The following is a 57,671-nucleotide window of genomic DNA, read 5'->3' as shown; positions in this document are numbered from 1 at the left end:
CTTGATGAGCGGTTTGACAACAAGCGAGGCGAAAGCGACGGGCGCGACCAGCCAGCCGGATACGCTGGCGGCAAAGCCGAACGCGACTTGAAACAATAGCGGCAGCAAAAAGGGGATGGAACTGATGCCGAGCCGGCTGAACAGATTGCCTGTCAGACCCAGCCGGAAGGTGCGGACTTGGAACAAATCCGCCGCATAAATCGGGTTGGTGGCGGTTTTCATGTGGCGGTAGTAGAGCAGGGCAAATGCTGTGCCGCCGAGTGCGAGTAAGAGCGAAAACCAAACTGCGCCAGAGTGGGACACCATTTCCACCGCCAACATCAAGAGACACGCCGCCGAAGCGAAAGTCAGGTAGCCACTCAAGTCCAGAACCGTATTTTCGCCTTTGACATCGGGCATAATCCGCCAGCCCAGCAAAACGCCGAGCAGCCCTATGGGCAGGTTCATCAGGAAAATCCAATGCCAAGATGCGTATTCGACCAAATAGCCGCCGACCAAAGGGCCGAATATCGGGCCGATCAGCGCGGGCATCACGGCATAGTTGATGGCGTTGAGCAGTTGAGATTTGTCGTACACGCGCAAAATCGTCAGGCGCGGTACGGGTACCAACATCGACCCGCCTATGCCCTGAATCACCCGTGCCATCACCAGCATGGGCAGATTGGCTGCCGCCGCACACAATGCCGATCCGAGCATAAAAATGCCGATTGAACCGAAAAATACGTTTTTAGTGCCGAACCTGTCCACCAAATAGCCGCTTAAAGGGATCAGTAGAGCAACGGTCAGCGTATAGGAAATCGCCGCCAGCTGCATATTGAGCGGCGATACTTTGAAATCTTTGGCGATTTCAGGTAGGGCGGTGTTCAGAATCGTCGCGTCCAGCATTTGCATGAAAATCGCAATCGCCAACAGCAGGGGCAGCCATCGGGACGGGCGGACGGGCGGCGTTTCCGAAACGTTTGATTCGGTTTTGTTCATAGGGATGAATTGTAACTGATTTGGCAGGAGGTCGTCTGAAAGGCGGCTTGCTCTTTCAGGCTTTGGGATGAGAACCGGATGGCTGCTGGATAAATGGATTTTTTAGAGATTTGTTGACTTGAAGATGAAGAAACGAGCGGGTTGCGCCTATGGGGAAAGGCGGTGGGCAGGTTGTGTGTGGAACATTTATTTTGTCGAAAAGGTCGTCTGAAAACGGGCAATACCGGTTTTCAGACGACCTTTGCGTTTTTAAGCTGCTTAAATCATCAGGCGATTTCGAGCCACATCACTTGGTAGGGACGCAGCACCAAATCCTGATTCAATGCCACGGTTTCGCCGCTGATGAGGTCTTTGGCGCGGGCGGGCATGGCTTGCAGGGTGTGCGCGCTGATGGTTTGCGGGTGTTCGCTGAAGTTGCCGAACGCCAACAGCGCGTTGTTGCGGATGTAGCCGATGATGTGTTTGTTGTTGGTGTTGAAGGTAACCAGACGGCCGCCGTTCAAGCGCGGGTTGTTTTGGCGGATGTCTATCATGTGGCGCAGGCCTTGATAGATTTGTCCTGCCGCGGTTGACGGGTCGTGGCGCTGTTCGTACAACTCGGCGTTGTAACGCGGACGGTGCGCCCAGCGGCTGTCATCGCTCTTGTTGCGGTCGTTCGACCAGTCGTCGTCGTTGAGCGTGCCGACTTCGTCGCCGAGATAAATCAGGGGTAGGCCGCCGGTGCTCAGGGCGATGCTGTACAAGAGTTTGATGCGGTCAACGGCGTGTGGGTCGTGTTGCGCCAAACCTGCCAAGGCGGCGGCAGTACCGCTGACGCGGCAGTCGCCGGTGTTGGGGTTGTATTGGAAGGGGACGCCGCGCGCGAAGCTGCCGTCGAAATGGTTGACGAAGAAGCGGTTGAGGAATTGGCGGTGGTCGTAGCCGTGGATGCCGAATTGTGATGCGTCTTCGTCGGCAAACGTCCAGCCGATGTCGTCATGGCTGCGGACGTAGTTGACCCATGCGGTATGGTCGGGCAGGTTGTGGCGGTAGGAGAGGGCTTGGTGGAGCAGGTTGACTTCGCGGGTGGCGAGGGTGTTCCACAACAATGCCATTTGCAGCGGGTTGTAGCCGATTTGGCATTCGTCTTGTCCGATGTATTGGACGACTTGGTCGGGGTGGACGATGGCTTCGGATTTGAAGAACACGGCAGGTGCGGCGATGCGCATGACGGCGTTAAACGCGCGGATTAAGGCGTGGGCTTGTGGCAGGTTTTCGCAATCCGTACCCATTTGTTTCCAAATAAAGGCGACGGCGTCCATACGCAGGATGTCGACGCCCAGATTGGCGAGGAACATCATTTCGCCTGCCATGGCACGGAATACCCATGGATTGCTGTAATTCAAATCCCATTGGAAGGAGTTGAACGTCGTCCATACCCAGCGTCCGTCTTCTAATTGGGAGAAGCCGCCCGGATGCTGGTCGGGAAAGATTTCGCGCAGGGTGCGGTCGTATTGGTCGGGCATCCAGCGGTCGGGGAAGATATAGTAGAAATTGTCGAAAAGCGGATCGCCGGCGGCGCAGCGTTTCGCCCATTCGTGTTCGTTGGACGTGTGGTTGAAGATGAAATCGACGACGGCGGAAATGCCCGCTTCGTGCAGCGCGGCAATGACATCGCGCAAATCGTCTATCGTACCCAAAGCTGGATTGACGTCGCGGTAACTGCTGACCGCATAGCCGCCGTCGCTCTTGCCTTCAGGGCATTTAAACAGGGGCATCATGTGCAGATAGGTCAGCCCCAGTTCTTGAAAATAAGGGATTTTGGCTTTCAAGCCTTTCAAATCGCCCGCGAACAAATCGACATAACACACGCCGCCGACCTGTTTATTGGACAAAATCCAATCGGGGTCATTCTCACGCGCGGCATCGATGGCTTTCAGAGACTTGTCGCGTTGGGAATAGCTTTGCCATGCTTGGGCAATCAGTTGTTCCAGCATGGGCAGGACGGCTTCGTTGTCGTTGTAAACGTTGTCCAGCTCGTGCATCAGCTTGGGAAAATGCTCGTTCAAACGCCGGTCAAACTGTTTCCAGTCTTCGGAAGCTTCGACGGTCGCACGCTGTTTGGGGCTATATTCTGCCAAGGCGCGCTCTTTGAGATGATGCAGGGTCAAATCGACCTGTTGGGTCTGGGTCAACATGATGTTTACTCCGAGTTGAGGTTGGATTTGTTTGGAAGCCTGATTCCTGCTGCCTGCGCCGCTGAAACGCATGCAGGCTTAAGGCAAAATCGAGAAGTCCATCATACTGTAAGAAGCTGTTTGTGCATAGTAGCCTGAAATGGTTGGGAAAATAGGCTTTTAATCGGGTTGGGGTCGTCTGAAAACGGTATGGATTTTTTTATATGGGTTGGCGTGGGTTTGAATGCTTGGTATTTAATGTTAATTGGGTGGTTATTTTTTAGATAAATGGCTCTATTTTTTATGTTCTGAACAATAATTTGCTGATGTGTCGGCTGTGTATTTATCCAATAGGCAATATTTGGGTATTGGATGAGGAGGTGAACACATTTATTTTCTTGGATAAAGGACAACGGGCGTTTTTTGAAGAAGATAATTTTGTTTGATGGAAGTCAAAGGTCGTTGATGGGGAAGTTTGGGCGTATTGGCTTGGAAGAATAGGGTGTTGCCATGACTGAGTTTAAAGAGCGTAAACATCGAAATATAGTGGATTAACTTTAAACCAGTACGGCGTTGCCTCGCCTTAGCTCAAAGAGAACGATTCTCTAAGGTGCTGAAGCACCAAGTGAATCGGTTCCGTACTATCTGTACTGTCTGCGGCTTCGTCGCCTTGTCCTGATTTAAATTTAATCCACTATAAAAGGTCGTCTGAAAACCTGCAATATCGGTTTTCAGACGACCTTTTGAGCTTTAAAGCGTTAACCGTTTACAGCGGCCATTTCAGCGCGGGATTGCTTTCGATGACGGCTTTGAACTGGTTTTGAATCCGCTCGATGGCTTCGTCGGAATCTGCCTCGAAGCGCAACACCAAAATCGGCGTGGTATTGGAGGCGCGCATCAGACCGAAGCCGTCGGGGAATTCCACGCGCAGGCCGTCGATGGTGATGATTTCGGTCGCGCCTTCGAATTTGGCTTTGGCGGCGAGTTCGTCGATAACCTGATGGCCGTTGCTGCCTTCGGGCAGGTCGATGTTGAGTTCGGGCGTGGAAATGCTTTGCGGTAGGCTGTTCAACACTTCGGACGGATTGTCGAAGGCAGACAGGATTTCCAAGAGGCGTGCGCCGGCGTACATGCCGTCGTCGAAGCCGAACCAGCGTTCTTTGAAGAAGATGTGTCCGCTCATTTCGCCGGCAACCAGCGCGCCGGTTTTTTTCATGGTGGACTTGATGAAGCTGTGGCCGGTTTTCTCCATGACGGCTTCGCCGCCGTGTTCTTTAATCCACGGTGCGAGCAGGCGGGTGGATTTGACGTCGAAGATGACTTTCGCGCCGGGGTTGCGGCTCAAAACGTCTTGGGCGAACAGCATGAGCTGGCGGTCGGGATAAATAATGTTACCGTCTTTGGTGACGACGCCCAAGCGGTCGGCATCGCCGTCAAAAGCCAAGCCGATTTCGGCGTCGCTGTTTTTCAGTGCGGCAATCAAATCTTGCAGGTTTTTCGGTTTGGAAGGGTCGGGATGGTGGTTGGGGAAATTGCCGTCCACTTCGCAGAAAAGTTCGGTCACTTCGTTGCCCAAACCTTTGTAGAGCTTGCCTGCGAATGCGCCGCCTACGCCGTTGCCCGCGTCGATGGCGATTTTCATGGGGCGTTTGAGTTTGACGTGGCCGACGATGTGGTTGTGGTATTCGCCGGAGATGTCTTTTTCGGTTACGCTGCCTTTTTTATCGGAAGCGGTCAGTTTGTCGGCTTCGATCAGGGCAAGCAGTTCTTGGATGGCTTCGCCTGCGAGGGTATCGCCGCCGAGCATCATTTTGAAGCCGTTGTAATCGGGCGGATTGTGGCTGCCGGTAATCATCACGCCGCTGCCGCCGCATTCGTTGATGGCGGCGAAATACAGCATGGGGGTGGCGACCATGCCGACATTGAGGACGTCGATGCCGCTGTCGGTAAAGCCGCGCTGGATGTGTTCCATCAGTTCGGGACCGCTCAAGCGTCCGTCGCGTCCGAGTGCGATGCGGGTAATGCCTTGTTCGGAGGCTCGGGTGGCGATGGCTTTGCCGATGAGGTAGGCGGCTTCGTTGGTCAGGGTTTTGCCGACAATGCCTCGGATGTCGTAGGCTTTGAAGATGTCGCGGGCAATGTTTGCCATGATGGTTTCCTTTGTGATTGTGAATGGAAAACGGGCTTATTCTAACATAGGCAAAGGTCGTCTGAAGGCTTTCAGACGACCTTTGGGGGTTATATCAAATAACCATTCACTGCGGTTTCAATCAATTGCCGAAAGTGTTGCATTGATTGATGTCGCCGCTGTCCAAACCGCGTTTGAGCCATGCCATGCGCTGTTCGGACGAGCCGTGTGTAAAGCTGTCGGGAACGACGTAGCCCTGCCCGTCTTTCTGCAGGCGGTCGTCGCCGACGGATTCGGCAGCCAGCATGGCTTTGGGGATGTCTTCGGGTTTGAAGATATTATTGTTGACGGCGTAATGCCCCCAAATGCCCGCGTAGCAGTCCGCCTGCAATTCGAGTTTGACGGAAAGGGCATTGGCTTCTTTTTTGCCGACCTGCTGCTGCATTCTGTGGACTTTGGGCAGGATACCGAGCAGGTTTTGGACGTGGTGTCCGACTTCGTGTGCGATGACGTAGGCAAACGCGGCATCGCTGGCAGAGTTGAGTTTGGTCTGCATATCCCTATAAAAGTCTAAGTCGAGATAGACTTTTTGGTCGCCCGGGCAGTAAAACGGCCCCATTGCCGATTGACCCATGCCGCAGGCGGTGGATGTGCCGCCGTTGTATAACACCAGCGTGGTCGGGGTGTAGGTCCGTCCGATTTGTTTGAAATAGCTGCCCCAAGCTTTTTCAGTGTCGGCGAGGACGACGCGGGCAAGTTCGTTCAGCTCGGCTTCTTCTTGAGGCTTGAGCTGGGAGGTTTGGGTTGAACCCGTACCCATGGAAGGCGTGCCAACCAAGCCGCTCAAATCGACGCCGTAATAAGCGCCGATCAAAACGACGATGATGCCGAGGATGCCGGGCGTTCTACCGCCGCCGCCTCCACCGCTGCTGCCGCGTCGGTCTTCTACGTTTTGACTCTGTTCGCGTCCTTTCCAATCCATCTTGTGTGTTCCTTGTTGTGAAGTGATATGGGGCGGATTATACCGTGAAGGGGCGGAGTGATGCCTGCCTATATGAGAAAAGGTCGTCTGAAAACACCAAACGGAGTTTTCAGACGACCTTTGTGCAGATAAACCGTTGGGTATTTCAACCAACGACGAGGACAGTCAGGCTTTGTGCCTGATTTCCCAACACTGATGGATTTTCTTGTTGCGGAAATCGTCGGGAACGGATTGTTTGGAAATGTCTTTGACGGCGTATTGTTCCGATACCGAATCGTCCAAGACGAAGCTGCGCAAGTTGTTGGAGAAGTACAAAAGACCGTCTGAAGCGAGCAGGTTCATCGCGCCGTCAATCAACTTTTTGTGGTCGCGCTGGATGTCGAGGATGTCGAGCATCTTTTTGCTGTTGGAGAAGCTAGGCGGATCCATGACGATGAGGTCGAACTGTTTGCCTTCGGCGGCGGCGTTTTGCAGGTATTGGAACACGTCGGCGCGGACGATTTTGTGTTGTTCGGGGCTGATGCCGTTGAGTTCGAAATTGCGTTTCGCCCAATCGAGATAAGTGTTGGACAAATCGACGGTTTCGCTGGATGCCGCGCCGCCGGTGGCGGCATAGACGGTGAAGCTGCCGGTGTAGGAAAACAGGTTGAGGAAGCGTTTGCCCGCTGCGGTTTCGCCGACTTTTTTGCGCGTGTTGCGGTGGTCGAGGAAGAGGCCGGTGTCGAGGTATTTGTCGAGGTTGACCCAAAATTTGCGGCCGTTTTCGGTGATGACGAAATCGTCGCCGGTTTTGCCGGTTTTCTCGTATTGCTGCAAGCCTTTTTGGCGTTCGCGGCGTTTGAGGTGGATTTGTTCGGGCGCAAAACCGGTAACGAAGGCGACGGCTTCCAATACTTCGGCAAGCCACGCTTCGTATTCTTCGGGCTGCATCAGCCAGCCGGTATCGTATTCCTGAAGGTGGATTTGGTCGCCGTAAACATCGACGGCGAAGGGGAATTGGGGGATGTCGCGGTCGTAAATGCGCCAGGCTTCGATGCCGTTGCGTTTCGCCCATTTCATGAGGTGTTTGATGTTTTTGCCCATGCGGTTGGCAAAGGGTGTGATGTCGGTCATGGTTTCAGACGGCCTGAATGAGGATTGGGAAGGGTTTGAATTTTAACGCACTTGATGCCTTTTTGCTTGACCGTTATCCATAAAATCGATATTATCCGCCGTTCGCCTTTTTATACGAAGCCATCGTCTTCCAACCTAAACCGCCGTTTCGGGCGCGTTTCTTTTATTGCTTGCTTATTTGCCAAGCCTTTCTGTGCAGGTTGTCGTCGATGTTAACCACAAGCAAGATGCTTGCGACAACCCTGTAACTTCACATTTCCCGTATCGTTACTTTCCTTTGCTTCAGGTCGTCTGAAAACCGTTCAGACGTGCGCGTTGTTGTCTTTTTAGGATAGCCATGTCTATTAAATTTGCCGATTTGAACCTTGATAAAAACATTTTGTCTGCCGTGCGCAGCGAGGGTTACGAAAGCCCGACGCCGATTCAGGCGCAAGCCATTCCGTTTGCTTTGGAAGGCCGCGACATCATGGCTTCGGCACAAACCGGCTCCGGCAAAACCGCCGCCTTCCTGCTGCCGACGTTGCAGCGGCTGACCAAACGCAGCGAAAAACCGGGCAAAGGCCCGCGCGCGTTGGTGTTGACGCCGACCCGCGAATTGGCGGCGCAAGTTGAGAAAAACGCGCTGGCGTATGCTAAAAATATGCGCTGGTTCCGCACCGTCAGCATCGTCGGCGGCGCATCTTTCGGCTACCAAACCCGCGCCCTGAGCAAACCGGTTGACCTGATTGTCGCCACGCCGGGTCGTCTGATGGACTTGATGCAAAGCGGCAAAGTCGACTTCGCCCGCTTGGAAGTGCTGATTTTGGACGAAGCTGACCGTATGCTGGACATGGGCTTTATCGACGACATCGAAACCATCGTCGAAGCTACCCCGACCGACCGTCAGACTTTATTGTTCTCCGCCACTTGGGACGGCGCGGTCGGTAAGCTGGCGCGCAAACTGACGAAAAACCCTGAAATCATCGAAGTCGAGCGCGTGGACGACCAGGGTAAAATCGAAGAGCAGCTGCTGTACTGCGACGATATGCGCCACAAAAACCGCCTGCTCGACTACATCCTGCGCGACGCCAATATCGACCAATGCGTGATTTTCACGTCCACCAAAGCCATGACCGAGGTCATCGCCGACGATTTGTACGAAAAAGGTTTCGCCGCCAACTGCCTGCACGGCGACATGCCGCAGGGCTGGCGCAACCGCACGCTGATGGATTTGCGCAAAGGCCGCTGCAAAATTTTGGTTGCCACCGACGTTGCCGCACGCGGTATCGACGTGCCGACCATTACCCACGTCATCAACTACGACCTGCCGAAACAGGCGGAAGACTACGTTCACCGCATCGGCCGTACCGGACGGGCAGGGCGCACGGGTATTGCGATTACCTTCGCCGAAGTGAACGAATACGTCAAAGTGCACAAAATCGAAAAATATATCGACCGTAAGCTGACCGAAGTGACCGTCGAAGGCATGGAACCGACCCGCAAGCGCAAATCCGCAGGCGGCAAGCCGAAAGGCAAAGGCGGCTGGGGCGATAGAAAATCCGGCGGCTGGCGCGGCGATAAGAAACCGGGTAAAGAAGGCTTCGGCGGCAAATCGCGCGGCGAAGGTTTCAAAAAAGAAGGATTTAAGAAAGGCGGCGAAGGCTTCAAAGGCAAACGTAAAGCCAACGATTCTTTCGGCTCGAAACCAAGCCGTCCAGCGAAAAGAGGCTGATGCTAAAGTCAAATCAATAGCGGATATAGTGGATTAAATTTAAATCAGGACAAGGCGAGGCAATGCCGTACTGGTTTAAAATTAATCCACTATATGAAGAAACCTTGATACCGCGTTGCCTAACAAAAAGGTCGTCTGAAAATTGATTTCAGACGACCTTTTATTTTAAACGTTCAACTTAAGCAGCAAAGCGTTTGGCGACTTCGTCCCAGTTGACGATTTCCCAGAAACCTTTCAGGTAGTTGGGACGGCTGTTGCGGTAGTCGATGTAGTAGGCGTGTTCCCATACGTCGCAGGTCAGCAGCGGAGTGTTTTCAGTGGTCAGCGGAGTTGCCGCGTTGGAAGTGGAAACCAAATCCAATTCGCCGGCAGGGGTTTTCACCAGCCATGCCCAACCGGAACCGAAAGTGCCTGCCGCGCAAGCGGAGAATGCTTCTTGGAATTTTTCGAAGCTGCCCCATTTGGCGTCGATGGCGGCGGCCAGTTCGCCGGAAGGTTTGCCTTGACCTTTAGGCGTGAAACCCAGCCAGTAGAAGGTGTGGTTCCAAGTTTGGGCTGCGTTGTTGAACACGCCGCCTGAAGATTTTTTCACAATCTCTTCCAAAGGCAGGTTTTCAAATTCGGTACCTTTGATTTGATTGTTCAGATTGGTGATGTAGGTTTGATGGTGTTTGCCGTAGTGGAACTCCAAAGTCTCTTTGCTCAGATGTGGGGACAATGCGTCCAGTTCATAAGGCAGTTGTGGCAGCTTATGTTCCATTTTAGTGCTCCTAAATTATTTATATATGATTGTATTTTGGTAGTGTTCGTCGGATGGTGCGGGTGTTCGCCCGCATCAGGCAACGGCTGCCATTTTACCTGCTTTAGATTAAAGAAACTAGGGCAGGCCGATATTTCGATCCTGTTGCAGTTTGAGAAAAATTGAGGGAAATCGGGTGTCGATACAGATATTTATCATGAATGAAGCAATGATTTCAGACGACCTTTTGCTATAATCCGTCCGTTTCCCCATGCTCCTTTTGATATGAACACCCCAAAAGCCTTTGCCATCCTCGGCCCGACTGCCGGCGGGAAAACCGCCCTTGCCTTGAAAATCGCCGAAGCCCTGCCGGTCGAAATCATCAGCCTCGATTCCGCGCTGGTGTACCGTGATATGGATATCGGCACGGCAAAGCCGACGGCTGCCGAGCTTGAAGCCGTGCCGCACCACCTTATCGACATCATCCCGCCGACGGAGTCTTACAGCGCGGCGGAGTTTGTCGGCGACTGCGTGCGGCTGGCGGAGGAAATCCGCGCGCGCGGCAGGCTGCCTTTGATTGTCGGCGGCACGATGATGTATTTCCACGCGCTGACCGAAGGCTTGAACGACCTGCCCGAAGCCGATGTCGCTGTGCGCGCCCGGTTGCAGGAAGAAAAACAACAATACGGCTTGGCGCATCTGTATCAAAGCCTGCAGACCATAGACCCTGAAACCGCAGGTCGTCTGAAACCGAACGACAGCCAACGTATCGAACGCGCTTTGGAAGTGTACCGCCTGACCGGCAAGCCCTTAAGCGCGCATTTTGCCGAAAAAGCCGACTACACCCCGCCGCTCGACCTCTGCACCACCGCCCTGATTCCCGAAAACCGCGCCTTGCTGCACGAAAACATCGCCCGCCGTTTCACGCAAATGCTGGAACAAGGCTTCATCGACGAAATGCGCGCCCTGCGCCAAAAATATCCCGAGCTGACCGCCGATATGCCCGCCATGCGCTGCGTCGGCTACCGACAGGCATGGGATTACCTCGAAGGCTTGACCGATTACGACACCTTTGTCGAAAAAGGCATCGCCGCCACCCGCCAGCTTGCCAAACGCCAACTCACTTGGCTGCGCAAAATCCCATTGGCGCACAGCATCGACCCCTACACCGACGGCAACCACGTTCAGACGACCTTGGCACTCGTCCGCCGCCATTTCCAAATCTAAAACGCCATGCCGACCCTGTTGACCACGCCGCCCGTCGCCCCGCAAACCTTAGCCGCCCTGCAAGCCCTCGGCATCCGCAGCGTAGAGGAGCTGCACGACACCGGTTCCGTCCAAGCCTTCCTACTGCTCAAAGCCGCCGGACTGACCGTCACCCGCAGCACGCTTTGGCAACTCGAAGCCCTGCTGCTCGGTATCAAACCTCAAGACCTACCGCAAACGCAGAAAACCGCTTTGGAACAAGCCCTTAAAAACCATCCGCCCGTCGCCGTTTTCCCCACATCGTCTGAAATGGAAACCTTCATGCGCGCCGCCTTAGTGCAGGCAGAACAATCCGCCCGCATCGGCGAAATCCCCGTCGGCGCGGTCATCGTCTCCAACAACCAAATCATCGCCGCCGCCCACAACACCTGCGTCAGCGACCACGACATCAGCCGCCACGCCGAAATCCGCGCCCTTGCCGCCGCAGGTGCCGCCCTTCAGAACTACCGCCTCGACGGCTGCGACCTCTACATCACGCTCGAACCCTGCGCCATGTGCGCCTCCGCCATCATCCAAGCCCGCGTCCGCCGCGTCATCTACGGCGCGGCAGAACCCAAAACCGGCGCCGCGGGCAGCGTTGTCAATCTGTTTGCCAACCCGCTGCTGAACAAGCACACGGCAATCAAAGGCGGCATCTTGGAAGACGAATGCAAAGCCGTTTTACAGGCATTTTTTCAGACGAGGCGCAAACAGTATTAAGCGCAAAAAAGGTCGTCTGAAAGCTTAAATCCAAGATTTCAGACGACCTTTTGAGAGATTGCGCACTTTGTTTCATCCCGTTTTTCAGCAATTCTGATAAATATCCGGCGCGCCGTATTAAAATACGGTTTTCAGACGACCCCATCCATAAGGAACCCGCCATGCACACCGAAACCGTTTTAACCGTATTAAAAAACCTGCAAAACCAAATCTGCGCTGCACTTGAGCAAGAAGACGGCGGGGCGGTGTTTGCGCGTGAAGAATGGACGGGCAAATTGGGCGTGGGCGAAACCCGCGTCTTGAAAAACGGCGCGGTATTCGAGCAGGCGGGCGTGAATTTTTCGCATGTGAAGGACAGTAAAATGCCCGCTTCGGCGACGGCGCACCGTCCTGAACTGGCGGGCGCAGCGTTTGAGGCAATGGGTGTGTCGCTGGTGATTCATCCGAAAAATCCGTATGTACCGACCAGCCATGCGAACGTGCGCTTTTTTATCGCGTATCCGGAAGGCGGCGAGCCTGTGTGGTGGTTCGGCGGCGGCTTTGATTTGACGCCGTTTTATCTGTTTGAAGAAGATATTTTGCATTGGCACACGGTGGCGCGGGACGTGTGCGCGCCGTTTGGGGAAGCGGTTTATCCCGAGTTCAAAAAATGGTGCGACGAGTATTTTTACCTGAAACACCGCGGCGAAACGCGCGGCGTGGGCGGTTTGTTTTTCGACGATTTGAACCGCTGGGATTTCGACACCTGCCTGAAGTTCATCAAGGCGGTCGGCGAAGGCTACATCGAAGCGTATCTGCCGATTGTGGCGAAACGCAAAAACACGCCGTACGGCGAACGCGAACGTGATTTTCAGCTTTACCGGCGCGGTCGTTATGTGGAATTTAATTTGGTTTGGGACAGGGGCACGCTATTCGGCCTGCAAAGCGGCGGGCGCACGGAAAGCATTTTGATGTCCATGCCGCCTTTGGTGCGTTTCGAGTATCAATACGCGCCGGAAGAAGGTTCGCCCGAAGCGCGGCTGAACGAGTTTCTCACCGCCCGCGACTGGCTCTCGGAGATGAAATAATGGCGGATAAACGCAAGCCCGACGCCCATCCTTCGGACAAATTCATCCTTGCCATGATTGTCATGGCGGTGTTCCTGGTGATCATCATCGGCGGCGGATTTATCGCCGTAGAGTATTTCAAGGCGCATCCTGAAGTGTTTGAATTGAAGCCGCCTGCGAAATAGTTTAGGAAGAAAGACAAAAGGTCGTCTGAAAACTTTTCAGACGACCTTTTTCAGCTTTAAAACCCCCTTGTTTACAAAACAGCCAAAGCCGCGTCGTAATCAGGCTCGTTGGCAATTTCGGCAACCAGTTCGCTGTGCAGGACTTTGTTGTTTTCGTCCAAAACCACAACGGCACGCGCAGTCAGTCCGCGCAACGGGCTGTCGGTCAGGGCGACGCCGTAATCGGCGGCAAAGCTGCTGCGGAACGTAGACAGGTTCACAACATTGTCCAAACCTTCCGCGCCGCAGAAACGCGCTTGGGCAAACGGCAGGTCGGCTGAAATGCACAGCACAACCGCGTTGTCCAAAGAAGACGCGCGTTGGTTAAACGTACGCACGGATTGGGCGCACACGCCGGTGTCGACGCTTGGGAAAATGTTCAATACTTTGCGTTTGCCCGCAAAATCCGCCAAAGTTTTGTCGGACAGGTCGGCAGCGGTCAGGCTGAATGCAGGCGCGGTTTGACCGACGGCAGGCAGGTCGCCGGAAGTGTGGACAGGGTTGTCGTGGAAGGTAATTTGAGCCATAAGGGTTTCCTTTTTGGGGTTGACGGAAAATAAATAGAGCGAAATGAATCGGTTATCGGTATCGGGCGAGAGCTTACAGATTGCGCACAGCAAAATGGGCCAACGCCGCGACAGCCGACAGTATAGCCGAAACCACTGTCTATTGGATTTTATAGTGGATTAACTTTAAACCAGTACGGCGTTGTCTCGCCTTGTCCTGATTTAAATTTAATCCACTATAATGAAACGCGTGATCTCCGTTTCAGCACGAGAAACCTGCCTGTGGATACAGCCTATTTTGTTTCGGCGCAGAGGCTCAATCAATGCTACCGAATTTGCCGCTTTTGAAATCGCTGATGGCTTGGCGGATTTCTTCGGTAGTATTCATCACAAACGGACCATAGCCGACGACGGGTTCGTCAATCGGGACGCCGGAGAGCAAAAGGATTTTGACTTCTTCGCTGTCGGCTTCTATGTGTACGTTGCCGCCGCTTTTCTCAAAGCCGACCAGTTGTCCAGCGCCTGCCTGCTCTTTGCCGTTTAGGGTAACGTTGCCCCGCAGGACGACCATGGACAGGTTGTGGGCTTCGGGTATTTCCAATACGGCTTTTTTACCGGCATTCAAAACGATGTCCCAGACGTTCATTTCGGTGAAGGTGTCGGCTGCGCCTTTTACGCCTTTGTATTCTCCGGCAATCAGCCGCAGGCGGCCTGCTTCGTCAGGGAGCTCAACCACGGGGATACCGGCTTTGGCGAGATGCTGATAGCGCGGCGGCGTGTTTTTGTCTTTGGCGGGCAGGTTGACCCAAAGTTGGACCATTTCAAACAGTCCGCCTTTTTTGCTGAAGTTTTCGGAGTGGAATTCTTCATGGATGATGCCCGAGCCTGCGGTCATCCATTGCACGTCGCCTTCGTAAATGATGCCGCCTCCGCCGCTGGAGTCGCGGTGTGCCACTTCGCCGTGGTAGGCGATGGTAACGGTTTCAAAGCCTTTGTGCGGGTGTTGGCCGACACCGCGCGGGCTGCGGGCTTCGTTGGGGGAGAATTCATAGGGTGCGGCGTAGTCGAGCATCAGGAAAGGGTTGGTGCCGCGGTCTTCCCCCATGTGGGAGAACAAGGGTTGGACGAGGAAGCCGTCGCCGACCCAGTGTTGGCTGTTTGCACGGTAGATTTGTTTGACGTTGCGCATGGTGAGGTTCCTTCTTGTGGGGTCGTCTGAAACCTTTTCAGACGACCTTTGTGTAATGAAATTAATAATGTTGTGGTTGCCATACTTTGTTGCATGTATTATATGGGGTACAAACTTATTAACAAGTACGCACAATTTTTATACTGTCATTCGGAGGTCAATAATGGCGGAAACAGAACCGACACACGGCGCCTGCTGTCCGGTCGTTAATACTTTGGATATTATCGGCGGCAAGTGGAAGGTGTTGATTTTATATTATTTACACGGGGAAACCCGACGATTCAACGAATTGCAGCGTCTGCTGGCAGGCGTTACCCAGCGGATGTTGACGTTGCAGCTGCGCGAGTTGGAGCACGACGGCATTGTCCATCGCGAAGTGTATCCGCAGGTGCCGCCGAAGGTGGAGTATTCGCTGACCGCGTTCGGACGGACATTGATGCCCGTCATCGAGGCGATGCACCGCTGGGGCGAGCAATATGCCGCAGAATGCGTGAAACACAGAAAACAGCCGCAGGAGTAAGCCGTTTCAGACGACCTCTTGGTCAGGCCTTTAAAATGAAAAGTGATGCGGGCATATATTCGCAACGGGCTTTGCTTTATAATGATGACAGTCAAACATAACGACATAAGCATTTGGAATCAATAATGAAAAAAATTGTAACGGCACTTATCGCCACCATTTTGTCAGCAGGCGCAAATGCAGCGGATACTTATGGTTATCTCGCCATGTGGCAGAACCCGCAAGACAGCAATGATGCGCTGCTGATTAAAACGACTAAAGAAAATATGTCGCAAATCGAGGCAAATGCGGAATTGGAAGCGTTTTGCCGCGGGCAGGACACGCTTTCCGGCGTGCAAAACGGTGAGGCGACAGGCTGTAAATCCGTTGTTCCGCTTCATAACACCTGCATCGCCGTCGCATACCCGAAATCGGAAGGCAGGCTGACGACAAACAATGCGGTTGTGATTACTTCGCCGCGCTTTAAGAGCGTGCATCAGGTTGCGCTGAATCAGTGCATCAAGAAATACGGCTCGCAAGGTCAATGCGGCTTGGAAACGGTGTACTGTACTTCAAGCGCTTATTACGGCGGTACGGTCAAAACGTTGTTGAACCGCTTGAAATCGCAATAAACGGTGTAAAAAGGTCGTCTGAAAACCACATAACGGCTTTCAGACGACCTTTCAATTCATCTTCTATGTATAGTGGATTAACTTTAAATCAGGACAAGGCGAGGTAACACGCCGTACTGGTTTAAAGTTAATCCACTATAAAACGGCAAGGAAAAATCTGATGATTGATTATATAAAAATGTATGAAAGCATGAGCGCTTCTCATGAAAACAAAAGTCTGCGCTTTCCGCTTTATTTCAATTTCAAACTTTTATCCATTGCCAATGATTTTTTTGTCAAAGACGAAGCGGGGAACGAAATCGCTTATACGCGGCAGAAAATGTTTAAACTCAAAGAGTGGATTAATGTTTTCCCTAACCGCAATCAGGATGCGCCCGTATTCACCATTCATTCGGAACAGATTATTGATTTTGGTGCGACCTATATCATCCAAGATGCTTCAGGTAAGGTTTTGGGGAAAGTGGTGCATGATGGCGTCGGGTCGCTTTGGCGCACCAGCTATCAGGTAACGGATGCGGAAGATCGGCTGCTTTTCCATATCCGTGAAAAAAATCCTTGGGTGGCAGTATTGGACAAAATGGCAGGGCAGATTCCTTATCTGGGTTCGCTGACGGGTCTTTTTTCAACCCGACTTATTTGATTACCCGACCTGACGGGACTTTGGTGTACCGTTTGAAGAAATTGAGGGCGTTATGGGAAGGGAAATTCAGCCTGCACAAAGAAGCCCAAGCGAGTTTGAACGACGATATCTTGATATTGAATTCGGTGATGTTGTTTTTGTTGATGGAAAGAAATAAAGGATAAAGCCAAATGGTATTCAGGCAGGCTTGCGGATGAAATGTCGGGTATTTGATTTTGAGGACAGGGCTGCTCAAGGTTTATCGCATCCATTCACATTCAAACATTTTCATTTCTAGGACGCGCTGATAAAATAGCTCGTCTGAAAAGTATAGAAGAATCAAAATAATGAGTATTGCCAATAATAAAAAAGCCTTTCACGACTTCTTTATCGAAGATCAGCTCGAAGCCGGCCTGGTATTGGAAGGTTGGGAAGTCAAAGCCATCCGCGCCGGGCGGGTGCAGCTGAAAGAAAGCTATATCTACTGGAAAAAAGACGCTTTTTATCTGGTCGGCTGCCATATTACCGCGCTGCCGACTGCCTCGACGCATGTCAAACCCGACCCCGTCCGTCCGCGCAAGCTTTTGCTCAAGCAATCCGAAATCAACAAGCTCATCGGTAAAACCGAGCGTGCGGGTTACACCATCGTCCCGTTGAACCTGCACTTCACACGCGGCAAAATCAAAATGGAAATCGGTTTGGCGAAGGGTAAAAAACAACACGACAAACGCCAAAGCCTGAAAGAAGCCGACTGGAAACGCGAAAAACAACGTTTGATGAAAAATGTGCGCTGAGACTGATAGCAGCATGAATGGAACGCTGGGCGCCGATGCTGCCGCAAACTTGTGCCCGCCGTTTACACATCAAACCCTATGTTTGCAAAAACATACCCAAGATTGCTTTCTTCAGGCTTTTCAGACGACCCCTGCGACCCAATAATCAGGGTCGTCTGAAATTTTACGGAGTAACGCCATGTCCCGCTCTTCGCTTTTCCTGCCGCTGTTTTTGATTATCTTCGGTGCTGTTTGGTTTTTGAAAACGACGGACATCCTGCCCGCAACTTCGACCATTGTGTCCGCCGGTATGGTGCTGGCGGGGATTGCGGTTTTGGTGATGGACGGTGTCAACAAGCAGTCTATCGTTTCCGGCCCGCTGCTGGTGTATATCGGCGCGGCGGTATATCTGCACAATCAATACTGGCTCGGATATTCGCCGCTGGTTGCTTTGGGAATGATGGTACTGGGCTGCCTGCTGCTGCTTTCGCGCAGCGATATGGTGCCTTATAAGCAGCATAAACAGCAGGATAACTAAGCCCCCTCCCTGCAAAGGTCGTCTGAAAATGGTATAATCCGCCGTTTTCAGACGACCTGTTTTGTTATCGGAATCCCGTTTTGAGACAGTCAGACCGTTCCCTATCACTCTGCAAAGTTCCCGCCATGACCCAAGACAAAATCCTCATCCTCGACTTCGGTTCGCAAGTTACCCAGCTTATCGCCCGCCGCGTGCGCGAAGCCCATGTCTACTGCGAGCTGCATTCCTTCGACATGCCTTTGGACGAAATCAAGGCCTTCAATCCGAAAGGCATCATCCTTTCCGGCGGCCCTAATTCCGTTTACGAATCTGACTATCAAGCCGATACCGGCATCTTCGATTTGGGCATTCCGGTTTTGGGCATCTGCTACGGAATGCAGTTTATGGCGCACCACTTGGGCGGCGAAGTTCAGCCCGGCAACCAGCGCGAATTCGGTTACGCGCAAGTCAAAACCATAGACAGCGAACTGACCCGCGATATTTACGACGACGCGCCGAATACGCTGGACGTATGGATGAGCCACGGCGATAAAGTATCCAAACTGCCCAACGGCTTTGCCGTCATCGGCGATACCCCGTCATGCCCGATTGCCATGATGGAAAACGTTGAAAAACAATTCTATGGCATCCAATTCCACCCGGAAGTTACCCACACCAAACAAGGTCGCGCCCTGTTGAACCGCTTTGTCTTGGACATCTGCGGTGCGCAACCCAGCTGGACGATGCCGAACTACATCGAAGAAGCCGTTGCCAAAATCCGCGAACAGGTCGGCAGCGACGAAGTGATTTTGGGTCTGTCGGGCGGCGTGGACAGCTCCGTAGCCGCCGCGCTGATTCACCGCGCCATCGGCGACCAACTGACTTGCGTATTCGTCGACCACGGCCTCTTGCGCCTGAACGAAGGCAAAATGGTGATGGATATGTTCGCCCGCAACTTAGGTGTGAAAGTGATTCACGTCGATGCCGAAGAGCAATTCATGGCGAAACTCGCCGGCGTTACCGATCCCGAGAAAAAACGCAAAATCATTGGCGCGGAATTTATCGAAGTATTTGATGCTGAAGAGAAAAAGCTTACCAACGCCAAATGGCTGGCGCAAGGTACGATTTACCCTGACGTAATCGAATCTGCAGGTGCAAAAACCAAAAAAGCCCACGCCATTAAATCGCACCACAACGTCGGCGGACTGCCTGAAAACATGAAGCTCAAGCTGCTTGAGCCGTTGCGCGACTTGTTCAAAGACGAAGTGCGCGAACTGGGCGTCGCTTTAGGCTTACCGCGTGAAATGGTGTACCGCCATCCGTTCCCCGGTCCCGGTTTGGGCGTGCGCATCTTGGGCGAAGTGAAAAAAGAATACGCCGACTTGCTGCGTCAAGCGGACGATATTTTCATCCAAGAATTGCGAAACACTACCGACGAAAACGGCACATCTTGGTACGACCTGACCAGCCAAGCCTTCGCCGTGTTCCTGCCCGTAAAATCCGTCGGCGTAATGGGCGACGGACGCACTTATGATTACGTCGTCGCGCTGCGCGCAGTCATCACCAGCGACTTCATGACCGCACACTGGGCAGAACTGCCGTACTCACTGCTCGGCCGCGTATCCAACCGCATCATCAACGAAGTCAAAGGCATCAACCGCGTGGTTTACGATGTAAGCGGCAAACCGCCTGCCACGATCGAGTGGGAATAAAAGTAAAGAGATAAACGCATAAAAAGGTCGTCTGAAATGGTTTCAGACGACCTTTTGGTTTTTATAAAAGAATAATGGAATAAGGAGATGGCTGAAGTGCATTTAGACAATATAGTGGATTAACTTTAAACCATTACGGCGTTGCCTCGCCTTAGCTCAAAGAGAACGATTCTCTAAGGTGCTGAAGCACCAAGTGAATCAGTTCCGTACTATCTGTACTGTCTGCGGCTTCGTCGCCTTGTCCTGATTTAAAGTTAATCCACTATATAAGGAGAAGACGCGATGTCGTCCTAATGAATTTCATTTGCCAAAAAATAAAGCGGTCGTTCATGTAGCAAATACAGAACGACCGCTTGAGTTCAGCACCATTTTAGATTGTCTTCGGCAGCAAACAACTAAGGGTCTGCTGTCTTAATGATTCATTGCATGAATATATGGAAGACAAATCATGCGATACCGTTATTCAAGGGTTTATTTTTTCTCTTTCGGCATTTGAGATACCAAGGACAGGTTTACATCCAAGCCTTCGATTTGGAAGTGAGGACGGGCAAACAGACGGACTTTGAAGAAGCCGGGGTTGTCTTCGATGTCTTCAACCAAGACTTTGGCTTCACGCAGAGGATGTGTTGCCTGCAACTCGTCGCTTGGATCTGTCATTTCAGTAACCAATGTATTGATCCAAGTGTTCAATTCCAATTCGAGCATACGGCGGTCTTTGGTTGTACCAATGTTTTCGCGTTGGATCAGCTTGAGATAGTGAGCCAGACGGGAAAGCAAGAAAACGTAAGGCAAACGGGCATTGATTCGGCTGTTTGCAGTCGCTTCTTTGGTTTCGTAGAGCGCAGGTTTTTGCGCTGAGTTGGCCGAGAAGAAGCAGGCGTAATCGCGGTTTTTATAGAAAGACAGCGGTACGAAACCCAAATTGGCAAATTCAAATTCGCGGGTTTCGGGAATCAGGACCTCGGTAGGGATTTTTACTTGATTGCCGGTACCCAAATCATACATATGGATAGGCAAGTCTTCAATCAGACCGCCGGCTTGTGGTCCGCGGATTTGAACGCACCAGCCGTTATTGATGAAGCTGCGAACCATGTTGGCAGCGAAGGCAAAGGATGCGTTTGCCCATAAGTAACGATCGTGTTCGGTGCCCTTAACTTGTTCTTCGTAATTGAAGCTGCGTACAGGAACTGTATCGCTACCGTAAGGCAGACGGGCAAGGAAGCGGGGCAGGGTCAGGCCGATATAGCGTGCATCATCGGTTTCGCGGAAGCTTTTCCATTTGATGTATTCGGCACGGTCCATATAGTTCGCCAAATCCTGAATGCCGGCGACTTCTTCCATGCTTTCTTTACCGAAGAAAGATGGGCCGACAGAGCCGATGAACGGCATGTGTGCAGAAGCGGAGACGCGCGAAATATTGCGCAGCAAAGCCATGTCTTGCGGGCTGCGGTCAAATTCGTAGTTGGAGATGACTGCGCCGATAGGTTCGCCGCCCGGGGTGTCGTATTCGTTGCTATAAGTGTGGCGATACAGTCCGCTTTGGACGATTTCAGGGGCATCTTCAAAGTCTTGAATCAAGTCTTCTTTGGAGACGTCGAGGATTTCGATTTTAACGTTGTGACGGAAGTCTGTACGGTCAACCAAGAATTTCAGACCGCGCCATGCAGATTCGATTTTTTGGAATTCTTCGTTATGGAGGATTTCATCTAATTGGCGGCTGAGCTGTTCGTCAATGCGTGCGATGTGGTAGTCCAACAGGCTTTTGTCGAGGCGTTCTACTTTTTGAGATGAGTCTTGAATCATCTTTAAAAATACGCTGACCGCCGCTGCGATGCGTTCATCCGCAGAGGCTTCGGACATTTTTTCGGCGCTTTGGAACTGTTCGATGTCGATGACGGAGTCGACGGCGTTTAAGTTGATTTTTTGACACAGCGCTTCATAAACGCTGGCTGTGTTTTCTTGTTTTATAACGGTTGTTTGGGCTTCTTGGCGTTTTTGCATATTTTAAATCCTTACGGGTGTTTTCAGACGACCTTGTGTTTTATTTGTTAACAGGTGCAATTTTTTCGAGGCGGTCGCGCAGTTCGGCAGACAGATTTTCGTCACGCAAGATGGTTTCCAGTTCGCGACGGAATGCAGAATCGTCCAACAGGTTGGATTTCAAGTCACGGAGCAGGTTACGCATAGCCAATAAAGCGCGCAGCTCGGGAACATTTTGTGCAATTTGTTCCGGATGGAAATCCCGCATAGATTTGAAATTCAAATTGATGTTCATCTCGCCGCCGGCAGGGGAGAGGGTGTTTTTCACAGTCAGGTTGGCTTTAGGATTAAAGTCGGACAATACGGAATCAAAGTTGTTTTTGTTGATATTGACTTTTTCTTTTTCGGCAAGGTCGCGTTTGTCTTGACCATTGCTGTAATCACCGGTGACTAAAAGTTTGAGCGGAAGCTCGACTTTTTTCTGTGCGCCTCCGGTATGGAGGTCTAGTTTGATATTGATACGTGAAGGTGGAACTTCGTTTTGGAAACTTTTGCTCACGGCTAATCCTATTCTCTGTTATGTGTTGAAGGGAAAATCTTTCGTTTCAAATGAAATATAAATACTAAATTTGGATATATTTCTATCTAAATAGTATAAATGTTAGGTATACTGTTGTCTATTGCATTCAAAATTTATCTGACAAAAGGTATTTAAAAGGTATAAACAGTGAAATTTCATAAACCATTATGGGAAGAGGGTGTCTTGCTCTCTCCTCAGCACTTCCAACAACAAAACGTTTTTAATAGTTACATTTATGCAACAGTAATAAAATTGATGGGTGAATTCAAGTGGGGATGTTTTCGTTGCGAGTTCGACCAGCAGACGCTTGAATTAGGAAAAATTAAATTGGATGAGCTTCAGGCCTGCCTGCCTGACGGAACTCTAATCGATTTGCAGTCGGGCAGTGGCTCTGTTGAAGTTCGTGATATTAATAGCCTGCCTATGAGAGCGCGAAATACAGTGTTGCTGGCTCTCCCGGTTTATCAAGCGCATGTACCGAATTTGGTGGATGAAAACGGGGCTGGAAATACCCCCAGACGGTTTGTGAAAAAGTTCGAGCAAGTTGAGGATTTATTTTCCGCTGAGGAGGCAGAACTTGCCGTTGAGCAATTAAATTTACAAATTCGTTTTGATTTCGAGGATAATGACGATTACATTACATGCCCCATCGGCGTAGTGGAAAAAAACGAGAATGGGGCATTGATTTGGTCTAAAGACTACATCCCTCCATTATTGTCGATTACAGGTTCGGAAGTTTTACTTTCATGTCTGAATAGAATCACTTTGCTGGTGTTGTCCCGTATAGATAACTTATCTGCCCGCCGCCGGGCGCGTAGTGAAAATACGGTCGATTTTTCTGTGTCTGACTCAACCTTGTTCTGGTTCTTGCACGGATTAAATACGATTTATCCTGAATTGAAACATTTGAATGATTATCCGCAGCAACATCCAGAGGAGCTTTATAAGCTCTTGGTTCGTTTACTTGGTATGTTGTACACATTCAGGGTGAGTGAATCCGTGAATGAGATGGAACCATACGATCATTTTGATCTGTTTGGAACCTTCAACCGTTTGGAGTTGAAAATCCGCAGTCTGTTAGATGAAGTCATTCCATCGCCTGTCATCGAATTGTCGTTAGAACATACAAAATCTACACATTGGCGAGCTCAGATATTTGACAACAGAATTGATGATAATGCGGAGTTTTATATCTCGGCACATTCTGATTCCGTTGTTTTTGCTGAATTGCAGAAGCAATTGCCATTGGTCAGTAAAATTGGTGCGCCGGAAGACGTGGAACGCGTTATCAATACGGCAGTAATGGGAGTGCCTTTGCAGTTGTTGAATCAAACCCCTCCTGGTTTGCCGTTCCGAATGGATAATGTTTACTTCAGATTAGACAAACGGCATGTGGCATTTTCAAGAATGATGCAATCGCAGGTATGTAGTATTTACGTTCCAACATCTATACCCAATTTACATTTAAGCTTATTTGCAGTAGTGAGTATTTAATATGAACCATAATCCATTGATTCGAAGTGAATTAAGAGATACTGCTTTGACCGTATCCGCATTATCGGCAGGTTTTAGTCCCGAGCATGCCTCAACATGGTATGAATATGGCAAAACTTTGGTAGAGAATTTAAGAAAGAATTTAGCAAGCTCTGGTCGTAGTGCAGAGGAGATTGAAGAGATTTCTTATGCGCAGTGTGCGCTTTTGGATGAGGTTGCACTGCAGAATCTGCAAGGAAGTGATCGAGAAGTGTGGGAAATGAATCCCATGCAAGTACATTTCTTCCAATCATACAATGCAGGCGATGTATTGTGCGACAAAATTGAAAAGCTATGCAAAACAGGCAGTGCCAATTCGTTGATCGCCGAGGCATATTTGAGTGTAATCAATTTGGGCTTCAAGGGACGTTATATTTTAGATGAAATGGCTCTTCAAAATTCACAAAATAGCTTGAAAAAAATGGTTGCCGGGTTGTCTAGCAATGCGGTAACTCAAGATGGGCAAATATTCTATGTCGATCGTAAAAGCATGCCTCTTAAGAGTTTGCTGACGATTAGTCCGATATGGGTATTTATCTGTTGTTCTGTTATTGCAGTAGTAGCTTATTTTGCATTTGGATACTATCTGGATACTTTGGTTGAACAAACTCAAGCATTATAAATTTAGAGTAATTTCATAATGACTTATCAAAAGCTCTCGTCTTTCATTATTTTTATAGTAGTTGAGCTTATACTGTTTTATGTATTGGCAATATATTGGCAAGCTAGTTGGATGCTGAAAGGCGGTATTCTAGCTTTGTCAATTGTTGCTATATTTTGTGCTTGGTTAATCAGGCAGCGTAAGGACAAGGAAAATATCAGTATTGGTTCAGAAGTTTGGCAGCAAATTGCGACAGAATTAAATAATACTGGATTTACTGGGCGTTACGTTTTGCGTATGCCTGATTCTGCAGTGAAGATGTCGAATTTAGTCGAGAGGTATGATGACACAGTATATATAAATATTTTTAATCCAGAACATTTATACACTGTAGTTTGGAATCTGCTTCAGAATATAGCCCGTAAACAAATCTCACTCAGCATAGAGCTGGTGTTGTCTCCCGCCATAAATGCCGATGTATCTATGGTTATGCGGGGGTGGTTGCGCAATATATTGTTTTTGCAGAAAAAAATGGGTATATCTATACCTGTAAGTTTTGTTATTCGCGCCCCCTTTCTTTTCAAAGAGTCTTCAGATAAAAGAGAGCTATTTTTTGCCTTAAAAACTCAAGGCAGATGGAATGTATTAAATATTAATCAGTTTTTTACTGATTTTAAAGAAAGTCTGTCTATTGAGTTTTTACAGCAAAATAAACAATCAAACGGCTGTCAATATATATGGCTGATTGAGGCACTCAATTGCGTCGAGGAACAATTGTTGAATCGTACAGACGGGGGGTGGGAATATGTCGATGTACGCAGCTTAAGCGTAGTTGACGATGGAGACTGCCAAGCCAAATCAGTATGGGCAACTTATATTTCTAAGAATACACAAGGGTTAATCCATTCTTTTAATAATTATCAAGGTAATCAATTTCAATATATTCATACCGAATTGTCAGATAAATATACCGTTTATCATAAAAATCATGCTATTGATATACTTTTTAAAGTATTATCTGTTTGTGCATTAGGTTTTTTATCTGCTTCGTTTTTCTCTATGAAAAACAATAGCCGTTTAATAGAACAAATCAGCCGGCATATAGAAAATGTTCGGTCTGAGGCAAATTCAAATGAGCGGCAACAACATTTGGTATTGCTAAAGCAGGATTTGCAATTGCTTGAGAAATACCGTGATGAGGGTGTACCAGCACATTTAGGATTAGGGTTATATCGTGCGGATTTATATATTCCAAAGTTAAAAGCCTTAATGCCGAAAGATCCTCCACCTCCGAAACCGATAAAACCGGAACCTGTGAAACCTGTAGTTATTACTTTAGACAGCTTGGCTTTGTTTGAAACAGGTCAGTTTGAACTAAAAAATAATGCCAATAAAGCATTGATTGGTGCATTAAAAGCAATCGAGTCACATCCTGATACACGAATTTTAGTTGAAGGACATACTGATAATGTTGGAAATCCTGTTTCTAATCAGCAATTATCAGAAAAGCGTGCTCAATCGGTCAAAGATTGGTTGGTTATCTCTTCTAATGTTCCGGAGAGTCGGTTTGAGGTTAAAGGATTGGGTGATACCAAGCCTATTGCAGATAATCAGACGGAAGAAGGTAAGGCCAAAAACCGTAGGGTTGAGATCATACTGATTCCAGCTGTAAAACAGTAAATTTAATGCAGCACAAGTTGCTTTAAGCCTCACAACTTAAGGCGTTTTCAATAAAACTAAGGAGTAAAAATATGGCAATTCCTGCTTATATGTGGTTGAAAGACGACGGCGGTTCCGTTATTAAAGGTTCTGTTGACGTCAATGGTCGCGAAGACAGCGTTGAAATCGTTGAGTTTCTGCACAATGTCCGTATTCCTACGGATGCCAATACCGGCAAACTGACAGGTACTCGCGTTCACGAACCTATCGTATTGTTTAAAGAATACGATGCTTCTTCACCATACCTGTACAAAGCAGTAACAACTGGTCAAACTTTGAAAGAAGTAGAAATCAAGTGGTACCAAATTGACGCTTCCGGTCAAGAGAAAGAGTATTTCAATACCAAACTGGACAACGTTAAAGTTGTAGCAGTAGGTCCTGTAATGCACAACATCAAAGATCCTGCTCGCGAACGTTACAATCACTTGGAACGCGTTGAATTGCGTTACGAAAAAATCACTTGGACTTATAAAGACGGAAACATCATTCATTCCGACAGCTGGAACGAAAGCCGCGCTTAATAATCCACATAAAGTGCTGCCTGATAAAGGTAGCACTTTTTTATAACACATTTTTACATCAGGGATATCAAATGTCTGCACATGATCAAGCATTATTATTACGTCGTCTGAACACGCATTGTCAGCAGGCGATGGAAGCTGCAGCCGGCTTATGTCAAACACGAGGTCATGCCGAAATTACGGTTGACCATTTATTTATCAAATTGCTCGAACTAGGGGATGGAGACGTTAATGCCTTATTGAGGCGTTACGAAATTGATTTAGAAAATATTTGGAATCCTTTGTTGAGTACGATGGACAAACTTCCACGCAATGTTCGTGGTAATCCTTCTTTGTCTAAATCATTGATTAGTTTATTGTCGGATGCATGGTTGTTGGCAAGTGACGAAGGTGCATCTGAAATCCGTTCGGCTTTCCTATATCAGGCATTGCTGAAATCTCCTTACCGTCTGATGACGCAGGAAGCATGGCCCTTATTAAGCCTGACTGAAACACAGATAGGTCGTCTGAAAACTTGGTTGGACGAAGTTTCTATCGAAGGTGAGAATAATACATTTGCGCAGCCGGCTTCAGAAGAAGGTCAGCATACAGTTTCAGCGGAATCTAAACCCCAACAAACCGCTACAGCAGGACAAAACGATGCGCTTGCACGTTTTACCGTCAATTTGACTGAAAAAGCCGCTCAGGGCGGTATTGACCCTGTATTTGGACGCGAAACCGAAATCCGTCAAATGATGGATATTCTGTCGCGTCGCCGTAAGAACAACCCGATTCTGGTTGGCGAACCGGGTGTCGGTAAAACTGCATTGGTAGAAGGTCTGGCATTGAAAATCGCTTCAGGCGAGGTGCCTAAGATATTGGAAAACACCCAAGTATTGGTGTTGGACTTAGGTCTTCTGCAAGCGGGTGCGGGGGTGAAGGGCGAATTTGAACAACGCCTGCGCAATGTTATCGAGGCTGTTCAGAATTCTGAAGAACCCGTTTTATTATTCATCGACGAAGCGCATACGTTAATCGGTGCAGGAAACAGTGCAGGCGGCGCGGATGCAGCCAACCTCTTAAAACCGGCTTTGGCGCGGGGTGAATTGCGTACCATCGCAGCGACAACCTGGAGCGAATACAAACAATACTTTGAAAAAGACGCCGCGTTGGAACGCCGTTTCCAAATGGTCAAAGTTGACGAACCCGATGATGAGGCTGCGTTCACCATGCTCCGCGGTTTGAAGCAACGTTATGCCGCTTACCATAAAGTCCATATTCAGGACTCCGCCGTCATTGCAGCCGTACAACTTTCCCGAAAATATATTACCGGCCGCCAACTGCCGGACAAAGCCGTAGATTTGTTGGATACGGCAGCCGCACGCGTCCGCATGAGTTTGGATACCGTGCCTCATATTTTCGGTTTGATGGATGCCCAAATTTCTTCACTGCAACGCGAGCTGGAGGCATTGGATGCCGACAAGCAATTAGGTCGTCTGAATGCTTCGCAGCAAGATAACATTCGACAAGTTGAGCAAGAGATTGCCCAATTGAATGAAGAGCGCGAAGAAATGAACCGCCGATATCAGGAAGAAAAACAATTGGCGGATGAAATCCAATCCTTGATGGAAGCTGCCAAGAATACAGAATTGACTTCTGAAGAGCGACAAGCCGCGCAACACAGTCTGACCGAGAAACAGCAACAGCTTGATGCCGTTGTCGCGGGCAAACCGTTGATTTTCACCAGCGTTGATGAGACCGTAATCGCCGATATTATTGCCGATTGGACGGGCGTCCCCGCAGGCAGCGTTCTCAAAGACGAACTGGCAAACCTGCTGCAACTGGAAAGCCTGCTTGAGAAACGCGTGGTTGGGCAAAGTGAAGCCATTCATGCTATCGCGCAAAGTTTGAGAGCCGCTAAAGCTGGTTTAAAAACCAACGATTCCCCATTGGGCGTATTTCTGTTGAGCGGTCCGTCCGGCGTAGGTAAAACAGAAACGGCGCTGGCTTTGGCAGATGCGCTGTTCGGCGGCGAAAAATCGCTGATTACCATCAACCTGTCCGAATACCGCGAAGCGCATACCGTTTCCCAACTCAAAGGCTCGCCTCCGGGTTATGTCGGTTATGGCGAAGGCGGCGTTTTGACCGAAGCAGTACGTCAAAAACCTTACAGCGTCGTATTATTGGACGAAGTCGAGAAAGCCCATAAAGACATTCTTAATCTCTTCTACCAAGTCTTCGACAAAGGCATGATGCGTGACGGCGAAGGTCGGGAAATCGATTTCAAAAATACCGTTATCCTGATGACGTCAAACCTGGGTGCGAACGAATTGACCCAATTGCTGAAACCGCAAGAACCTGAAGAAACAGAAGAAGCTGTTGCAGAAGAGGGTAAAGAGCAAAACGTGCAAGAAGAGCAGATTGTGGACACTGAAGTCGAACTTTCTGCACAAATGCCTGATGGCTCGTCTGAAAACGCCTGCGTTTCAGACGACCCTGTTGAAACCGATGAAACGCCTGAATTCAGTCTGGAAGAGTTGGCAGAAGCGATTCGTCCGATACTGACAGACCATTTCCAAGCTGCTCTGTTGGCGCGTATGCAGGTTGTTCCTTATCGTCCGTTGGAAAAAGAGGCATTGGCTCAAATCGTCAGACTGAAGCTGGACAAAATTGCTGACCGACTGTACGAAGCCCATCAAACACGCCTCAGTTACAGCGAAGATTTTGCAGCGCTTCTGGCTGATTCTTGCACTACCGGCGACAGCGGCGCACGCAATATCGACCATTTGCTCAACCGCCAAGTCATGCCTGCTATCGCGCAAAGCTTTTTGCAATGGCAGCAAACCGCAGGGCATATGCCTGAACATGCAAAATTGGAGTTGGGCGAAGACGGAATAGACGTTTTATTTGAATAATGGGAAGAGAATAGGTCGTCTGAAATCATTATGTTGTTCAGACGACCTTCATTAATCTTTCACTTTATTGATAACGCATCCCAAGAGTTATTAGAAAGGTCGTCTGAAAAAAGCTATTCTTATTTCAGACGACTTTTTATAGCTAACGTATTGTTGAAACCCATTATATAGTGGATTAACTTTAAACCAGGACGGCGTTGCCCCGCCTTAGCTCAAAGAGAACGATTCTCTAAGGTGCTGAAGCACCAAGTGAATCGGTTCCGTACTATCTGTACTGTCTGCGGCTTCGTCGCCTTGTCCTGATTTAAAGTTAATCCACTATATTTGGATTGCGGGCTTAATCAGGTTTTATGCAGTGTATTGATAAATATTGAGAAAATAATGTCTTGTTACTTTCTTTATATTGTGTCAAAACAAGGATATTTAAAAGCTGTTCTACGAACGAATGGGTTTGATATCGCTCAGACTCAGCCTGATAAAAAAGGCTGAATAAAAGCGATAGCTTTGTTATAATGAAACTATAGAGATTTCCATCAGTTTCTTGGCATTGCGCCGTTTTATCCATATCAACGAAAGAGGAAAACAAAATGTTTCCAGAATATCGCGATTTAATTTCAAAATTAAAACAAGAAGATGCGCATTTTGCACGATTGTTTGATGAGCATAACGAGCTGGATGACAAAATTACCGGTTTGGTAAACAACCCTGTTACCAGCGGCTCTGAAGAAATCGAAGAGCTGAAAAAAGCTAAATTGAAACTGAAAGACGAGTTGTACGCTCTTCTGCAAAAAGCAGCAGGCAAATAATTCGAGTTTCTCAGGTCGTCTGAAACCGATATCGGGATTTCAGACGACCTTTTTGTTTGCGGATGAAACGTAGGACGGGATAAGGCAAGGGAAGTACAGACAATAAACAGGTGCTGGTTTATTGCATGAATACAAAGCAAAGGTCGTCTGAAAACGCTTGCACGTATAGTGGATTAACTTTAAACCAGTACGGCGTTACCTCGCCTTAGCTCAAAGAGAACGATTCTCTAAGGTGCTGAAGCACCAAGTGAATCGGTTTCGTACTATCTGTACTGTCTGCGGCTTCGTCGCCTTGTCCTGATTTAAAGTTAATCCACTATATATTTTCAGACGACCTTTTTCATTCCATTTACAGCCATTGTGCTAAGGATTCGGTATCCAAGTTCCATTGCCAGACGCCGTTGTCCGTGCCGTCCAATCCGCGCAGGAAGAGGTATCGGATGGCGAGTTTGGGTAACGGTTTGCCGCGCAGTTTGAAATAGCGGGCTACGGCGATGGCGTAGATGAGCGCTTGCAGGTAGTAATGGTGGTCTGCTACGGCTTCGTTCATAGCTTGTTGCGTATAGGACTCAGCGTTGTCGCCCAGATGGTTGGATTTGTAATCGATGATGCACACAAGGTCGTCTGAATCTTGGCAGACCATGTCGATGAAGCCGTTGAGAAAACCTTGTACGTCTTGGAAATCCAATCTTTCTGCGGCTTCGATACATTCCGGCGGCAGGGAACTGTTTTCACGGGCAAACCAGCGACGCAGGTCATGGAGTTTGAAGTCTTCGGTGTAGAGGGTGAACCCCATTTCAGGAAGGCGGCGTTCGGGTGGGATTTCAGACAGGCTTTGTGCAACAAGGCGCGTTTTGCGGCAGGTGTCGAGCATTTGTTTGACGGCATCTGTCCAGAGTAGGTCGAAGCCGTAGCGGGTCAAGGTTTCGGCTATCAGGCTGCTTTGGCTTTCGGTGCTTTGGGCAAAGTCGAATTTTTCCAACATTTCATGCAGACAGACGCCGGCGTTGGCGCCGCGCGGGAAATGGTGGATGTCGGTGTTTAGGAGGTCGTCTGAAACAGAGAGAGCGGTTTCAGACGACCTTTCTGTTTCGGCGGCGGTTTCTGCGGGATCGAGTGCGGGTTGTAATTCTTCGCGCTCGTCGTCTCGGGTTTTGACTTGGCGGCTGAGGCCGGTAAAGCTGGTATGTCGGATGAACTGAAATCCGCGGGCAGGGATAACGGCGGCTTGATAGAGGTCGTCTGAAAGATGGCGGTTTTGCGCGGCAGCGGGTTGCGGCGCGTCTTCGGAAAAGCTGAAGTCGGTATGTTCGGGAGGATTTTTGAGGAAACGCAGCCAGTTGTTTTTCAGCATTTGCAGCTCGCCTAGGGCTTTGTTTGCTTTGCGTTCTTGTTCATAAGCTTGGCGGGTAGACACCCGATTGCTGTCGGTGCTGCCTTCAAGCAGGTAGGCGAAAGGGGAATCGGCGGTATCGCCGCAATGGGCGGCATAAAGGACGAGCTGCTCTTCGGCACGGGTCAGCGCGACGTACAGCAGGCGCAGGCGTTCCGCCATTTCTTCGTCGGCAAGGTGGATACGGTCTTCATCGTTGAGTTGCGATTTGGCAAGCAGTTCCGTGGTGTGGTCGGCGGTGTGGAGGATTTGCCAATCGGCGGGCTTCATGTCTTTCGCGTCCCAAACGAAAGGGCAATAGACCAAAGGATATTGCAAACCTTTGGAGGCATGCATGGTGACGATTTTGACCAGTGCTTCATCGCTTTCAAGCCGTAACAGTCCTGATTCGCCGACAGAGCTCTCTTGCGCCAGGCTGATTTGGTCGTTGAGCCATTGATGTAGGGCGGCGGGGCTGAGGCTTTGTCCTTCTTCTTCTGAGAGGCACTCTAAAAGCTGATGGAAATTGGTGAGGCCGCGCTCGTCGCCGCGTGCAAGCAATCCGGTTTCGATGCCGTGCAACGAGGAGAAGTGTTGCAGCGCGGCATAAATCCCGCTTTTCCGCCAAATGGCGACAGATTCGGCGGCAGTGTTTATCCAGTTTAATAATTCGGCTTCGTTGCGGTTGAGTTGATACAGGGCTTGCGCGTCGTAGCCGAATAATGTGCCGGATAAGACAAAGCGCAGCGAGCCGATTTGTCCGGGATTGAGCCAATAATCCAACAGCGCGGCAAGGGCGAGGGCTTCGGGCGTGGTGAAAACCGATTCTCTTGAGAGCAAAACGCTTTGTATGCCGCGCGTTTTCAGCGCTTTTGCCACCATCACGCCTTCGTTAAACGTCCTGACCAAGACGGCAATGTCGCCCGAAACGACCGGCCTGTCTTTGAATTTCAGACGACCCTCGGCAGCTTCGTTGAGCGTGTGGGCGATTTCGTCGGCGCAATATTCGGAGGCACGGCGGCGCAAGATGTCTTTGTTGAGTACTTCGTCGTCTTTGCCGTTGAGCCAGCGTATCTGTATGGCAGTTTGGGGCGGCGAAAGACGGCTTTCGGAACGTGCGGCGCCGACTTCGGTATAGTCTATGCCGTCCAAGACGAAAGGGCGGTTTTTGCAGCGGAACAATGCGCCTATGCCGTTAATCAACTTGGCGTGGCTGCGGTAATTGGTTGCCAGCGTGTAGCTGTGTTGCGAGTCGGCTGCGGCTTGCAGATAGGCGTAAATGTCGGCGCCACGAAAGCTGTAAATCGCTTGTTTCGGGTCGCCGACTAAGAATAAAGGTTTGTTTTGTTTGATGAAGATTTTTCGGAAGATTTCGTATTGCAGCGGGTCGGTGTCTTGAAATTCGTCAATCAATGCGATGCGCCAGTTCTGCGCTACTGCCTGAGCCAGCGAGTCTGCCTGCGGGTTGTCGGTCAATGCGTCATAAACATCAAGCAGTAAATCGTCGAAACCGCGTTCGCGCTTGGATTTTTTCTGCTCGCTCAGACTGGCATTAAGATGGTCAAGCAGGTCGAGGTGGAGCAGGGTAAGCGTCTCTTCTTCGGCTTGCACGATGGCAGCTGAATCTGCGCCGAGATTCGCCAATATCTGCAAATCGGCAAAGGCGGCAGTATCGGGAGTATTGCCTTTTTTGACTTTGGACGCTAAAGCTTCTATGGCAAACATAGGCAGCTTTTCTGCCGTTGTTTTGCTAAAAGAAGGAAGGGCATCGGATTGGGAGGCGGAGTGGAGTTCGAGAAAGACGGTCTTGAATGTTTTTTCTTGATAGGATTGCCCATTTAATATCGGACGGATGCGCCAGAATGTTTCTTCCAAAGCGTCCAGTTTGGAACGCACTTTTTCCCATGTTTTCCGAAAGTTTTCCTGCGCGGCGACTAGGTCTGCTTCGGGTCGTCTGAAAACCAAATACGGACGGCTGACGAACTTTTGTATTGCCACCAGCATGGTTTGCGGCGTTTGGCGGCGTTGGAATACCAACTTCGCTAAAACGGGATGATCGACGATGCGGTCGCGCCAAAAATCTTGAGCGGGAATCAGCAGGCGGTCGCGGTTGTCTTCAGTCAACTCGACATCCATAGGCGCGCGGCACAAAAACGCATAATCGCGCAAAATGCGTTGGCAGAAGCCGTGAATGGTATAAATCGCGGCGTTGTCGAATTGCCCGATGGCAGCCTTGAGGCGGACAATCAGCCGCGCCCGACTTTCTTGAGCCAATGCCTGTTTGAGCAAACCGGTCAGAAACACATCGCCCGGATGATTGTCTCGGCAGTATGCTGCGAGGTCGTCTGAAAGATTGTCCGTATCCTCCACGCTCTCCAAAGCCTGCAATACTTCGTCCAAACGTGCGCGCAGACGGGTTTTCAATTCCGCTGTCGCCGCCTTGGTAAAAGTAACGGTCAAAATGCTTTCGACCGGCATCTGCTCAAGCACGACCAAGCGCGTGAACAAAGCCGCAATGCCATAGGTTTTGCCCGTGCCGGCAGAGGCTTCAATCAGATTGGTACCTGCTATGGGGATGCTTAGGGGATCGAAGGCTGGAATGGAGGCGTTGGCGGGCATGATAAAAGGAGGGAAGTACAGATAGAAGGCGTAATCATAGCAGAGGTCGTCTGAAAACGGTGGGGAGCTTGGGGGTGAAAACGAGCTTTGGCTTGTTGTATGGCAGGCTTGCGATTTTCGGTTGCGTTCCGTTGGATTTATAGTGGATTAAATTTATAGTGGATTAAAATTGCAATGATACGGCGTTGCCAACGCCCTTATGTACTACCCGTACACGGCGGGCGTTGCCGCCTTGTCTCATTTTTATTTTAATCCACTATAAATCAGGACAAGGCGACGAAGCCGCAGACAATACAGATATTACGGCAAGGCAACGCCGTACTGGTTTAAAGTTAATCCACTATAATTGTTGATATCAGCCCTAAAATAGGGTGAGGCAAACAAAAAAACGGCGGCTTGTAGGCTGCCGTTTTCTTTTGTGCGATCAAGCTTGGTCTTCCGGTTTGTCAGATAACTCTTGGGCTTTATCAGTTGGCTCTTGAGCGGTTTCTGTGGAAGCAGGTTCATGCTGACTGACTGCTTCCGGAGCTTGTGTTGCCGCTTCGGTTTCAGATTGTTCCGGATTGTCCTGACGCAGATTGTGACTGTAATCTTTAGGCGGGCTGGGTTGCTTGCCTGCCATAATTTCCAGCACTTGATCGCGGTCTATGGTTTCCCAATCCATCAAGGCTTTGCACATAATTTCCATCTTATCGCGGTTTTCATCAAGGATTTTGTAAGCTACTTGATACTGTTCATCCAAGATGCGGCGAATTTCTGCATCGATTTCTTGTTGGGTTTTTTCGGAAATGTTTTGAGAACGGGTAATGCTGCGTCCCAAGAATACTTCGTCTTCATTTTCCGTATAAACCATTACGCCCATTTTATCGCTCATGCCGTAACGGGTGACCATCTCGCGCGCCATTTGGGTGGCACGTTCGAAATCGTTGGATGCGCCGGTGGAAATACGGCCGATGAAGATGTCTTCGGCAATGCGTCCGCCAAACAGAATCGACAATTGGCTCAGCATTTGGTCTTTATACATGCTGATACGGTCGCGTTCGGGAAGCTGCCAAGTCAAACCGAGCGCACGGCCGCGCGGCATGATGGTCACTTTGTGAACCGGATCGGTAAACGGCAGGCTTTCGGCAACAATCGCATGACCTGCTTCATGGTAGGCGGTCGCACGTTTTTCGTCTTCGTGCATTACCATGCTGCGGCGTTCGGGACCCATATAGATTTTGTCTTTGGCATCTTCAAAATCGCTTTGGTCGACTTTGATTTTGTTGCGGCGGCCTGCAAACAGGGCGGCTTCATTGACCAAGTTGGCCAGATCCGCACCGGAGAAGCCCGGCGTGCCGCGTGCCAATGATGTCAAATCTACGGATTCGTCCAAAGGACTTTTTTCGCGTGGACTTTCAGGATTTGCTCGCGACCGCGGATATCGGGCAGCGGAACAACAACCTGACGGTCGAAGCGGCCTGGGCGTTGCAATGCCGGATCCAGTACGTCGGGACGGTTGGTTGCGGCGATGACGATAACGGTATGATTGCTTTCAAAACCGTCCATCTCGACCAAAAGCTGGTTCAAGGTTTGTTCGCGTTCGTCGTTGCTGCCGCCCAAGCCGGCACCGCGTTGACGGCCGACAGCGTCGATTTCGTCAATGAAAATGATACAAGGGGCGTTTTTCTTCGCTTGTTCAAACATATCGCGCACGCGGCTTGCACCGACGCCGACGAACATTTCAACAAAGTCGGAGCCTGAAATGCTGAAGAAAGGCACACCGGCTTCGCCTGCGATGGCTTTTGCCAGCAAAGTTTTACCGGTACCCGGGCTGCCTGCCAGCAAAATGCCGTGCGGAACGCGGCCGCCCAAGCTTTGATAGCGGTTGGGGGATTTCAGATAATCGACGATTTCTTGTACTTCTTCTTTTACTTCATCACAACCGGCAACATCGGCAAAGGTAACTTTATTGGTTTCTTTGTCCATCAGGCGGGCGCGGCTTTTACCGAAAGAGAATGCGCCGCCCTTGCCACCGCCGCCGTTTTGCATGCGCATGAAGTAGAACCATGCGCCAATCAGCAGCAATACCGGCAGCAGGCTGAAAACCAGGCTGGTAAAGATACTCGGTTTTTCTTCAGGGATAACGTTGACGCGGACTTTATTGTCCAAAAGCGTTTTGACCAAATTATCGTCTAAAGGCGCATTGGTGAAGAAAGTGGATTTATCGGTACGTTCGCCTTTGATCAGATAGCCGATGATGGCGGAGCCTTCGATTTTGACGTTGCTCACTTCACCGTTGTTTACCTGTTGGATAAATTGAGAGTATTCGATTTGCTGCTTGTTTTCCTGCTTGCTGGTCAGTGCGTTGAACGCAGCCATCAGACCGACGCACAAAGCGACCCATAACAGGATGGACTTAAAGGTATTCCCCACTTAGCCAGACTCCATGATATTAAGATAAACGAAAGGAAGATTTTAAAACACGCTGCCTGTATTGTCAGCGTTTATTTTTTCCTAATAAATAAATCTCACTGGAACGATTGCGTGATGCTTCGGGCTTGCGCGTCTGCACCGTTCCGAAGATTTCGCGCATGGCTGCCATATATTCCTGATAGCCCGCTCCCTGAAATACCTTCACCAAAAAGCTGCCGCCCGTTTTCAAATGATTGACGGCAAAGTCCAAAGCCAGTTCGCACAAGTAAAAGCTGCGGGCTTGGTCGGTTACGGCGTTACCCGACATATTGGGTGCCATATCGCAAATTACAAGGTCTAGCGGTCGGGCGTCCAGCAGGGTTTCAAATTGCGCCAATACTTCGTCCTCCCTGAAGTCGCCCTGAATAAAGGAAACGCCTTCTATTTCATCCATAGGCAGGATATCCAATGCGAACACGCGCCCTGAATTGCCGACCAGTTTTGCCGCTACTTGCGACCAGCTGCCCGGCGCGCTGCCTAAATCCGCCAAAACTGTGCCGGGTTTGATTAATTTGTCTTTTCCGTTGATTTCCAGCAGTTTATATGCAGCGCGGGCGCGATAGCCGTCTTTTTGTGCCATGTGGACGTAATGATCGTTGACGTGTTCGTGAAGCCAGGCTTTTGATGATTTTGAACGTACTGCCATAATTTATTTAATGATTTAGAGAAACGCCGTATTGTACGTTATTTTCCCCCGAGATTGCGCCAAATCGCGTACAATGCCGCACTATTCTTTCTTTTCAAGCACTAGAACATGACTGACAATAAATTAAGTACCAAAGAAATTTTGGAATTGAAAGCCCGCGCCCATCACCTTCATCCTGTTGTAATGGTGGGACAGCAAGGTTTGACCGAGTCCGTTATCAAAGAAACCGATGCCGCCCTGACGGCGCATGAATTAATTAAGGTCCGTGTATTCGGCGACGACCGAGCCGAGCGCGTTGAAATTTGCAATGCGCTGTGCGAAGCTGTTGATGCGCAACTGGTTCAGCATATCGGCAAACTGTTGGTGTTGTGGCGTAAAAACTTGGAGGTTTGATTCTTCAAGAGCATATTCAGACATCTTAAGGACAGATGTGCAAAAGGTCGTCTGAAAATATTTATGACTCTTACCAAGTGTTTTTGTTATGCGCTCGTAAAATCAGGAAAATCGATAAACTCTCTGAGATTGATTACTGTCAATGGGAACATACCCGCAGTTTTTAAAGCTGCGGATTGGCTATACTAACGATAGGAGCACATCATGAAAGCATTATCTGTTGCACTGGTTTTATTGACTTTGGCAGGCTGTCACAATACTTGGAACGGCGTTCGGGAAGACGGTTCACGCATTATCGGGCGTTCTGTCAGCGGTATTGGTCACGGTATCGGTAAGGCAGGTCAGGCATTGGAACGTACCGGCAGCAGAATAGACAACCGCCAACAAGTACAGCAACCTCAAATGTCCGGACAGAATCAGTATCCCTACCCGACGCAGAACCAATATCCTGAGCAGAATCAATACCAATACTAAGTCTTTTTTAATGCCGACCCCGATTACATGGTTTGTAGTCGGGGTTTTGGTTTTTCAGACGACCTTTATCCTGTATGATTCGGGATTGGCAATGAAATGGGCATATCTTTAGCCGTCTTCTTACTTACAGTGGATTAACTTTAAACCAGTACGGCGTTGCCTCGCCTTAGCTCAAAGAGAACGATTCTCTAAGGTGCTGAAGCACCAAGTGAATCGGTTCCGTACTATCTGTACTGTCTGCGGCTTCGTCGCCTTGTCCTGATTTAAATTTAATCCACTATCTATTTATAACAATATGAAAAATCTCATTTTCTGGCTTGCGCTGTTGGCTGCGGCTTTTGGTTTTTTTTATTATCAGCAAAACCATAGAATTTCTCAGGACGAGCTGATTCATGCTGAGTCACCGCATGACAGGTCTTCCGTGTCTTCATTCGGCGGATTGGCTTACCTGAATTTTTTGCGTGCAGGCGCGGGGCTGCCGACTTTGGCGCATTCGTCGGTTTTAGAAAAGTCCGCCCGCAATCATGCGCGTTATTTGTTGCAGAACCCTGAAGACGGTCATGACGAACGTCATCGCAGCAATCCGTTTTTTACCGGCTACCGCCCGAATGAACGCGCCCGCAAGGTAGGTTATCTTTATGATGGCGTACATGAAAATATCACCACCGGTTTTTATCCGTATCCTGAAGATATGGATACCAATTTGCCGGTTCAGCAGCAGATTGACGGTTTGATGACTGCTATTTATCACCGCTTCTCTCTGTTGGAACAAGGCATTGATGAAGCTGGTGCGGCATTTGAGCATCGTGATGGGCGGATATCGGTCGCCATCAATCAGGGAAATCATCAGTTTAATTTTTATTGCGGTTTAGGCAGGGTTTATCCTGAACCGGGGCGGCGTTATTATCAAAATGCCTGCAACAACAACGCCGTTGTTTATGCGGACGAAGTCAAGGCGCAACGCGAGTTCTTATATGTCGTTTATCCGCAAGGTGATTTTGCCATGCCGGATTTTCACGGCGAACACCCCGAACCCATGCCGGGACACGAATTTACCGGCAATCCGGTCAGTATCGCTTTTTCGGAATCTGCCGGAAAAATCAAAATGCGGTCGTTCAAGCTTTATCAGGGCAAATCCGAGATAGAGAAGGTCAAGGTGTTGACGGCAAGCAATGATCCGAATCAAACGTTTTCTGATCGTCAATTTGCCTTATTTCCTTTATTGCCTTTGGAATACGATACCGCGTATCGTGCCGTATTCGAGTATGAGCGCAATGGCAAATCCAAAAAAGCCGAATGGACTTTCCGAACGAAAAAGCCTGATTATCCTTACTTTATCGTTAAAGGCGGAGAAAAATTGGCAGTTGAATCGGGTAAGAAATATTTCATTCATTGGAAGGATTTTTGGTGTCAGCGGGAATGCGAAGAGTATGTTTACCGCCAACGCGGCAAAGCGAAACTCGAAGTCATGGAGCGTCAGATCGGCGGTATGGTGGTACGGGTTACCGGAGACAAAGGCGATGATGTCCGGTTAACGCCGAAAGAAGAAAATGATAAAGCGGTCTTACTTTATATCTGGCAATAGCAATCAAGGTCGTCTGAAACACAAACAGGTTTTCAGACGACCTTCTTTCATACGCAACAAGACAAAGCAGGGTAGGGCAAGATACTTTATTGTTTGGGTGAACCGTAAAACTGTTAGAATAGCGGAAATTTTATTTCTTGTTTCTCAAACAATGATCCGCCATCCGAAAATTGCCGCCCATACGCGTTATGCCTTTATCTGTATCGGACTGATGATGCTTTCTTTCCTGATATATGTGGTTTTGGCAGTGTTTGATTTGGGCTTGGATATGTCGATGCGGATTGCGCTGATCCGTTTTTCGCTCATTTTAATCTTGCTGTTTGCGTTTTTGGGCGGCGTTTTTTCAATCCGGGTAGCGGTGCTGCGAAAGAAAATGGGGGTATGACATGAACCAAGTTGATAACAACATTCCTGAAGAAATCCGTTTGCAACATGACCGATCGGCTTTGGTTTTGGTTTATCGTGGCGAACGTAAAACCCTTCCTGCCGAATTTCTCCGCGTTTATTCTCCCAGTGCCGAAGTGCGCGGACATGGCGCGGGACAAGATGTCTTGCAGACAGGTAAAGCAGAAGTTACGATTTCTGATTTGGATCCTGTCGGTCAGTATGCGCTCAAAATTACTTTTTCAGACGGTCATAATAGCGGTTTGTATGACTGGGCTTATCTTTACAAATTGGCTTACGATTATGATGCGCTTTGGCAGGATTATCTCCGCAGGTTAAAAGAAGCCGGAGCCTCCAGAATACCGAGTGCCGCCGATCTTGTTGCCGGTAAAAAGCATTCCTGCGGCAGCGGCGGTTGTGGCGGGCATCATTGATTACTGAGCGTGTTTGTTCTTTTTGAAGCGGCATTGTGACGGATAGCAGGATGTCGGCAAAGCAGGCTCTGTTCCTCGCTTGAAAAAATATATCAGCCTGTCGGATGTCAAACAGAATCGGCTGGAAAGATACGGTCTTGAGGGTACAATGCCACTGCATGGGCGAGTTGCGTTGTTACCTGAATAAAAAAGATTATTTAGTCATCCATTTGATAGACTACGCTAAGCCGGTCCGCAAAAGCATATCGTGAATGACGATAAAAATGCCATCACCTTCAGAGATGAAATTTCAGCATTCGGCGTAGCCATGAACAAATTGAAAGACAGGTTTGCCTCTCAATGATTAAACTTTCAGACGACCCCTAGAGCAAGGTCGTCTGAAAATCGAAATACCGTTTGAACCATATTGATTTCAGATTATTTTAGGAAAGCACCTCTATGAGCGACCACAAAACCCATTTCGGTTTCACTACCGTAAACGAAGAAGAAAAGGCAGGTAAAGTGGCCGAAGTGTTCCATTCCGTAGCCAAAAACTACGACATCATGAACGATGTCATGTCTGCCGGCCTGCACCGCGTTTGGAAACATTTCACCATCAATACCGCCCGTCTGAAAAAGGGCGATAAAGTGCTGGATATCGCCGGCGGTACCGGCGACCTGTCGCGCGGCTGGGCCAAGCGTGTGGGCAAAGAGGGCGAAGTGTGGCTGACCGATATCAACTCATCCATGCTGACCGTCGGCAGAGACAGACTGCTGAATGAAGGTTTGATTCTGCCCGTATCGCTTGCCGATGCCGAAAAATTGCCGTTTCCCGACAACTATTTCAATCTGGTTTCCGTTGCTTTCGGTTTGCGCAACATGACCCACAAAGATGCCGCGCTCAAAGAAATGTACCGCGTACTCAAACCGGGTGGAACGCTCTTGGTGTTGGAATTTTCCAAAGTCTACAAGCCACTGGAAGGCGCATACGATTTGTATTCCTTCAAACTGCTGCCGGTCATGGGCAAACTTATTGCCAAAGACGCAGACAGCTATCAATATCTGGCAGAATCCATCCGCATGCACCCTGACCAGGAAACATTGAAACAAATGATGCTGGATGCCGGTTTCGACAGCGTTGATTACCATAATATGAGCGCAGGCATCGTAGCCTTGCATAAAGGTGTGAAATTCTGATACCCGAATCGGCTGACCTATCTGTCTGATGCCCATAGCCTATTCCAAAGTATCGGGCTTATGTTGATGACTGAAAAAGGTCGTCTGAAAACCGATTGATAAGGTTTTCAGACGACCTTTGTTGTAAGAAATCTCTGAGTTGTACTGATATAGTGGATTAACTTTAAACCAGTACGGCGTTGCCTCGCCTTGCCGTACTATCTGTACTGTCTGCGGCTTCTTCGCCTTGTCCTGATTTAAATTTAATCCACTATATATAGCTGCCTGAAGGCGGCTGGCTGGGAGATGACGGAGCGGGATTTCGAGGATGTGTTTCAACACCCAGCCGCCCGAAGGCGGCTGAATCCAGATATGCGCGGTTCTGCGACTGAGCCGATGTTTCAACACACAGCCGCCTAAAGGCGGCTGGCGCCATCGGCGCGATTCCGCGCGTACGCGTGACCGTTTCAACATCCAGCCGCCTAAAGGCGGCTGGATGCAGCCCGAAGCCAAAACGCCCAACAGCTCAGGTTTCAACACCCAGCCGCCCGAAGGCAGCTGGGCAGTTTCTGAAGCGTTGCCAAACGCGATGACTGTTTCAACACACAGCCGCCCGAAGGCAGCTGGTTCTGTTTTCGTTCATTTGCTTCTTGCAAAGACTGTTTCAACACACAGCCGCCCGAAGGCAGCTGGCTGCCATTTACCACGCCGATTGCATACGGATTGAACGTTTCAACACACAGCCGCCCGAAGGCGGCTGGATCCTGAAAGATTTGGGTGAAACAAATGGCTAAAGTTTCAACACACAGCCGCCCGAAGGCGGCTGGCAAACATTAAAACCCCTGCGGCGCATAATACAAGTTTCAACACACAGCCGCCCGAAGGCGGCTGGTTGGCGTATCCCCGCCAACAAAATGAAAAAATCGAGTTTCAACACACAGCCGCCCGAAGGCGGCTGGTTCCTGATATAAATTTAGCAATCAACTTAAAACAGTTTCAACACACAGCCGCCCGAAGGCGGCTGGCCGGACCAAAAAAATAACGGCATTTCAGAAAATGTTTCAACACACAGCCGCCCGAAGGCGGCTGGCAGCTTGGAATCTTGTCAGGTTGCCGGTAACTATGTTTCAACACACAGCCGCCCGAAGGCGGCTGGGTGATACGGCGATTATTATTCCGTTTAAACATTTGGTTTCAACACACAGCCGCCCGAAGGCGGCTGGTGTCCGATGTCGCCCGTTTCAGGGGAGAGATACAGTTTCAACACACAGCCGCCCGAAGGCGGCTGGGGGATGTTGTTCAAAATGGAAATATTCAGCCGATGTTTCAACACACAGCCGCCCGAAGGCGGCTGGTATCTATAAGGATTGCTAATGGGCTACCAAGTCGGTTTCAACACACAGCCGCCCGAAGGCGGCTGGAAGCCCTCAAAACCTCATGTATGACGGCTACGTTGTTTCAACACACAGCCGCCCGAAGGCGGCTGGAGAGGAGTAAAGATGTCCCGACTTTATATTGCAGTTTCAACACACAGCCGCCCGAAGGCGGCTGGCAAGTCTAACCAGTCTTTTTGGGTAAACATAATAGTTTCAACACACAGCCGCCCGAAGGCGGCTGGGCGTGACCGAAATTTTTGTGATGTTCGGCAGATTTGTTTCAACACACAGCCGCCCGAAGGCGGCTGGATGTAAACCGTTCACTTTGTTCACCGGTTTACATAGGTTTCAACACACAGCCGCCCGAAGGCGGCTGGGAGACCGAAATTTTTGTGATGTTCGGCAGATTTGTTTCAACACACAGCCGCCCGAAGGCGGCTGGAACTGGAGATTCCGGCATATCTTTTTGGAAAAGGGTTTCAACACACAGCCGCCCGAAGGCGGCTGGCAGCCAGTTGCACATAAAATGTTAATGGTGGCAAGGTTTCAACACACAGCCGCCCGAAGGCGGCTGGCGAGACCGAAATTTTTGTGATGTTCGGCAGATTTGTTTCAACACACAGCCGCCCGAAGGCGGCTGGATGCGAGACCGAAAATTTTGTGATGTTCGGAGATTGTTTCAACACACAGCCGCCCGAAGGCGGCTGGTGCGTGACCGAAAATTTTGTGATGTTCGGAGATTGTTTCAACACACAGCCGCCCGAAGGCGGCTGGTTTAATCCATACGCTTTATTTTGATCTCCGATCTGTTTCAACACACAGCCGCCCGAAGGCGGCTGGTTTCGCGCTGCAAATCACCCATGCGTTTGATTTGTTTCAACACACAGCCGCCCGAAGGCGGCTGGAAATATTATAATATTATAGGTGCTGATATGAAAAGTTTCAACACACAGCCGCCCGAAGGCGGCTGGTTTGCGGATTTGTTGCGCTAACTCAAATTGACTGGTTTCAACACACAGCCGCCCGAAGGCGGCTGGCCGCCATCGGCGCGATTCCGCGCATACGCGAGACCGTTTCAACACACAGCCGCCCGAAGGCGGCTGGGAAAAAGAGATGATGCTAAATCGTTATAATTCAGGTTTCAACACACAGCCGCCCGAAGGCGGCTGGGATGGCGGAATACAGTATCAGCTAAGTTTTTTAAGTTTCAACACACAGCCGCCCGAAGGCGGCTGGCTTTTTAAAAAGTGAAAAAGAGTTACAAATAGTGTTTCAACACACAGCCGCCCGAAGGCGGCTGGGATGACTGTAATCATCGCCACCACGCTCTGAGGCAGTTTCAACACACAGCCGCCCGAAGGCGGCTGGCATGTTTATCAATTCGACCAGGCATTTGAGTTATCAGTTTCAACACACAGCCGCCCGAAGGCGGCTGGGTTTACCCACTCTTTATTCTTGTTTAAATGATAGGTTTCAACACACAGCCGCCCGAAGGCGGCTGGGTCGCCGCTGGGAGAAACGTTGGTATGCTTTGCCACCAGTTTCAACACACAGCCGCCCGAAGGCGGCTGGAACCAGCTTTAAACAGCTTGAAAAAGAGTTTTATGTTTCAACACACAGCCGCCCGAAGGCGGCTGGCCGCAGAAATGCGGAGCTTCAAGCGTTCATGGCAGTTTCAACACACAGCCGCCCGAAGGCGGCTGGCTTCATTAAGCATCATATGCACATAAGATGCATCGGTTTCAACACACAGCCGCCCGAAGGCGGCTGGTCTTGGAAGAATGGATGCGTCCCGATGTCCCGTGTTTCAACACACAGCCGCCCGAAGGCGGCTGGCCATTGCGCCTTGTTTTTTATGTGTTTATTCAGGATGTTTCAACACACAGCCGCCCGAAGGCGGCTGGTCCAAAATATTCGCATCTTTTGGAATATCTTCAAAAGTGTTTCAACACACAGCCGCCCGAAGGCGGCTGGCTATATCGACTCTTTCTGCTACTTCATCTATAAGTTTCAACACACAGCCGCCCGAAGGCGGCTGGTTTATGAATACCTCCTTGATTCCCAAAAGTTCAAGTTTCAACACACAGCCGCCCGAAGGCGGCTGGATGACCCTGTTTTAAAACAGAAAGCTGCAAACATGTTTCAACACACAGCCGCCCGAAGGCGGCTGGATTCTTCAGGGGTTTGAAAATGATTAAATCTGTTGTTTCAACACACAGCCGCCCGAAGGCGGCTGGCGTTACCGTTGACGGCAAGGTTTACAAAAACGAGGTTTCAACACACAGCCGCCCGAAGGCGGCTGGGCGATGCCATCGGCTTAACATCTTTGGCATTTGCGTTTCAACACACAGCCGCCCGAAGGCGGCTGGAGCCTCTCTCAAAAGCCTTGCTCCATCAGGTTTCGCAGCCCCGATTTCGCTAAGCTCCCAAGAAAAGCGCGAACGCGAGTATAACACAGCCTTTTCCGTTACACCCGCATTCGCAATATCCTGATTGTTAAAGAACAATCCCCATTCGCCAACCCTGCCGCATTTTCATGAGAACCGCAGGTTGGCGATTTATACAATCAACGTATCTTTAAACACATCCACCGCCGGTTTCGCGCCGTGGTGTTCCACTTTGCGCCGCCATTTGCTGCCTAAATGGTAAAAGCGCAGGCTGTCGGTTTCAGGGTTGTAGGTTTTCAAGAGTTTGTCTTTTAAAACAACCCACTGGTCGGGTGCGATGTCGCATTCGAACACTGAATACTGCACGCGCACGCCGTAGTCCAGACACAATTTCGCCACGCGCCGCAACCTTGCCTGTCCTTCCGCGTCTTCCAGCGAAATATCGTAAGTAATCAGCATCAGCATTTTGTATTCCCATGTGCAGGCTGCTTTAGAGGTCGTCTGAAAACATCCAACCCGTTTTCAGGCAGCCTGCAAACCTATCTCATCAAAAACGGTGGATATTCCGCCAAATCCCCGCGCAAATGGCGCGCCAGCAGCATTGCCTGAATATACGGCAGTAGCCCGATTTCCACTTCCTCCCCCAAAAACGGATGAACGATTTTTTCCTGCTTTTTCGCCTGCAAAGCTTGGAACAACAGCTTCCTCGCATCCACTTTCAAACTTACCGCACCACTTGCTTCGGCAACAAAATCATGTGGTTTGAGTTGTCCACGGTTAATTAGCGACAGCACCAGCCTGTCCGCCCACCACGCGCGGAATTCTTCCAAAATATCCTGCGCCAAACTGTCGCGCCCCGGTCGGTCGGCGTGCAGAAAGCCCACCTGCGGATCCAGCCCCACGCCTTGCAGCGCGCCGCTGATGTCCTTACCCAGAATGCTGTACACAAACGACAACAGCGCATTCACCCCGTCTCTGGGCGGACGACGGTTGCGCCCGTCAAAAGAAAAGCCGCTTTTTTCGCTCAAAAGCTGCCCAAATACGCCAAAATAACGCGCCGCCGCATCCCCCTCAATGCCGCGCACCACGTCCAGCTCCGCCGCGCTCTTCAACTGCCGCAGCGAAATGTTCAAAGAATCCACCGCACTTTGAATTGCCGCATTCTCGCCGTAATTGCGAATCTGCCGCTGAAGCACCCGCTTACTCGCCTGAATCTTCGCCGCAATGATATTGCGCGCAATCGGCACAGGATTTTGCTCCGACACCCGATACTGCGCCCGACGCAACAGCACATTACCGCTCTGCCGCCCCTGAAGTCGCCCCAAATAACGCCCATTTTCCGTAAAAAACGCCAAATTCACATTATTTTCGCCACAAAACCCCAACAAAAACGGCGACACCAGCACATTACCAAAACAGAAAATATGCCCGATGGAATGCACCGGCAACTGCGCCACCTTCTTGCGCTCCTGCTCCACCACCAGCGTCTCCCGCTCTTTATGCAGATAGCTGCCTTGGGTGGTGATGTAGAGCGTGTTTTGTAGTTTGCGCATGGGAAAATTCCTTGGGGTTTGACCACACTTTTTTGGGTATTTAACAGGGTTGATCCACCTGAAAAACGGTAGGTCGGATTCTCGAATCCGACATTTTCAAAATTACCGCAACAATTTCAAATCATATAAATATCAAAGTAGTTGTCGGATACAAGTATCTGACCTACACAAACTACACTTTGGGAATTGATTAAGTTGGGCTACCTGAAAATGGTACTAACTCATACTTATTTCCATCCCATAACTTAAACTCCAAAAATTTTGGCTTGCCCTCTTCTGTTAAATCAAACTTAGTAACTTCAATAGAAACATAATTTTTATTATTTTTTAATAAGCTATTTGCCAAATCAAAAATGGTTTTAGCAATATGTTGCGTATACGAAGTATGGCCTATACCATAACCTGCTAAAGTTTGCCCCAAATTAAAAGGCATATAAGTACTACCATCATCTAGTGTTATGGCACCATTGATATTTGAATTCCTATAAGACTTTATATCTTTTGTATCTGAAATAGTTGGAGATATATCAATCATATTCTCTACTTTACAATGACTAATGAGATTCGGTTTTTCCTTGTGAATAATTTCTAAAACATCTTTTTCATACCAAATATCTCCATATCCTTTTCCATGCTGTTTACTAACAACAAAAAATACCTCACTATCCGTTACAAGCCCCAAAGCAATTTCACCAGTCCTCTCAATAAAATCATTTTTTACCATTTCTCCAAGGTGGAAATGCTTAATACCAAAATTATCTAACATCCCATCAACTGAATTAGCAATGATTGATGACTTACTTAAATAAGCATTAACATCTTCTCCATTAATTAATTTTTCTTTTAATCTATCAAAGCCTTTTTTATTTTCGGGAGAAATAGAAAATTGCTTAGATAAAATAACATTTCTGGGTTTGGCAATTACTAATTTCGAACGATAATTAAGATATTGTATAAAATATGGAACTTCTCCAGATTCATCATAATCAATATTCTCTTTTATAAATTTATCTTTTGCCCAATTATTTACTATTAAAAGAGCATCATTATAAGTAAATTTCATTGATTTTTTGTGCATAATTTAAAATCCTATATTGTATTAATATTCCCCAAACAACCCCTCCACATACCTCACACTCCTATCCCGTTTCCCCAACAATTCCGGCTGGCAGATTTCCACCAGCGAGCAGGCTTTGCAGCGTTTACCGTAGTCGGGCGGCGGGGTTTGGCCGCTTTTTAAAAGTTCGCGCACGGCGGCGATGGTGGCGAGTGTTTGGGCGCGCAGGTCGTCTGAAAACACAACGGGGACGCGGTGGCGGGTTTGCATATACCACAGCGCGCCCTCAGAGACGGTTTGCCCCGTCATTTCTTCCAAACACAAGCCTTGGGCGCAAAGCTGGATTTCGTCCATCGGATCGGGTTTGGGCTTGCCGCGTTTGTATTCCACGGGTTTCAGACGGCCTGTTTTCGTTTCCACTTCCACCAAATCCAACACGCCGCTGATGCCCAGTTTCTCCGCCGACACATGTACCGTCCGCTCAAAGCGCACGCCCTTGCGCGTTTCCGGCTCACCCGAATCCACCCGCTCGTGCAGCGCCTTGCCCTGTGCGGTCAGATAGTTCTCCGCCCACGCCTGCTCGTTGTGAATCAAGGCGCATTGGCGCGGGCAGAAGGCGTAGTGTTGCAGGGCTGAAAGGGGAATCAGGCGCGTGTCCTGATTTTCCCCTTGGGTTTTGGTTAAAAGTGCGGTCATTTTCAGCCTAATTTACGCAGCAGCTTGGTTTCGCCAAGATTTTGATCGTCTACCCTGACAAGGTAATCGTCAAAACTCCTTGCTACTTCCACACCATCTTTTTTGGCTATCTGAATGCGTTTGAACAGACTATCAGCAGGTACGTCGCCCAAGCTGCCGCTGTGCTCAAACACATAAAGCCCGCGTGCATTCATTTGTCCGCGTGCGGCGGAATGGTCGTGGTCGAACATATTGACAAGTGCCTGCCAAAACAGCTCTAAATCGTTTTCGGAAAAGCCTGTTTGTTTGGCGAAATGGGCAGAAATGAAGCCGTGGCAGCGGTATAGGCCGTAGGGGACGGTGAATTTGCGCCCCATGGTGCGGTTGTCGCCGGTTTCACTGGCATCTTTTTCGTTGGTAACCGCCATGCGGGTAATGCTGTGTTCCAAGGTCATGATGGGATCGATAGAGCGAGAAAAAGTCAGTTGCACGGGACCGCGCACTTGTCCTGCATTTTTGCCGGTAGTCATCACTGCGCCGAATGTGCGGATGTCGTAATAACGGCTGCACATGTATTGGCGAGCAGCTTCGGTTTTCTCGCCTTTTTCTTTGCCTTTTACGTTTTCCTGCTCGTGGGCTTCGTCAATCAGGTTGTTCAAAATGCCTTTTTCGCGGATAAAGATATCGTGATGCTCGTCATTTTGGGTCATTTGGATAAAGTTACGGACTTTGCGTTTCAGGCAAACATCGGTTACCAAACCTTCGCCGGTTTGCGGGTCGATACGCGGCAGGTTGCCTGCGTCGGGATCGCCGTTGGGGTTGCCGTCTTGCACGTCAAATAAAAAGACAAAGTCGTAGCGTTTTTCAATAGTCATAGCATTTGCTCCTTATGCGGTTTTCGCTTCGTTGAACAGGTTTTTCAATGCGTCTTTGGTAAACAGGAATTGGGTTTCGTGGTAATAACCGATGGCGAATAGGCCTTGCTGTTCCAAATTCAAATGGTTGGGAAATCTCTGACAATGTTCCAAAATCTGGCGGATTTCCCATTGCAGTTGTACGGCACGTCCTTCAAATTCCAGCTTGTTCAAATGGTGCGGCAGCAGGCGCATCAGTGTGCCGAATACGGCAATCGGCGTACTGCTTGCCGAACCGAAATAGCGGTCGGCAATGGTGGCGTTCAAGCCGGGATTGGCTTCGGCCTGTGTTTTTTCCAGCACGGCAAACAGCCGCCCCAGCACATAGCCGATGTCTTGACGGTTTCTATCTAAGCTCATCGTTAGCTCCTTCATGTTTTTCAGACGACCCGCGCGGATTGCGCGATTGATATAGGCTTTAAGCAGACTTGCCCTGCCATAGGTAATTTTCTGTTCCGCCTTGTTGCGCCGCAAAGCAGCCTGCAACAGGCTGACGGGTAAAACGCGGTTGTTAAGTGCGGCATCGGTTATTTGGGCAATCAGGTCAGATGGCAGGTTTTCCATTTTGCCGTCCAACACCAAATTGCCCAACAGGCGCGGCAACGGCATATATTCGGGGTATGGCGAGTTTTCGCCACGCACCATCTGCAAATCGTCATACCACGCCGCAATGCTTTCGGATAAGGCGGCAACAGTGGTTTCATGCCAAAAGCGGACGACAATCCGCGCGGAATTGGGCGATAGACCTAAAAGGTAGAATTTTTCTTTGCCGTCAGGTTCTGTATATTTGCCGTTGTACAAGCTTTTATAAAGTGATTTGACCGCATCAATATGGGCATCGGGATTGTCTTTGCCGCCGCCGCTAATCAGCGAAGCAAGATACTCTTCCAACGGAGTCGGTTTCGCACTCCAACAGATGGCTGTTACATCGCCGATACGGAAGCGGTTTTCACCGGCAAGCAGGGTGTTTAAGGCTGTGGTGTATTCAAACATGACTTGTTCACCCACAGGAAAGATAAAGCCCTGCTCTTTGCCGTATGATTCAAAAGCCGACAGATTTACCGATGTAAACGGGGCGGGCTTGGCGTTCACACCTTTCACGGCATTATGCAACCGCGCAATCGGCGCAAGTTTGCCCGTTACTAGACAAATGCCTTTTGGGATATTATCGGATTGTGCCTGATTAGCTTGACTCACATATGCCTGAACCGCCTTTGATTGACAAACCAAATCTACTGCCTCGTCCACCAAGCGGAAGCTGAGATTACAGCCTTTGACTTTGGCACATTCCACCCAATTTGCAGCCTGCATGGCTTTGCTTTTTTCTGCCGCAGAAGCCAAAAAGGCGGCAACGGCGGCAACACCTGCATCATCGGGCAACGCCTGTTTCAATTCGTTTACATTGGCAGTAAAGCTGGCATGCTGTTTATCTGCCTGCTCCTGCCCTTTTTCTCCGGCATAGGCAAGCACATAACCGTAGTGATCCCACAATAAATTGCTTACTTCGTAGGATTTTGAACCGCTCCTGCCCAAGCCTTTCGGCACTAAAAAAGTGCGGGCAACTTTTTTCTTATTTTTCAACTCGCGGGTATCTTCAAGCTGAATAAATTTGCCCTGTTTGTCTATAACAATAATGAACGGGATTTCTTTGTTTTCAAACCCTTCCGGGGCAACACCACCATCGCTTTCGGCTTTGCGTTGGTAGTATTGGGTGAGTGCGTGCAGAATCATCGTTTCACCTCCTCGCTATTAGCTGGGGGCACGGTAATTACGCCATTTATCGCTTTGCATTGGTAAAACATAGGTTCGGCGTTATTGGAATCGCGCGGGTCGGATTTGCTGAAATCCATGTCGTACAGCATAAAGCCGAAATCTTGGGTGATGTCTTCGCGCGGCAAACCGTCTTCAACCTTTTCAAGCAGCCTGAAATGGCAGGGAAACTCTCGGCAACCCAAATAAGGCTGATGAAAATACTGCCCTTTTTTTTGCACGCCGTTTGAACATTTCGGCAAATTTGACGTAGTTGTCGCCCTCGCCTGCTTCACTTGTCATGTCAAAATCGGCGTGGATGCGATAGGCAACATCTTTCAGCAGCATGGATGCGCGCTGCTGACGGTTGTCTTCAATATAGAGCGAGCCGCTGCGTTCACTCATTTTGGTTCCCACTTCGTTACGGCGGATATTCGTCCACTGAATCGGTTTGAGAATCTCGAGCTTCTGTATCTGCCATCGAATGGCGGGTTTCCACAAGATTGCCATTAGGATATTTCGTGCTGCTGATGGTGTAATTACGGGATAACTAACCCGTTCCACCTTGAGCTCAGGCCTGGTAAAGCACGCCAGATCACCGCTAATTTCTAAAATGAAACTCATATCGACTCCTCATTAATAATTCTATAAAGCCATATTAATATTACCACACTACTCATGTCAAGTGTGATTCGCTTATTTTTTCAATAAACTGTAAAATATGCCTACGCTAAACCTCTTTTCATACAATTGATTAAATGGATTATTAGCGGTCAGTCGCTTCTGGGTGGCTGTGTGTTGAAACTATAATGCCATGTTAAAAATGGCAAAATGCCCCTAGAAATAGGGGCATTTTTCATAAAACCGAATTTTCAGATAGCCAAGCCGTATCATCAAAATCCGCACCAAGCACGGCTTTGTAATAGCCCTTATCTAACACCAACAATCCTGCTCTGGAAAAAACGGCATTCGCAGATAGCTTTTTGAGTTCGTGTTCATACACGGTAATCGTGTAGCGTTGTAATTTGCGGTAAACACATTTGTGTTTGAGCGGGTCGCTTTCAAGCAAGTTGAACCAGCTTTCAAACGGCTCGGGCAGCGGTGGTTGGTCGGTTTGTCCGAAGGAATTGTCGGCAGGCTGCAAAAAGCGTTGTTCATCCAAAATATCCTGCCATTTTGAAACTTCCACATCGTCCAGATGTCGTCTAAAAAAATCGTCCAGCTCGTTTGCTTTGACGACTTGCGGACTGCCGTCTTTTTCCCAATGAGCCAACGGGATAAACGGCACAATGAGTGCCACGCCTTGGTTATCAATCAGGCGGAAACGTTCGGCAGCGGTGCGGAATTTGATTGCCAGCGGATTTTCATTTGATGATTCTACCGTCAAGAGTCTTGCAATGTCGTGTTTATCCACATCTCCTTTGCCGTTGAAACGGCGGAAATATTCGGCAAATGCCGACGGGGAAAGCGGGTCACCAAGCAGCCCTGCTTTCAGCATTTCTTCGGTAATGTCCTGCCCCTGTTTCAGGCTGCCGTTGGGTGCGCCTTCTTCGGCACGGAACACGACTACTTCGCCAAACGACAACTTGCCTTCGCGGTTGCACCGTCCCGCCGCTTGGGCAATGCTATCCAGCCCTGCCATCGCCCGATAAACGCAAGGAAAATCCAAATCCACGCCGGCTTCAATCAACTGCGTGCTGACCAGCCATAAAGGCTTGTGCAGGCTGCCTGCGCGATACAGTGCCAAATATCGGCGAACCAACGCAATCACTTCGCTTCGGTGCGTAGCGCACATATTGGCGGATAAATGTAATTTGATGCCGTCAGAAGGCAGAGCGGCAAAGAGTTTTTGGGCGTGTTTTCGCGTATTAACCACTGCCAAAACACACGGATGCGCGGCGATTTCATCGGCGATTTCCTGCCAGCTTTGCGTATCGCCGTTTGGCGGCGGCATTTTGATGCGGACGCGGCGCAGTTTTTCCGATAAGGCAATTTTGTCTGCCACAATTTCGCGCACATCCGGCAGGCCTTCCAAAATAGTGCGCCCGAATGCGTCGATATTTTTGCCAAGTTCGGGCTGAGTCGCCGTGCACAACACAAAGGTAACGCCGTAATCGTGCGCCAGCACCCGCATCATGTCGGTAATCGGCTTTTGGAAATCGCGCGGAAGCTGCTGGGCCTCATCCAAAATCACCACGCTATCGGCAATATTGTGAATCTTGCGGCAGCGGCTGGTTTTCGCCGCAAACAGGCTTTCAAACAGTTGCACGTTGGTGGTAACAATCAGCGGCGCGTCCCAATTTTCCGTGGCAAGGCGGGTTTTCGCAGTTTCCTTGTCTTCTTTCACTTCCAAATTGCTGTGGTGTTCCAATACCACGTCATCGCCCAATGCTTTGCGGAAAACATCGGCGTTCTGCTCGATAATACTGGTGAAAGGAATAGCATAGATAATACGTTTTTTGCCGAATTTCAGCGCGTGCTTCAAAGCGAACCCCAAGCTCGCCAAAGTTTTGCCGCCGCCGGTCGGCACGGTTAAAGAAAACAAAGTGTGGTCGGTTTCTGCGGCAGAAAAACATTGCTGCAAAATGGCATGGCGTTTTTGATTTAAGAATGAATCTTTATCTGATTTCTCATGAAGTTGCGCCATATATTGCTCATATCGTCGGTGCAACTCATCCAAACCGGGAAATTTTGGGCGCAATCCGGCAGCCTGCGCAGTATCCGCATCGGCATAGCCGTTCATAAAGGCTTCGGTATCCAAAAAGTCGGCATCCACCAAGCAGGAAAAGAGAAAACGCAGCCAAATATGCACTTCTTCCAGCTTTGCCCCGTCTTCCCAAAACGCAAAAAAATCCCGCATCAAGTCATCATCGGATAACGGGAAAAAATCTTTGGGCAAACCGCTCTCCGCCAAGCCCAACAAAGAGGCCTCCAATTCATTATCTGCCTGTTGCAGACGATGCTTTAAGCTCCCTTTGTCATACCAATCCGCTAATCCCGCATGGTGTCCTGCAATCAGATATGCCAGCAAATGCCCGAAAAATGGATTAAGGTGCTCTACTGCATATTTGGCACCGGCAGTGGAATGCGGAATTTTGCGCAACTTGGTAGATTCGACATCTTCCAAATGGGCATTTTCTTTTTCAAAGCCGGATGCATTACGGATATATTTCTGAAAAGCTTCCTGAAATTTCCCCAAATCGTGCGAAAGCCCCGCATATTCGGCAAACAACGACCCATAACGCCCTGCAAAACGCTTGGCGAGTTGGGCGACTTTTTGTAGATGTTTTTGCAGGGGATGGGAATGCCAATTTTCTGATGAGTCTTGGCGGACGTGGGCAATATAGTCAAAATTCACGTCGATTCTCCAAATTTAAAACGCGCAAAATTTAACGAACAAGCCATACAAAATGGTTTGAGGTGTTGAAAAATCGAAAATCTGTGGAATGAGGTCGTCTGAATGACGTGAAAATATTGTAGATAATTGGGAGTTTATGATGTTATTGTTTTATTTGTTACAATTACCCGAACATAATACAGCATTTGTAATAAATAACAATATCAATTTGACTATTTGTGAGCGAATAGGACAAATCAAACATAGCGTGATGGTCCGAATGATGCAGATAAACGATGACAGGTTTTCAGACGACCTTTGTCGTATAGATGGGTTAAACTCGGTAGGATGTGGCTGTGCTTGCCTGATTCCGTACCCAAGCCGTTTTGTTTTACTATACAATCATATTGCTGCCGACTGCTTGTTTGCTGCGGTCTGCATCGGCATACGGATAGTGCGGACGCTGTTTGCGTTTTGGAAAATGCGGCAAGATATTTATTTGCCAGTATTTTTTAAGCATCGGCTGAAGCCTGTATTGGTTTGCCCCAGGTCGTCTGAAATTCCGAAAAAGAAAATTCATGTCAAACACCCCATTCTTCAAAACCGACTGCCCGAGCTGCGGCGCGCCTGTTGAGGCGCATTCCGCGACAGCCGTTACGCTGGTGTGCGGCTACTGCAACAGCATGCTGGTGCGGCAGGATGACAGTATCGTCGATTCCGGGCGCGATTCCGCTCTGTTGGAAGATTTCAGCCCGCTGCAAATCGGCACGACAGGGACATACGTTACCCGCCCATTTACCTTGGTCGGACGGCTTCAGGTGCAATACGACGACGGTGTGTGGAACGAATGGTATGCGCTGTTTGATGACGGGCAAACCGGTTGGCTGTCTGAATCCGGCGACCTGTATTCCATGACGCGCTTGGTTGAATCGCCTGAAGTTGTGCCGGACTTTCACGACGTCGTGCCGGGTGGTTGCAATTTCAATTTTCAAAATAAAAACTTTGTTCCGTCGGATAAGCGTGAAATCAGCCTCAGAAAATCGGCGGCTCAGGGCGAATTGCCGTTTAAGCTGACTGCAGATACGACAAGTAAAGTCATAGACTGGCGATGCTCAGGTCTTTTCCTGACGATAGATTACGGCGACGATCCTCCCGAAATCTATTACGGCAGTATGGTCGGTCTAAATGAACTGAAACTGCAGAATACCCGTACCGATGACCAAATCCGTGAAACGGCAGGTCGTCTGAAAGGCAGCCATCATTCGGAAAATTGTCCGAATTGCGGGTCGTCCGTCCATTGGTTGAGCGGTGTCACCGATTTTCTGATTTGCCCGAGCTGCGGCAGCCAATTGGAAGTCGGTAAGGAAAAAGCGCGGTTGATTACTGCCAACGCCATGCGCGTGGCGCAGGATAAACTGTTTACCCTGCCTATCGGCACGCAGGGTCGTCTGAATAACAATGATTATTTTGTGATGGGTGCAGTCAGGTATTCCGAACTGGACCCCGATGCGACTTATGAATATATGTTTGAAGGCAAACGGCGGATACTGACGCCGGTCGGTTGGTGGGTCGAATACCTGCTTTACAATCCGCAAAAAGGCTTTTTGTGGTTGGTCGAATCGTCCGACGGCGAGTGGAGCCAGTCTGAAACGCAAAACAATTGGCCGCGTTTAAACAGCGCCCGCAAACCGCAAGGTTGTGATGAACTTTATTCCTACGGCGGCAAAGTCGAAGTCGCCGCCGGCGCGTTTTACTGGCATATCCGTTCGGGTGATTTGGCGTATTACACCGACTACCAAGTCGGCAGCAACAGCAAACTGTGTGCCGAGCTGACTGAACACGAGCTGGCATGGAGTAAAAGTACGCGCACTACCTACGGCAAAGTTGCCGGCGCTTTCGGTTTGCAAGCGGAAGCGCCCAGATACACGGCAAAAATGAACGCAGACGGGGTCGATAACCAATTGCGGTTTGTCATGATCGCCATCTTGGTTGTCGTCAACCTTCCTGCGCTGCTGACCGACGGCAACTCTGCCTCATTTACCGTCATCTTTATAGGAACTTGGTTGTTGTGGACTATGGGCAAAGAAGACGAGGACGAGGATTAACATGTCGAGAGCCACTTACATCATTTTCAGCACCATTATCATCATCATCTCCATGATCATCAGCTACGGCTCTTCCGATTCCGACGGCTCGCGTATGCATTCCGGCGGCTATTACGGCGGCGGAGGTTTCTCCGGAGGCCATAAATGACCCATATCCCCGGCAATCACGGTCTTTTAGATTTATATGGCTGTGATGAAGCTGTCTTGAAAGACGAAGGTCGTCTGAAAACCGCCCTCAAAGCCGCTGCCCAAGCCGCAGAAGCCATCGTCCTCGCCGAGCGTTTCCACACCTTTGGCGGTGCAGGCGGCATTACCGGCATCTTATTGCTCGCCGAATCCCACATCAGCATCCACACTTGGCCGGAACACCGCTTCGTCGCCATAGACGCATTTATCTGCGGCGGCATGAAGTTGGAAAAAGTGAAGGAAGTGTTGTGCAGGGAATTGGCGGCGGAACGGGCCGTTTGGACGGTTGCGCAACGTGGCGAAGGAATACTGGACGATACGCAGCCGCCAATAGAATAATATAGTGGATTAAATTTAAATCAGGACAAGGCGACGAAGCCGCAGACAGTACAGATAGTACGGAACCGATTCACTTGGTGCTTCAGCACCTTAGAGAATCGTTCTCTTTGAGCTAAGGCGAGGCAACGCCGTACTGGTTTAAAGTTAATCCACTATAAAACCTGTAAAGGTCGTCTGAAACAGGCTCAATCTGTTTTCAGACGACCTCATTTTAAAACCCCAAAAATATTCTCACTAAGAACATCAAGGATCAAAATGCACTTACGCACTTCCATCATCCTCTCTTTATCCGTGCTCTCTTTAGGCGCGTGTATCAGCAACCCAAGTTCGGCACCCGACCAGTTCTTCATCATC

At 49.4% G+C, this 57,671-nt stretch carries 46 protein-coding genes, 3 pseudogenes and 1 CRISPR repeat array (1 of these 50 cut by a window edge); of the genes and pseudogenes, 26 read left to right on the top strand and 23 right to left on the bottom strand.

Annotation, left to right across the window (positions count from 1 at the left end; translation table 11 throughout):
* The 5 genes from HMPREF1028_RS03945 to HMPREF1028_RS03925 form a co-directional block, all read right to left on the bottom strand.
* Positions 1-978: the 5' portion of an MFS transporter gene (locus HMPREF1028_RS03945; RefSeq protein WP_009311501.1), read on the bottom strand. It extends 441 nt beyond the left edge of the window; 978 of the gene's 1,419 nt are visible here — the first part of the coding sequence; it begins with the start codon at positions 976-978; the stop codon falls past the left edge of the window.
* Between the two features lie 266 nt (positions 979-1,244).
* Positions 1,245-3,155, bottom strand: a complete 1,911-nt coding sequence (locus tag HMPREF1028_RS03940; RefSeq protein WP_009311500.1) for an alpha-amylase family protein — start codon at positions 3,153-3,155, stop codon at positions 1,245-1,247.
* A 745-nt stretch (positions 3,156-3,900) separates the two neighbouring features.
* Entirely contained in the window at positions 3,901-5,283 is a 1,383-nt protein-coding gene (locus HMPREF1028_RS03935; protein WP_009311499.1) for a phosphomannomutase/phosphoglucomutase, read from the bottom strand.
* Positions 5,284-5,404: 121 nt separating this feature from the next.
* Positions 5,405-6,244 carry a neutral zinc metallopeptidase gene (locus HMPREF1028_RS03930; protein WP_009311498.1) on the bottom strand — a complete coding sequence of 280 codons (840 nt, stop codon included), beginning with the start codon at positions 6,242-6,244 and terminating at the stop codon, positions 5,405-5,407.
* Positions 6,245-6,409: 165 nt separating this feature from the next.
* Entirely contained in the window at positions 6,410-7,357 is a 948-nt protein-coding gene (locus HMPREF1028_RS03925; RefSeq protein WP_009311497.1) for a class I SAM-dependent methyltransferase, read from the bottom strand.
* 337 nt (positions 7,358-7,694) lie between these two features.
* Between HMPREF1028_RS03925 and HMPREF1028_RS03920 the strand changes: the two genes are divergently transcribed.
* Complete coding sequence (locus HMPREF1028_RS03920; protein ID WP_009311496.1) at positions 7,695-9,068, top strand: DEAD/DEAH box helicase; 1,374 nt, start codon at positions 7,695-7,697, stop codon at positions 9,066-9,068.
* 178 nt (positions 9,069-9,246) lie between these two features.
* Here HMPREF1028_RS03920 and HMPREF1028_RS03915 read toward each other — a convergent pair whose 3' ends face one another.
* Positions 9,247-9,828: a superoxide dismutase gene (locus HMPREF1028_RS03915; protein WP_003777725.1), complete on the bottom strand. Its 582-nt coding sequence runs from the start codon at positions 9,826-9,828 to the stop codon at positions 9,247-9,249.
* Between the two features lie 264 nt (positions 9,829-10,092).
* On the opposite strand from HMPREF1028_RS03915, the gene miaA reads away from it, so the two are divergent.
* The 4 genes from miaA (at position 10,093) to HMPREF1028_RS15100 (ending at position 13,003) form a co-directional block, all read left to right on the top strand.
* Positions 10,093-11,034: a tRNA (adenosine(37)-N6)-dimethylallyltransferase MiaA gene (gene miaA / locus HMPREF1028_RS03910; RefSeq protein WP_009311495.1), complete on the top strand. Its 942-nt coding sequence runs from the start codon at positions 10,093-10,095 to the stop codon at positions 11,032-11,034.
* A gap of 15 nt (positions 11,035-11,049) precedes the next feature.
* The gene (tadA, locus tag HMPREF1028_RS03905) at positions 11,050-11,772 is read left to right on the top strand and encodes a tRNA adenosine(34) deaminase TadA (RefSeq protein WP_036529156.1); all 723 of its coding nucleotides are present in this window, start codon (positions 11,050-11,052) and stop codon (positions 11,770-11,772) included.
* A gap of 161 nt (positions 11,773-11,933) precedes the next feature.
* On the top strand, positions 11,934-12,839 hold the full coding sequence (gene hemF, locus HMPREF1028_RS03900) for an oxygen-dependent coproporphyrinogen oxidase (protein WP_009311493.1): 906 nt from the start codon (positions 11,934-11,936) through the stop codon (positions 12,837-12,839).
* A complete protein-coding gene (locus tag HMPREF1028_RS15100) occupies positions 12,839-13,003 on the top strand; it encodes a hypothetical protein (protein ID WP_003760121.1) in 165 nt (54 codons plus the stop codon). Before hemF ends, HMPREF1028_RS15100 begins: the two co-directional genes overlap by 1 nt.
* Before the next feature lie 71 nt (positions 13,004-13,074).
* Here the strand turns inward: HMPREF1028_RS15100 and tpx are convergent, their stop codons facing one another.
* Entirely contained in the window at positions 13,075-13,569 is a 495-nt protein-coding gene (gene tpx / locus HMPREF1028_RS03895; protein WP_009311492.1) for a thiol peroxidase, read from the bottom strand.
* Positions 13,570-13,864: 295 nt separating this feature from the next.
* Entirely contained in the window at positions 13,865-14,737 is an 873-nt protein-coding gene (locus tag HMPREF1028_RS03890) for a pirin family protein (protein ID WP_009311491.1), read from the bottom strand.
* A 163-nt stretch (positions 14,738-14,900) separates the two neighbouring features.
* On the opposite strand from HMPREF1028_RS03890, the gene HMPREF1028_RS03885 reads away from it, so the two are divergent.
* The 3 genes from HMPREF1028_RS03885 to HMPREF1028_RS03875 all read left to right on the top strand — a co-directional run bounded on the left by HMPREF1028_RS03885 (position 14,901) and on the right by HMPREF1028_RS03875 (position 16,508).
* A complete protein-coding gene (locus tag HMPREF1028_RS03885) occupies positions 14,901-15,257 on the top strand; it encodes a helix-turn-helix domain-containing protein (protein ID WP_009311490.1) in 357 nt (118 codons plus the stop codon).
* Between the two features lie 125 nt (positions 15,258-15,382).
* Complete coding sequence (locus tag HMPREF1028_RS03880) at positions 15,383-15,868, top strand: DUF4189 domain-containing protein (RefSeq protein ID WP_009311489.1); 486 nt, start codon at positions 15,383-15,385, stop codon at positions 15,866-15,868.
* Between the two features lie 160 nt (positions 15,869-16,028).
* Positions 16,029-16,508 carry a hypothetical protein gene (locus HMPREF1028_RS03875; RefSeq protein WP_009311488.1) on the top strand — a complete coding sequence of 160 codons (480 nt, stop codon included), beginning with the start codon at positions 16,029-16,031 and terminating at the stop codon, positions 16,506-16,508.
* A gap of 50 nt (positions 16,509-16,558) precedes the next feature.
* On the opposite strand, the gene HMPREF1028_RS15335 is transcribed toward HMPREF1028_RS03875, so the two are convergent.
* A complete protein-coding gene (locus HMPREF1028_RS15335) occupies positions 16,559-16,759 on the bottom strand; it encodes a hypothetical protein (RefSeq protein WP_232203779.1) in 201 nt (66 codons plus the stop codon).
* Between the two features lie 72 nt (positions 16,760-16,831).
* On the opposite strand from HMPREF1028_RS15335, the gene smpB reads away from it, so the two are divergent.
* The 3 genes from smpB to guaA all read left to right on the top strand — a co-directional run bounded on the left by smpB (position 16,832) and on the right by guaA (position 19,489).
* Positions 16,832-17,281: an SsrA-binding protein SmpB gene (smpB, locus tag HMPREF1028_RS03870; RefSeq protein ID WP_269208434.1), complete on the top strand. Its 450-nt coding sequence runs from the start codon at positions 16,832-16,834 to the stop codon at positions 17,279-17,281.
* Between the two features lie 178 nt (positions 17,282-17,459).
* Positions 17,460-17,798 carry a hypothetical protein gene (locus tag HMPREF1028_RS03865; protein WP_003760104.1) on the top strand — a complete coding sequence of 113 codons (339 nt, stop codon included), beginning with the start codon at positions 17,460-17,462 and terminating at the stop codon, positions 17,796-17,798.
* 125 nt (positions 17,799-17,923) lie between these two features.
* On the top strand, positions 17,924-19,489 hold the full coding sequence (guaA, locus tag HMPREF1028_RS03860) for a glutamine-hydrolyzing GMP synthase (RefSeq protein ID WP_003740869.1): 1,566 nt from the start codon (positions 17,924-17,926) through the stop codon (positions 19,487-19,489).
* A gap of 471 nt (positions 19,490-19,960) precedes the next feature.
* Here the strand turns inward: guaA and tssC are convergent, their stop codons facing one another.
* Together tssC and tssB are read right to left on the bottom strand one after the other, a co-directional pair.
* Positions 19,961-21,490: a type VI secretion system contractile sheath large subunit gene (tssC, locus tag HMPREF1028_RS03855; protein ID WP_009311487.1), complete on the bottom strand. Its 1,530-nt coding sequence runs from the start codon at positions 21,488-21,490 to the stop codon at positions 19,961-19,963.
* Positions 21,491-21,530: 40 nt separating this feature from the next.
* On the bottom strand, positions 21,531-22,028 hold the full coding sequence (gene tssB / locus HMPREF1028_RS03850; protein WP_003760099.1) for a type VI secretion system contractile sheath small subunit: 498 nt from the start codon (positions 22,026-22,028) through the stop codon (positions 21,531-21,533).
* Positions 22,029-22,196: 168 nt separating this feature from the next.
* Between tssB and tssK the strand changes: the two genes are divergently transcribed.
* From tssK to HMPREF1028_RS03820, 6 genes are all read left to right on the top strand, one after another.
* A complete protein-coding gene (gene tssK / locus HMPREF1028_RS03845) occupies positions 22,197-23,543 on the top strand; it encodes a type VI secretion system baseplate subunit TssK (protein WP_036529066.1) in 1,347 nt (448 codons plus the stop codon).
* Between the two features lies 1 nt (position 23,544).
* Positions 23,545-24,204, top strand: a complete 660-nt coding sequence (locus HMPREF1028_RS03840; protein ID WP_009311485.1) for a DotU/TssL family secretion system protein — start codon at positions 23,545-23,547, stop codon at positions 24,202-24,204.
* Between the two features lie 18 nt (positions 24,205-24,222).
* Entirely contained in the window at positions 24,223-25,863 is a 1,641-nt protein-coding gene (locus HMPREF1028_RS03835) for an OmpA family protein (protein WP_009311484.1), read from the top strand.
* A gap of 71 nt (positions 25,864-25,934) precedes the next feature.
* A complete protein-coding gene (locus tag HMPREF1028_RS03830; RefSeq protein WP_003760091.1) occupies positions 25,935-26,423 on the top strand; it encodes an Hcp family type VI secretion system effector in 489 nt (162 codons plus the stop codon).
* 71 nt (positions 26,424-26,494) lie between these two features.
* Positions 26,495-29,317, top strand: a complete 2,823-nt coding sequence (tssH, locus tag HMPREF1028_RS03825) for a type VI secretion system ATPase TssH (RefSeq protein ID WP_009311483.1) — start codon at positions 26,495-26,497, stop codon at positions 29,315-29,317.
* 587 nt (positions 29,318-29,904) lie between these two features.
* The gene (locus HMPREF1028_RS03820; protein WP_003760086.1) at positions 29,905-30,123 is read left to right on the top strand and encodes a YdcH family protein; all 219 of its coding nucleotides are present in this window, start codon (positions 29,905-29,907) and stop codon (positions 30,121-30,123) included.
* Between the two features lie 349 nt (positions 30,124-30,472).
* Here HMPREF1028_RS03820 and recB read toward each other — a convergent pair whose 3' ends face one another.
* The 3 genes and pseudogenes from recB to HMPREF1028_RS03805 all read right to left on the bottom strand — a co-directional run bounded on the left by recB (position 30,473) and on the right by HMPREF1028_RS03805 (position 37,214).
* Positions 30,473-34,114 (bottom strand): exodeoxyribonuclease V subunit beta, encoded by a 3,642-nt coding sequence (recB, locus tag HMPREF1028_RS03815; protein ID WP_009311482.1) that lies wholly within the window; start codon positions 34,112-34,114, stop codon positions 30,473-30,475.
* 424 nt (positions 34,115-34,538) lie between these two features.
* Positions 34,539-36,529: pseudogene (gene ftsH / locus HMPREF1028_RS03810) on the bottom strand (ATP-dependent zinc metalloprotease FtsH).
* Positions 36,530-36,593: 64 nt separating this feature from the next.
* Entirely contained in the window at positions 36,594-37,214 is a 621-nt protein-coding gene (locus HMPREF1028_RS03805; protein ID WP_009311479.1) for an RlmE family RNA methyltransferase, read from the bottom strand.
* A 108-nt stretch (positions 37,215-37,322) separates the two neighbouring features.
* Between HMPREF1028_RS03805 and yhbY the strand changes: the two genes are divergently transcribed.
* The 6 genes from yhbY to ubiE all read left to right on the top strand — a co-directional run bounded on the left by yhbY (position 37,323) and on the right by ubiE (position 41,660).
* Entirely contained in the window at positions 37,323-37,607 is a 285-nt protein-coding gene (gene yhbY, locus HMPREF1028_RS03800; protein ID WP_003760073.1) for a ribosome assembly RNA-binding protein YhbY, read from the top strand.
* A gap of 204 nt (positions 37,608-37,811) precedes the next feature.
* The gene (locus HMPREF1028_RS03795; RefSeq protein WP_009311478.1) at positions 37,812-38,081 is read left to right on the top strand and encodes a hypothetical protein; all 270 of its coding nucleotides are present in this window, start codon (positions 37,812-37,814) and stop codon (positions 38,079-38,081) included.
* Between the two features lie 295 nt (positions 38,082-38,376).
* Positions 38,377-39,666 carry a CAP domain-containing protein gene (locus HMPREF1028_RS03790; protein WP_009311477.1) on the top strand — a complete coding sequence of 430 codons (1,290 nt, stop codon included), beginning with the start codon at positions 38,377-38,379 and terminating at the stop codon, positions 39,664-39,666.
* Between the two features lie 97 nt (positions 39,667-39,763).
* Positions 39,764-40,051, top strand: coding sequence for a cytochrome b6 (locus HMPREF1028_RS03785; protein ID WP_232203777.1), 288 nt, complete (start codon positions 39,764-39,766; stop codon positions 40,049-40,051).
* Between the two features lies 1 nt (position 40,052).
* Complete coding sequence (locus tag HMPREF1028_RS03780) at positions 40,053-40,484, top strand: DUF971 domain-containing protein (RefSeq protein WP_003762839.1); 432 nt, start codon at positions 40,053-40,055, stop codon at positions 40,482-40,484.
* Between the two features lie 438 nt (positions 40,485-40,922).
* Positions 40,923-41,660 (top strand): bifunctional demethylmenaquinone methyltransferase/2-methoxy-6-polyprenyl-1,4-benzoquinol methylase UbiE, encoded by a 738-nt coding sequence (ubiE, locus tag HMPREF1028_RS03775; protein WP_003760056.1) that lies wholly within the window; start codon positions 40,923-40,925, stop codon positions 41,658-41,660.
* Positions 41,661-41,807: 147 nt separating this feature from the next.
* Here the strand turns inward: ubiE and HMPREF1028_RS14485 are convergent.
* The 9 genes and pseudogenes from HMPREF1028_RS14485 to HMPREF1028_RS03735 all read right to left on the bottom strand — a co-directional run.
* Positions 41,808-41,915, bottom strand: a pseudogene (locus tag HMPREF1028_RS14485) (IS5/IS1182 family transposase); the annotation flags it as partial.
* Positions 41,916-41,971: 56 nt separating this feature from the next.
* A CRISPR array of direct repeats spans positions 41,972-45,384; the repeat unit is 32 nt; unit sequence GTTTCAACACACAGCCGCCCGAAGGCGGCTGG.
* Positions 45,385-45,573: 189 nt separating this feature from the next.
* Positions 45,574-45,867: a CRISPR-associated endonuclease Cas2 gene (cas2, locus tag HMPREF1028_RS03770; RefSeq protein WP_003685729.1), complete on the bottom strand. Its 294-nt coding sequence runs from the start codon at positions 45,865-45,867 to the stop codon at positions 45,574-45,576.
* A gap of 74 nt (positions 45,868-45,941) precedes the next feature.
* Positions 45,942-46,955: a type I-C CRISPR-associated endonuclease Cas1c gene (gene cas1c, locus HMPREF1028_RS03765; protein WP_009311475.1), complete on the bottom strand. Its 1,014-nt coding sequence runs from the start codon at positions 46,953-46,955 to the stop codon at positions 45,942-45,944.
* Between the two features lie 190 nt (positions 46,956-47,145).
* Positions 47,146-48,033, bottom strand: a complete 888-nt coding sequence (locus HMPREF1028_RS03760) for a hypothetical protein (RefSeq protein ID WP_009311474.1) — start codon at positions 48,031-48,033, stop codon at positions 47,146-47,148.
* A 21-nt stretch (positions 48,034-48,054) separates the two neighbouring features.
* Entirely contained in the window at positions 48,055-48,708 is a 654-nt protein-coding gene (gene cas4, locus HMPREF1028_RS03755) for a CRISPR-associated protein Cas4 (protein WP_009311473.1), read from the bottom strand.
* A gap of 2 nt (positions 48,709-48,710) precedes the next feature.
* Entirely contained in the window at positions 48,711-49,562 is an 852-nt protein-coding gene (gene cas7c / locus HMPREF1028_RS03750) for a type I-C CRISPR-associated protein Cas7/Csd2 (protein WP_009311472.1), read from the bottom strand.
* A gap of 12 nt (positions 49,563-49,574) precedes the next feature.
* A complete protein-coding gene (cas8c, locus tag HMPREF1028_RS03745; RefSeq protein ID WP_009311471.1) occupies positions 49,575-51,332 on the bottom strand; it encodes a type I-C CRISPR-associated protein Cas8c/Csd1 in 1,758 nt (585 codons plus the stop codon).
* Positions 51,329-51,974 (bottom strand): annotated as a pseudogene (gene cas5c, locus HMPREF1028_RS03740) (type I-C CRISPR-associated protein Cas5c). The gene cas8c and the pseudogene cas5c overlap by 4 nt, the downstream one beginning before the upstream one ends.
* A gap of 232 nt (positions 51,975-52,206) precedes the next feature.
* Positions 52,207-54,708, bottom strand: coding sequence for a CRISPR-associated helicase/endonuclease Cas3 (locus HMPREF1028_RS03735; RefSeq protein ID WP_009311469.1), 2,502 nt, complete (start codon positions 54,706-54,708; stop codon positions 52,207-52,209).
* A 557-nt stretch (positions 54,709-55,265) separates the two neighbouring features.
* Here HMPREF1028_RS03735 and HMPREF1028_RS03730 point away from each other — a divergent pair.
* From HMPREF1028_RS03730 to speD, 3 genes are read left to right on the top strand one after another with little or no spacing between them, the layout of a single operon-like run.
* Complete coding sequence (locus tag HMPREF1028_RS03730) at positions 55,266-56,792, top strand: DUF4178 domain-containing protein (RefSeq protein WP_009311467.1); 1,527 nt, start codon at positions 55,266-55,268, stop codon at positions 56,790-56,792.
* A gap of 1 nt (position 56,793) precedes the next feature.
* Positions 56,794-56,940 carry a hypothetical protein gene (locus HMPREF1028_RS15095; RefSeq protein WP_003742187.1) on the top strand — a complete coding sequence of 49 codons (147 nt, stop codon included), beginning with the start codon at positions 56,794-56,796 and terminating at the stop codon, positions 56,938-56,940.
* Positions 56,937-57,317 carry an adenosylmethionine decarboxylase gene (speD, locus tag HMPREF1028_RS03725; protein WP_009311466.1) on the top strand — a complete coding sequence of 127 codons (381 nt, stop codon included), beginning with the start codon at positions 56,937-56,939 and terminating at the stop codon, positions 57,315-57,317. The genes HMPREF1028_RS15095 and speD overlap by 4 nt, the downstream gene beginning before the upstream one ends.
* Positions 57,318-57,671: the final 354 nt, after the last annotated feature.

The sequence above is a fragment of the Neisseria sp. GT4A_CT1 genome (assembly GCF_000227275.1).
Taxonomy (GTDB): domain Bacteria; phylum Pseudomonadota; class Gammaproteobacteria; order Burkholderiales; family Neisseriaceae; genus Neisseria.
The sequence above is the reverse complement of the archived record's forward strand: the minus strand, read 5'-3'. Positions and strand labels throughout refer to the sequence as shown.

Bases quoted from the DNA above. Each gene is read 5' to 3' on its own strand.
- HMPREF1028_RS03940 (WP_009311500.1), bottom strand. From the start codon at position 3,155: ATGTTGACCCAGACCCAACAGGTCGATTTGACCCTGCATCATCTCAAA.
- HMPREF1028_RS03935 (WP_009311499.1), bottom strand. From the start codon at position 5,283: ATGGCAAACATTGCCCGCGACATCTTCAAAGCCTACGACATCCGAGGC.
- HMPREF1028_RS03930 (WP_009311498.1), bottom strand. From the start codon at position 6,244: ATGGATTGGAAAGGACGCGAACAGAGTCAAAACGTAGAAGACCGACGC.
- HMPREF1028_RS03925 (WP_009311497.1), bottom strand. From the start codon at position 7,357: ATGACCGACATCACACCCTTTGCCAACCGCATGGGCAAAAACATCAAA.
- HMPREF1028_RS03920 (WP_009311496.1), top strand. From the start codon at position 7,695: ATGTCTATTAAATTTGCCGATTTGAACCTTGATAAAAACATTTTGTCT.
- HMPREF1028_RS03915 (WP_003777725.1), bottom strand. From the start codon at position 9,828: ATGGAACATAAGCTGCCACAACTGCCTTATGAACTGGACGCATTGTCC.
- miaA (WP_009311495.1), top strand. From the start codon at position 10,093: ATGAACACCCCAAAAGCCTTTGCCATCCTCGGCCCGACTGCCGGCGGG.
- hemF (WP_009311493.1), top strand. From the start codon at position 11,934: ATGCACACCGAAACCGTTTTAACCGTATTAAAAAACCTGCAAAACCAA.
- HMPREF1028_RS15100 (WP_003760121.1), top strand. From the start codon at position 12,839: ATGGCGGATAAACGCAAGCCCGACGCCCATCCTTCGGACAAATTCATC.
- tpx (WP_009311492.1), bottom strand. From the start codon at position 13,569: ATGGCTCAAATTACCTTCCACGACAACCCTGTCCACACTTCCGGCGAC.
- HMPREF1028_RS03890 (WP_009311491.1), bottom strand. From the start codon at position 14,737: ATGCGCAACGTCAAACAAATCTACCGTGCAAACAGCCAACACTGGGTC.
- HMPREF1028_RS03885 (WP_009311490.1), top strand. From the start codon at position 14,901: ATGGCGGAAACAGAACCGACACACGGCGCCTGCTGTCCGGTCGTTAAT.
- HMPREF1028_RS03880 (WP_009311489.1), top strand. From the start codon at position 15,383: ATGAAAAAAATTGTAACGGCACTTATCGCCACCATTTTGTCAGCAGGC.
- HMPREF1028_RS03875 (WP_009311488.1), top strand. From the start codon at position 16,029: ATGATTGATTATATAAAAATGTATGAAAGCATGAGCGCTTCTCATGAA.
- HMPREF1028_RS15335 (WP_232203779.1), bottom strand. From the start codon at position 16,759: ATGGATGCGATAAACCTTGAGCAGCCCTGTCCTCAAAATCAAATACCC.
- HMPREF1028_RS03865 (WP_003760104.1), top strand. From the start codon at position 17,460: ATGTCCCGCTCTTCGCTTTTCCTGCCGCTGTTTTTGATTATCTTCGGT.
- guaA (WP_003740869.1), top strand. From the start codon at position 17,924: ATGACCCAAGACAAAATCCTCATCCTCGACTTCGGTTCGCAAGTTACC.
- tssC (WP_009311487.1), bottom strand. From the start codon at position 21,490: ATGCAAAAACGCCAAGAAGCCCAAACAACCGTTATAAAACAAGAAAAC.
- HMPREF1028_RS03840 (WP_009311485.1), top strand. From the start codon at position 23,545: ATGAACCATAATCCATTGATTCGAAGTGAATTAAGAGATACTGCTTTG.
- HMPREF1028_RS03835 (WP_009311484.1), top strand. From the start codon at position 24,223: ATGACTTATCAAAAGCTCTCGTCTTTCATTATTTTTATAGTAGTTGAG.
- HMPREF1028_RS03830 (WP_003760091.1), top strand. From the start codon at position 25,935: ATGGCAATTCCTGCTTATATGTGGTTGAAAGACGACGGCGGTTCCGTT.
- tssH (WP_009311483.1), top strand. From the start codon at position 26,495: ATGTCTGCACATGATCAAGCATTATTATTACGTCGTCTGAACACGCAT.
- HMPREF1028_RS03820 (WP_003760086.1), top strand. From the start codon at position 29,905: ATGTTTCCAGAATATCGCGATTTAATTTCAAAATTAAAACAAGAAGAT.
- recB (WP_009311482.1), bottom strand. From the start codon at position 34,114: ATGCCCGCCAACGCCTCCATTCCAGCCTTCGATCCCCTAAGCATCCCC.
- HMPREF1028_RS03805 (WP_009311479.1), bottom strand. From the start codon at position 37,214: ATGGCAGTACGTTCAAAATCATCAAAAGCCTGGCTTCACGAACACGTC.
- yhbY (WP_003760073.1), top strand. From the start codon at position 37,323: ATGACTGACAATAAATTAAGTACCAAAGAAATTTTGGAATTGAAAGCC.
- HMPREF1028_RS03795 (WP_009311478.1), top strand. From the start codon at position 37,812: ATGAAAGCATTATCTGTTGCACTGGTTTTATTGACTTTGGCAGGCTGT.
- HMPREF1028_RS03790 (WP_009311477.1), top strand. From the start codon at position 38,377: ATGAAAAATCTCATTTTCTGGCTTGCGCTGTTGGCTGCGGCTTTTGGT.
- HMPREF1028_RS03780 (WP_003762839.1), top strand. From the start codon at position 40,053: ATGAACCAAGTTGATAACAACATTCCTGAAGAAATCCGTTTGCAACAT.
- ubiE (WP_003760056.1), top strand. From the start codon at position 40,923: ATGAGCGACCACAAAACCCATTTCGGTTTCACTACCGTAAACGAAGAA.
- cas2 (WP_003685729.1), bottom strand. From the start codon at position 45,867: ATGCTGATGCTGATTACTTACGATATTTCGCTGGAAGACGCGGAAGGA.
- cas1c (WP_009311475.1), bottom strand. From the start codon at position 46,955: ATGCGCAAACTACAAAACACGCTCTACATCACCACCCAAGGCAGCTAT.
- HMPREF1028_RS03760 (WP_009311474.1), bottom strand. From the start codon at position 48,033: ATGCACAAAAAATCAATGAAATTTACTTATAATGATGCTCTTTTAATA.
- cas4 (WP_009311473.1), bottom strand. From the start codon at position 48,708: ATGACCGCACTTTTAACCAAAACCCAAGGGGAAAATCAGGACACGCGC.
- cas7c (WP_009311472.1), bottom strand. From the start codon at position 49,562: ATGACTATTGAAAAACGCTACGACTTTGTCTTTTTATTTGACGTGCAA.
- cas8c (WP_009311471.1), bottom strand. From the start codon at position 51,332: ATGATTCTGCACGCACTCACCCAATACTACCAACGCAAAGCCGAAAGC.
- HMPREF1028_RS03730 (WP_009311467.1), top strand. From the start codon at position 55,266: ATGTCAAACACCCCATTCTTCAAAACCGACTGCCCGAGCTGCGGCGCG.
- HMPREF1028_RS15095 (WP_003742187.1), top strand. From the start codon at position 56,794: ATGTCGAGAGCCACTTACATCATTTTCAGCACCATTATCATCATCATC.
- speD (WP_009311466.1), top strand. From the start codon at position 56,937: ATGACCCATATCCCCGGCAATCACGGTCTTTTAGATTTATATGGCTGT.